We start from the raw sequence: 57,671 nt of genomic DNA, 5'->3' as shown, positions 1-57,671 counted from the left end.
CTTACCGACCGTAGCAAAGCACAATGGATTGCGACCATCTTGAGTCGTCAGTTGCCAACCGGCGGGCTGCTGCGCAGGCATATGACGTACGATATCTGCAATAATGTCATCGACCACATGCAGCTGCTGCCAGAGTCTTTCGAGCTTATCCGTATCCATCAACCCACGCTTATCAAGCTGCTGCGCAAGTAAATATTGCTGATATTCTGCGAATTGCGGCTTCAAGGTTTGTACTAAGTAAGTAGGACGCGTATTGGCAGATGCCATATATAACAGTCGAGTACGCTCATGCTGAGCACGATAAAGCGCAACACGCTGCGTAGCAACATTGGTTTCTTGAGCCACAGGTTTTGCAGCTACTGTAAGACTATCGGATGACTCAGATATTACTGCTTCAGTTGCTACCGCCTCGATATCTGACAAAGTAAACATCGTCAATAACGCCGCCTTATCAGGTGTCTCTACCGGCTCATTTTTCGGCACATCTTTGCTGACATGCGGGTTCTCTATAGCAGTGTTTTTATCAACATTACTTTCTGTTTTAGCAGTTGCAGCAGCCTCTTGTTGGCCATTGCTTCCTGCATTTAGCTTTGCGGTCGGTTCAGTCATAACATACCATCACCAGCGAAAATAAACATCGTCTCGTTCCTTTTATACACCTATCATATAAGGATATATAACACGTTATAGCACCAACGCTTTTTTCTCGACGACTCATCAACCCATAGTACCTGAACACAGACTCAATGTCAGCTGCCCTTAACTAAAATAGCAATAGCAAGTCACCAAAGGCCTTATAGATATGAGTGACTCAACATCTACAAATAACAAGTATTCACAAACTAAAAAAGCGCCAAGGACATATAAATGACCTTAGCGCTTCTTATTGAAATTCTACTTAAATAACTTAAATAAACAGCAACTAGAGCTATGCAAGATTATTCTTTCGATACTGCTGACGGTATGCTTTCGGCGAGACACCATACACACGTTTAAATGCCTGACTAAAAGTCGAATCTGAGGCATAACCCACCATCTCGCTGATACGGCTAATACTGTTTTGCTGTAAGCGTAAATAGCGAGCCGCCAATCGTAAGCGGTAATCGATCAGATAAGTCAGTGGTGGCATACCAACGGTGTCTTTGAAACGCTGTGCAAAGCTAGAACGCGACATCCCTGCTACTTCAGCAAGCTGATGAATGGTCCAGCTTTCACTCGGTGCCCCATGCATCGCGGCTAGTGCCTTGGTCAAAAATGGATCCTTCATGGCTTTGAGCCAGTTTTCTGTGGCTTCAGGCAAGCTTTCGATATAGACGCGCAAACACTCAATCATCATAATGCTTGCCCAATGATTGATTACAGCCGTTTTGCCCATACGCTCACGCTCAGCTTCTAGTGTTAGCAGCTTTATCTCTACATCAATCACTTCAAACCGTCCGTCAGCAGCATCATTGAGCTCTGGCAATATCGGTGGCAGTACTGACAACAGAGGATTAATCATCTCTTTGTCGTACTTACATTCGATCAGTATCAAAGATGAATTGGGGTCTCCATCGCCATCGATATCAAGTGTACGCTCAGAGCAATTACTCAATAGCTCATCAAGCGACTCAGCAACATCGCCATGGTGATTAAGTGCGTAACTCACATGCTTGTGCGCATTCGGAATCATGATCATGTCGCCAGCGCGAGCTTCTCGTAAACCATTACCAACATCGATGCAAAAACCGCCAGACATTACTAAGTAAAATAAAATGGTGTCCTTTCTAGTAATAGAATAAGACCAATTGCCAGTGCCATTTAGACGATAATACTTAGTCTCAAATAAATGCACGTTTTGCAGCAATACACTCAGTGCGTCCATCAATCAATTCCTCAATAATGCAGATTAATAACGATTCATCTTAAAAAAATAATACTCTTAATAACAAGTTCTGTCGGTTTGCTCTATGCCAATACTTGCTCCAATAAATAATTTTTATTAAATACAATGGATGTGATAACACTTAAGCATAATGCATCATTTAAAACGTCATGTCTATTTACTTATTAGAATTACTAAACAATAATAGAGTAGACACAGTCACGCTAGGCCTTAAGGAAAACCTACAGGCAATGTTGATAAAAATTTGGGGGATTATCTAGTATTGAAGATGCTATCAAACTCTATCTGTTTAATCTTATAAAGATAATATAGAGATAAAATCGAATAGGCATAAAAAAATCGCCATCAAGGGCGAGTGCTATTACTGATATATTTTTAGATTAAGATATGATTTGTATGTAGATACATACAGAATAAAATATGGGGCGACTGATGGGACTCGAACCCACGACAACCGAGATCACAACCCGGGGCTCTACCAACTGAGCTACAACCGCCATAACTATTGCCAAAGAATAGGCAAGATTTGCAGGCTAAATGGTGCGCCTGGCAGGATTCGAACCTGCGGCCACCTCCTTAGAAGGGAGATGCTCTATCCAGCTGAGCTACAGGCGCTCTTAGAGGACTTTTATATACTAAGCTTACTTTACGATATATTTTACTATATCAGAAACTAAACCGTTATACATAAAAAAAAGCCTGTAAGGCTCTTAAAATAGATGGTCGGAGTGATAGGATTCGAACCTACGACCCTCTGGTCCCAAACCAGATGCGCTACCAAACTGCGCCACACTCCGAAATTCTCTATTATCACGATAGTTTGTTAATCAACTCGTTGTTGGCAATGCCGCTAACTTGTTAATGTTCCTCGCTATCGAGGTGCACATATTAAGGGGTAAAGGCGATTGTGTCAACACCTATTTTCGATTAATTTCAAATAATCGCTAATTTTTTTAAAATTACGTCAATTTCACCAAAATAGTGATAGCAAGACCCTTTTATTATTTACCTATCAATTAGTCAGTCATTCGCGTGGTCATTGATAACAATATTAAGCTTTGTCCAGATGTGGCAGTACTTCACCGTTGAGTGTACCTGTCAAAACATCAAACGGCATTAACCATAAATGGGCATCAATTGATTCATTGTTTTTAATATCATCTCTACTAACGCTATCGTTACTACCATAATGAGTTTGCTGCTTGAGCGCTACTGGCTGCCTATCACTACCTAGCACCGGATAAACCAACCAGATCTGCCCCGCCAAGTAAGCTTGTGCATAGCTGGTCAATTGATAAGCGTCGCTCGCACTAATTGCAGCGGCATATGGTAAGTACTTCCACTTAATGTCGATGACATGACTGTAGTGACCTTTGGTTTTGGTTTTGGTTTTGGTTTTGGTTTTGGTTTTGGTTTTGTTTTTGGCTTTAGTTTGATGAGATGCTATATCGTTCTGATTTTGACAATCGTCAGAGGCAGTTTCAAATATCAGTAAATCAGGCCGTATAGATAAGCACGCTATTCCTTCAGCATCGTTAAGCCAGACACTTTGGGTTTGGTAAAAAGGACGGTAACTACTACTAAGCTGTTGAAATATCGATGCGATACGATGACTTGCCCATTGCTCAAAAGCTTGATTCATATCAATCAATAAACACAATCTTAGCTGAGAGCAATTTTGTCTATTAGGATCAATACCATTACCTGTCGCAGCTGTCGTCTGTTTTAGTAACCAGTATGCCAAGTCTACTAATTGCTGCGCGGCGTGCAATTTTTGCTTTTGGAGTGGCTGAACGTCTAGCTGACGCTTTGCTTGAGTATATATTAACGCTATCTGCTGCATTTCGCGGTTGTTTAGCGTAGGCACTTGCTGCCATGGCTGCAACAGTTTTGAGGAAATAAACTGGGGCAATAAAGGCATCAAGTAAATCAATGCACTCTTAATCAACCGATTGGCCAACATGTCGTGACTTAATACGCTACTTTCACAGATGAACTTATGCGGTTGCATACTATTGTGACGCAGTTGTTCTTTGATGAGCAGTCGACCTTGCAGGGATGCCTGATTTTCAATCTGAGCCTGATAATGCTTAGTTGGTTGATAATCCATTAAACGCTGCAAAAACTGCTCAATCAGCCAGTCTGATATGGGCAATACTTTTAATGGTAAAGGAGCGGAATGGGAATTAAACTGACCGAAGTTTTTCATATCGGGTAGCTTACGATTGTTATGCGCATCAAGATGAATCAAATCCGATAGCATACCCTGTATCCAATGACGAGTCTGGACGATATCGCTAGGCTGAGTGGACTGATTGAGCTTTGGCAATATCTCAAGCGTCATGCTACTGGGTAGCAGAATAATTCCAATATAGTGTCCAACCTTAAGCTGCCACTGTCCTTGCTTACGCTTGATAGTAAATACTGCAAACTCTTGTGCCATTAGCCAATCGAAGTCAGACGCGTGCAAAAAATCATGCATGGACAAACGTTGATGCTCAAACACGGTGATAACATTCATAGTAGCGACACTACTGTTAGGGATACGAGTCTGGCGACTATTTGCCCTAATGGCGTGCTCTTTGGCGGAATATTGATTATTCGTCATCACTGAACAGTCACCCTGCTAGTACAAACGCTGATAGATAGCAGCATGATTAAACTCACCACCCTTAGCAATCAGATCGGCATTAATAGTATAACTATTCACACTCATAGACTGACCAAGAAAAGAACCCTGCCCTGCAAACATTTGGTGTTCAGCGGAAGCATTATTTTGGTTGCCCATTGGATTATACAAGTCGTCATTTATTAATGCTTGACTGTCCTGTACAAACTGCTTACTTGTCGGTTGCTGCTCATCTCTAAAGATATACTGTAGCATCGTAATTTGACCACCAGCTGCTTGAGCCAATTGAGGAATAATTTGTTCGACGAGCGCCGTTTGTAATTGCTCTAACTGAGTGACGGCGAACAAAAACGCATGCCCCAACTGCGCTTCTACTCCCAGTGTCTGCACGATACGTCTATTCAAGCCTGTTAGTAATTTACTCAAATCTATCGCACCTGCTTCTAAGTCTTCAGACAGCCCAGTGTCGTTGTCATTGCTGGCTCGAATTGTCGATAGTAAATTAGGCTGCGGTGGACAATCCACAAAGCGAAAACGTCGGCGTAATGCCATATCAAGTGGCGCTAAAGAATGGTCTTGGGTATTCATAGTGGCATAAATATCGACATTAGCAGGCACACTAAAAGCACGCCCAGAATACGCCAAACTCACTATCATCGCATTTGGCATGCCCGCTCGTTTATCAGGCTCTATCAAACTGAGAAGCTCGCCAAACACCCGTGACACGTTAGCACGGTTAATCTCATCAATCAGCATAGCATAACGCTGCTGAGGGTCACGGGCGGCGCGTTGGCATAGCTTCAGGAATGCTCCATCTTGCACCGCGTAACTCATTTGATTTTGATTAGAAGGGCTACTATTTGCTTGAGCGGTGCCACTCATGACAGGGCGTATACCTTCTACAAACTCTTCATAGCCGTAGGCTTGATGGAAGCTCACCATACTAAAACGTTGCTGACCGATGTTTTGATTTTGATGGGCTTGGTTGTCACGCTGTGCCTGCTGAAACTCTGCTAATTGCTGCGATAAATCTTCTAGTAACACCATACTCTCTGGCAATAAATACCATGCCCCACTATTGTCTTTATCAAAATAAGCTTGGCTAGCGCGGTTATCAAAGCTGACTGTTTGAGAGTTCATAGGACTATGTCTGCGTAACTCTAACCAAGCTGTACTATCCAGATTTTTCTCACGTGAGTTCTGAGCAGCTTTGGTCATAAAAAAAGGATGATCAATAATTTCTCGTACCTTTAACAAATCCTGTTGTTCAGCACGTAAATCTAGAAATACCAAACATAATACTTCGCGCCAGCTTAGACCTTGCAGCAGCTGTTCTAATAAGTCTTCATTTTTAGTCTTGGGTAAATAGTCGGTATATTGCTTCGCGATTTGCAGCAATCTATAGGTTTTACCTGTACCAGCAACGCCCGTATAAATAATATTGGTCGGTTCATGAGTAGACATATCAGGCATAACGTTATCCAGCGGCATTGAAAACAGGTTTAAAATAGACATGCTAACATTTTGTCATTATAACGTGACTGTCTATTGGCATGGTAACTATAGTCAACCCTCTATAAATTAGATACGGTGCCAGTCTCGCTTAATCTACTATTTGTAGTACTGTCACTCGGCTTCCTTGTATCCAAATTATATTGAACTGACTATACCAATCACTTAATAATATTAATGCCCAAATGATACTGACATATAAGATAGTTAGGCTACTTTAATTGGCGATCTAAATTGATGACATAACCTAGCAACATAGCCACGCTACTATTGTTTTGTAAGCGCAGCAGTTCATGCTAATAATAGTAGGAAGGCAATGGTTGATGTACCATAGTATTTGTAGCGACTTTCATTATCTATATTTGTGTCGCTATCATAAAAAGCCATGCTAAGAATGTCATTCAACTCATTTACGTTAAGGAATTTTGTATGTCAGGATTATTAAAAAAACTACCCGCCAAGTTGACCAATAAACTGCCAGCCAAAGTATCTGACAGCACAAAACCTTCAGTTGAGAAATCCAGTAGCACGCTAAAACCAATTAGCAATCAATTTACCAAACTGTTATCCGTCACCAAATATCTGCCTGCTGGTGCACGTTCAAGTATTTTATCTAAAGCCTTTGGCAAGGTCGTCCCCTATGTCGGCACGACCGGCATTTATTATGAGACGGTAGAACCAAACCAAGTCGTCGTTAGTCTCAATAACAATAAAGCCGTCCAAAACCATATCGGCTCTATTCATGCAGTCGCCATCACATTACTGGCAGAGACAGCAACGGGTTTTATTTTGGGTTTAAACTTGCCTTCTGATCGTATCCTGCTGATTAAATCTTACTCAGTAAATTTCCATCGTCCGATCAAAAAAGGTCAAATTGCTGCTATTGCAAGCTTGTCTGATGAACAGCGTTTGGATATCCTAAACACGCCAAAAGGTGAGATGATTATTCCTTGTGTCATCAAAGATCGTGAATCTGACAGTGACCGCGATCCAATTGTGGTTGAGATGACGTGGGCATGGATACCAAAAGCGGAGCTAGAGGCACGCCGCCAAGGTAAAGCGTCTGAAAAAGTCGCAGAAGATGATAATGGAACCGAGGCACCAATCGAAGAAAACGATGCCTCATCTACTCAAAATAATAGTACTGATAAGTAGTTAATAAAAATTGATAACAAACCCAATGAGGAAACAGTATGTCGAAACTTAGGACTTGCCTATCTACGCTAGCGCTAGCCACTCTGTGCTCATTGGGTTTTGTTCATAGCGCTAATGCCAATACAACGACGGCTGTCAGCATCGCTAAATCTAGCCCTACTTTCTTGGGCGATAGCGGTACTTATCCTTTTTCAGAGGCTGTACGCGTGGGCAATACATTGTATATGTCGGGACAAATTGGCTTTAAAGAGGGCAAACTGGTCAAAGGCGGTATCAAAGCTGAAACCAAGCAAGTGCTAGATAATATCCATAGCACGCTATTAAAATATGGCTACCGAAAGTCTGATATTGTTAAATGTATGGTTATGCTGACTGATATGGATGACTTTGATGACTTTAATAAGGTCTATAAAGCTGAGATGATAAAGCCTTATCCTGTACGCTCAGCTTTTGGCGTATCAGAACTGGCTGCTGGATCAAGCGTTGAAATTGAATGTATGGCTGCAAAATAATAGCGGCTAAAAACTCTAAAGCTCCACAATTAGAAAAACGTTAAAACTAAAATAACTGGCTATTCACACCAGTTATTTTTTGTCTGTTATACCGATATCTAGTCTGCAAATTTATACCAATATCGTCTCGTCAGTTAACGAACTCTCCTTCGTCACTCGCAGCACTTCCTCCAATGTCGTGCGTCCTTCTATGACTTTACGTAAGCCATCCGCACGTATCGACGGTGTTTGCTGGCGCGCATACTCTTCCAGCTCATACTCAGCCGTATTGCTATGAATCATACGGCGCAATGTATCGTCGATTGGCACGACTTCATAGATGGCGGTACGGCCTTTAAACCCTGACTGATTACATTTATCGCAGCCCACTGGCTTGGGCAGGCGAATCGACTCACTTGCTATATCTTTGGTATCACTTTTCAGCGTTGACCCAATGCCAATTTCGGTAAACAGCTTGGCTTGCTCAGTATCAGCAGCCTGCCAGCTTTGACAATGTGAACATAAGGTACGCACCAAACGCTGCGCTACTACGCCAATAAGCGACGACGACAACAGAAACGGCTCAACACCCATGTCCTGTAAGCGAGTAACCGCGCCAATAGCAGTGTTGGTATGCAGCGTCGATAATACCAAATGCCCTGTCAAAGAGGCCTGTACGGCAATCTCAGCTGTCTCTAAATCACGAATTTCACCAACCATCACCACATCGGGATCTTGACGCAGCATTGCACGCAAACTTTTAGCAAATGTCATGTCTACTTTGTTATTGACCTGCGTCTGCCCGATACCATCAAGCTGAAACTCAATCGGATCTTCAGCGGTCAAAATATTACGAGTTTGATCATTTAAATCGGTCAATGCAGAATATAGCGTCGTGGTTTTACCCGAGCCAGTCGGCCCTGTCACCAAAATAATGCCGTGCGGACGATGGATTAAGCGCTTTAGCTCAGTATAGTCATTATCAGACAGCCCCAAATACGTCATATTTAAACGACCAGCTTGCTTGTCTAATAGACGCATCACCACCCGCTCACCAAAGCTTGATGGCAAAGTCGATACACGCACATCGACCTCTCGCCCTGCCAGTCTTAAACTGATACGACCATCTTGCGGCACTCGCTTTTCGGCGATATCTAACTTAGCCATTACCTTAATACGCGAAACTAACAATGGAGCCAGTTGGCGTTTTGGTGTGATGATTTCTTTTAGCTCACCATCAACTCGGAAACGAACGACCAAGCGCTTTTCAAAGGTCTCAATATGAATGTCTGAAGCACTTAAGCGAATGGCTTCGGACAACAAGGCGTTGATCAAACGAATGATAGGTGCGTCGTCTTGTTGATCCATCAAGTCTTCAGTTTCAGGGACGCTATCAGCCAAGCTATCGAGATCAGGATGGTCTTCAAGTCCAGCAGCAATGTGCTGCGACTCTCCTGTATTGCCAGCATAAGCTGCGTTCATACGTTTTTCAAAATCGTCCGCGCTGACGCTTTCGTAAGTGGGTACACCGCGAATGCCTTGCTGCTGTAAAAACCGTACCGCTTCATTGATCGCTGACAACGGAGTCGCTTTGGTGAGTACCAATGTCGGCGGCAATTCCGGATCTATCGCAAGTATGGCCAAAATCTGATGGCGTTTCGCAAAGCTGTATGGCAACTGCATCATAAAGACGGCCCAATAAGTGAGGAGAAGGTAAGAAGTACGCACGCCAAGACATGATGGATGCCTTGTCCTTAACAGTTCGAATCAAAAAAGACTGCCAGTAAGGTTGCATGAGTTTGTTATAATAGCATTTTGTTTTAGACGGGTATTATTTTATCTGACTGGCGCTTTATACCTATTGCCTAGCACATATTATTACTATCAGAGTTAGCATATCATGCGATTTTTTGCAGACCGCTTGCCATTGTCTATTACAACTTTTAGATTGCTTAAATTACCCATCATATTTTGTCTATCCCTTCTCCCGCTCGATATTAGGATTTTCCGTTATGTCAGAGAACGTTAGCACTACTCATCCAACACCACTTTTACAGGATACCTTTACTGTCGGTAGCCGTACCTTTTCTTCGCGCCTGCTGGTTGGTACTGGCAAGTATAAAGACATGACAGAGACTGGAGAAGCCATTGCCGCTTCAGCAGCCGAAATCGTGACCGTTGCTATTCGCCGTGTCAATATTGGACAAAATAGTGATGAGCCTAACTTATTAGATGTGATTTCACCTGATAAATATACGATATTACCGAATACTGCTGGCTGCTTTGACGCCGAAACAGCCATTCGCACTTGTAAGCTTGCTCGCGAGTTATTGGGTGGGCATAATTTGGTTAAGCTTGAGGTATTGGGTGATGAAAAAACCTTATATCCAAACGTTATGGAAACTTTAAAAGCCGCCAAAGTATTGATCGATGATGGTTTTGAAGTAATGGTTTATACGTCAGATGACCCTATCGTCGCACAAGAGTTAGAAAGTATGGGCTGTGTCGCCATTATGCCGCTTGGCAGTTTGATTGGTTCAGGACTTGGTCTACTCAATCGTCATACGCTTAGCTTAATAATCGAAAACGCCAAAGTACCCGTATTGGTTGATGCTGGTGTCGGTACTGCGTCTGATGCTGCACTCGCGATGGAGCTTGGCTGTGATGGCGTACTGATGAACTCAGCCATTGCCAATGCACAAAACCCAGTAATGATGGCACATGCAATGAAACATGCTATGTGGGCAGGTCGCGCTGCGTTTTTGGCAGGTCGTATGCCAATGCGTAAGATGGCTACTGCCAGCTCACCACAGACTGGGTATTTCTTTCAATAAATTGAAGTATAAATGACATATCATAATAGAGCGTGTTGAGTATTTACGTATAGTGCTGTCAGTGCTATGGTTGATTGCTTAACACGCTCTATAAAATAATAAAAAATGTTATTTGATTGAGTATCTACTCATTATAATTTTCACATAACACTTATCGTCATAAAAGGATTTATTATGCGACTTCTCACAGCAGTCGACCAGTTGTTTTTACTTCTTGAGTCGCGTAAACAGCCCATGCACGTTGGTGGCTTATTCTTGTTTGAATTGCCAGATGATGCAGGGAGCGATTTTGTCTATCAACTGGTCAAGCAGATGCAAGACTCTGATGTGCCGCCAAGCTTTCCATTTAACCAAGTGCTTGAACATTTGATGTTTTGGAAAAAAGACAAAAACTTCGATGTCGAACATCATTTCCATCATGTCGCATTGCCAAAACCTGCGCGTGCTCGTGAGCTATTGATGTACGTTTCACGAGAGCATGGACGTCTGTTGGACCGTGCCATGCCGCTGTGGGAGTGTCATGTGGTTGAGGGTATTGAACCCGAAACCGAGGGCAGCCCTGAGCGTTTTGCGTTGTACTTTAAGATTCACCATTCATTGGTAGATGGCATCGCTGCGATGCGTTTGGTACAAAAGTCGCTATCGCAATCAGCGACAGAACCCGTAACCTTGCCAGTGTGGTCGTTGATGGCGCGCCATCGCAACCATGTCAACGCTATCTTGCCAGCTGAAAGATCGGTCAAACGCATCATTAAAGAGCAAATCTCTACCATCAAACCTGTATTCACAGAGCTGCTAGACAACCTTAAAAACTATAGCGATGAAGGCTATGTCGGCACTTTTGATGCACCTATGAGCATTTTGAACAAGCGCATTTCAGCCTCTCGTCGTATAGCAGCACAGTCTTATGACATCAAACGCTTTAATGATATCGCAGAGAGATTGAATATCAGCAAAAATGATGTGGTACTCGCCGTCTGTTCTGGTGCCCTTCGTCGCTATTTAATCTCGATGGACGCCCTGCCGAGCAAACCATTGATTGCCTTTGTGCCGATGTCGCTACGTACAGATAAGAGCGTCTCGGGCAATCAGCTGTCATTTGTATTGGCAAATTTGGGTACCCACTTAGACAATCCTTTACGCAGAATAGAATTGATTCATCGCAGTATGAATAACGGCAAACGTCGCTTTCGCCGCATGAATCAAGCGCAGGTTATCAACTATAGTGTGATTGCCTATGCGTGGGAGGGTATCAATCTAGCGACAGGGTTATTCCCCAAAAAGCAGGCCTTTAACTTAATTATCTCCAACGTTCCTGGCTCTGAAAAGCCACTGTACTGGAACGGCGCGCGCTTGCAATCGCTATACCCTGCTTCTATCGTGTTCAATGGTCAAGCCATGAACATCACCCTAGCCAGTTATTTGGATAAGATTGAGTTTGGTATTACCGCTTGTAGCAAGGCGTTACCTCGCGTACAAGACATGCTGATGCTGATAGAAGAAGAATTGCAGCTGCTAGAAACTACCAGTAAAGAGCTAGCATTCAAAGGCATCACTGTTGAAGATAAAGCTGGCAATCAGGGTAATGATAAAACAAAAAAGCTGGCTCCATAACGGAACCAGCTTTTTTCATTCATACTCAATCTAGATATTAACTATATCTAGGCGCTAAACATTAATACCATTAAGGTTAACGTTTAGATTGCATCACCCCAGATTGGTACAACTGTCTGCATCAATGGCTTGAGCAATTTCACATTACAAGCAAAGATAGAGCCTGATGTCATAGAGTTGTGCGCGCCAGTATGATCAACCACCACACCGCGTGCTTCAGTTACGATAAGCTCGCCCGCAGCGATGTCCCAAGGCTTGATAGACATCTCAAAATAACCGTCAAAACGACCAGCGGCAACATAGCACAAATCAAGCGCAGCTGAACCCATACGACGTACCTGACCACCTGCCTCAGATATCTTCTGTAAGCTCTCAAAGTGCTGTTTAGCATAAGAGATAACTTCGCCATTGCGCTTACGCTCAAGCGGATGACCAGTCGTAAAGAAACCGCCGTCAATGGTTTTGCGCTCGCTCACTTGCATACGGCGATTGTTCAAACGCGCGCCTTTACCGCGGCTCGCTGAGAACATCTCATCACGAACAGGATCATAGACCACACCATGTTGGGTGACACCTTTATGCTGGACTGCGATAGATACGCAGAACTGCGGTACACCGTGGACAAAGTTCTTAGTGCCGTCTAGTGGATCGATAATCCAGCACCAGTCAGCATCTTCGCCGCGGCCTTCTTGCATACCAAACTCTTCACCCAAAAATGAATGATTCGGATAGCTGGCTTTTAGCGTCTCAATAGTGAGCTCTTCGCTAAAGCGATCAATGCGAGTAACCAAACCATCAAGTCCTTTAGACTCAATATCTAACTCGATTTTGTGGCGGTTTTGATGCGCATATAAAATCTCTTTACCAACTTTTTCAGCAGTACGCGCTGCGATGACGACCATGGGTTCCATAAATAACCTATTTGCTTGATGAATGAATATAAAAAATAAGACTAACTTTGTGCCCACAACATGCCAAAAAGCCGCCGCATCACACCACATCTATGCGATTAAAAACGTGTCTCTTATAAACGGAAACTTATAAAAGACACCCGCATTATACTAAAATTGTTCGATAAAAACGAAAAAACCGTCACGCTGACCAAGCCAGTACTTTGGCGATCATCTAAACTGCGCAAGTTGTAAAAAAGTTAGCACCTGCGGCTAGCAGGCGTTTGCTCTGTTTAAGGAGCTTATATCGGTTTTAATTAACACATTTTCAGTGCATTAATTTTTTAAAATAATATTGTAACGCTTACGATAAAAGTATTTTAAGCTGTTTGATCACGCCTTCGATATCTAAACCACAGTCAGCTAACTGCTCTACTTGGGAGCCATGAGCGATAAAACGATCGGGAATACCGATATTAGCAATAGCTGGACGACTTTGCTTAAAGGCTGCCGACTCGTTTAGTAAATATTCATTCACTGCACTACCTGCGCCACCCATAATCATGTGCTCTTCTAGGGTTGCTATATGAGTGACCCCTTGCGCCAGTAACGTCTCAAGCATTACCGTATCTAACGGTTTTACCCAACGCATATTGACCACCTGTATCTGGCAATCTAACGCTGCATCGTTATCTGTTAGGGTTTCTGCTGCTTGCTGAGCAGTTGCTACCATCGTACCAAAAGCCAATAATGCCAATTTGTAAGGCGCATCAGTTTTACCTAATACTGATTCGACAACCGCTTCACCAACTTTATAAGTTTGGGCGGGCTGCTCAATATCAGCACCCGTACCTGTACCACGCGGATAACGTACAGCCGTGCACCCTTGATACTCATAGCAAGTATTGAGCAAATGGTAACACTCGTTCTCATCTTTTGGCGCTGCAATCACCATATTAGGCACACAACGTAAGAATCCAAAATCAAATACGCCAGCATGCGTCGCACCGTCTTCACCGACTAGACCCGCTCGATCTATGGCAAACATCACATCGAGATTCTGTAGAGCCACGTCATGAATCAGCTGATCATATCCACGCTGTAAGAACGTTGAATAAATCGCGACAATAGGTTTGACGCCTTGAGTTGCCATCCCAGCCGCTAGCGTGACAGCGTGTTGCTCAGCAATGGCCACATCAAAGAAACGCTCTGGAAAGTGACGAGCAAAGTCCGTCATCCCTGAGCCTTCTTCCATAGCAGGGGTGACAGCTAGCAGCTTATCGTCTTCGGCCGCTTTATCACATAAGAACTGGCCAAACACTTGCGAATATTTTAATGCTGGCTTTGTACTTGGTTGTTTTTTTAGCTGCTCTATAGAGTTAGCTTTAGACGCTTCATGCTCTTTATGATTTTCGACTGGCAACTTACTGATTGCGTGATAGCCCACTGGATCTAATTCTGCTGGTGCAAAGCCTTTACCCTTAGTGGTATAGATATGCACTAGTACTGGGCCTTTTACTTGCTTCGCCAGTGACAATACGCGCAGTAGCTCAGGAATATTATGCCCATCAAATGGACCAAAATAGGTAAAACCAATCGCTTTGAATAAGTTGTCTTCTAGCTGTGGAACATCGCGCATCTCTTTATGACGTTTGCGGCGATCGAACGCTTGCATATCAGGACGGTGGCAGAGTACTGGCTCACCTGACTCAGAGATATCAACTTGATAACCTGATTCCCAAAGCATCGCTAAATGTCGTGAAAACCCGCCAATAGAGCAAGATATCGACATATCATTATCGTTTAGAATGACCAGTAAATCAGCATCTTGCTGTACTGCGTCATTCATCGCTTCAAATGCCATACCACCTGTCATCGCACCATCACCAATGATGCAAGCAACCGTTTGCTCGCGGCCTTGATAACGCAGGGCGAGACTCATACCCAGACCAGCTGAAATAGAGGTCGATGAATGCCCAACGCCAAATGTATCGTAGACAGATTCTGCGCGCTCAGGAAATGCTGTCAGACCATCTTTAGACCTGATAGTACCTAGCTGCTCACGGCGACCTGTCAGTACTTTATGAGCATAAGCTTGATGACCCACGTCCCAGACGATTTGGTCTTGCGGCGTATCTAACAAATAATGCAATACTATAGTCAGCTCAACCACGCCCAAATTAGCACCAAAATGCCCACCGCTCTGACCAGCTGAATACAATAGAAAAAGGCGCAACTCATCAGCCAACGTAATAAGCTTGGCAGCCGAAAGCGTGCTGAGGTCAGTGGGTGTATCAATTGCATCAAGCAATGGCGTATGAGGACGCACACGTGGAATCACAGTATAGGTCTGCTGTAAGCTCGATAGCTGAGCAGCAGAATCCAGCACTGATGTAGATAGGGACTGAGACTTTGGAGAATGAGGTGACTGCTGCATAAACCGTACGATACCTACCAATCTGCTGACAAGACGTGTCTTTAAAATATAGCGGTGACTATAATCAAAAGACGTCAATAATACCTACATCATTATTGATGTAATCGACCATATAATTATTCATGCAACTTTCGTATTTGTATAGCTGCGCTACTTACGACAGTAGACACGCTAGCACAATAGACTGCGCGTCAATACCAACGTTTTGATATCAAAATATTGATGCTTTTATACTATTGACTACTGATGGGTGACATTATGCCCTATTATTTTGCATCAATAGCGGATGTTAGTGACGACATAGTAATGTAAGGGTAAAGACTTGTCACTGTATCCGTCAAAATAGTATGGCATAATAGCATTTTTTTTTAATTGTCGCTTTAATCATCGTGCGTCGTCTGTGAACTTTGTGTGTTTTTATAAAAAATACAATGAGCACGCTGTCTTTATGAACAGGGTATACTGGTATCATTTTAATCTTAGCAGGAAAGTTTAGGTGACATGCTCATCTCAACTAATAGTTATTTCGAAAACAGTAGTTATCTCGAACAGTAACCGTCTCAAACAGCGCTCGTTTCAAACAGCAACAACATACTTTTCACCGCCACGACTTTAGGCTTATGTAGGACAGCAATGTCATATCAATTTATCACTAGTGCCAAATTACCCACTCGTCACGGCGAGTTTGATATTCATATCTTTGAAAATAGCGAAGGTCAAGAGCATGTCATGCTGACCGTTGGTCTAACTGTGGTCGATCAACAGACAGATATCATGGCTAGCCAACCCTCAGACGACATGATATTAAACCAAAAGAACGAATCGATAGCAAAGCAAGTGCCGCTCATTCGCATTCATTCTGAATGTCTGACAGGCGACGCGTTTAGCTCATTGAAATGCGACTGTGGTCCGCAGCTCAATACTGCCATGCAAGCCATCCAAGAGTCAGGTTGCGGTGCAATTTTGTATTTGCGTCAAGAAGGCCGCGGTATTGGTTTGACCAATAAGATTCGTGCGTATGCCCTCCAAGATCAGGGGCATGATACGCTGGATGCTAATCTCATGTTAGGCTTGCCTGCCGATGCGCGTATCTATGATATGTGTGGTCCGATGCTTGCCCATGTCGGTGTCGATGCCGTCAGGCTCATTACCAACAATCCAAACAAAGTCGCTTATCTAACTGAGCATGGTATTGATGTTGTCGAACGGGTGCCATTGTTGGTCGGTGTCAATGATATGAATGCGGAATATCTAGCAACCAAACGTGATCGCATGGGCCACTTGTTTGATAAAAATATCAATCTTGATATAGACGCTTCTCTCGATACAGACCTTAATACCGCCATACACCTGAATAAATAGATATCTTATGAGTATTACAAATACAAATAACGAAACAGACTTATCAACGGTAGCGTCAGTGACGACGCCAACCAATAACGACATCATGCGAGTGCGTGAATTTTTGGTTGATTTACAGGCGCGTATCTGTGAATCGCTAGAAGCACAAGAGCGCGATGGTAGCACTAATAACAACGAGTATGCGACCTTTGTTCCTGATGACTGGGAACGTCCTGAAGGCGGCGGCGGTCGGTCGTGCGTATTGGCAGATGGCGAGGTCATCGAAAAAGCGGGCGTCATGTTTAGCCATATTCATGTACATAACCTCCCCGCCTCTGCGACCGCGCGTCACCCTGATATCGCTGGGCGTAAAGCCCAAGCAATGGGCGTGTCACTGGTTGTCCATCCCAGAAATCCAAACGTGCCTACGAGCCATGCCAATGTGCGTTTATTCGTAGCAGAAGCCGAAGGCGAAGCTCCTATCTGGTGGTTTGGCGGTGGTTTTGACTTAACGCCATTCTATCCAGTACTCGCTGATTGTGTACACTGGCATCAAGTTTGTCACGACTTGTGTGCGCCTTTTGGGGACAATATTTACGCTGATTTTAAACAGTGGTGTGATGAGTATTTCCATCTACGCCATCGTGATGAGCAGCGCGGTATTGGTGGTCTGTTTTATGATGACGTCAGTACCGAAAGTCGCGGCTGGGATTTTGAGACCTGCTTTAACTTTATGAAAGCCGTGGGCAACGGTTATCTTGACGGTATCATGCCGATTTTTGAACAACGTAAAAATACGCCTTATACTGAAACGCAGCGCGAGTTTCAGCTCTATCGCCGTGGTCGCTACGTCGAGTACAATCTGGTCTACGATCGTGGAACGCTATTTGGGCTACAGAGTAATGGACGTATCGAATCCATCCTAGTCAGCATGCCACCGCTTGCCAGCTGGCATTATCGCTTTGAGCCTGCTGAAGGAACGCCTGAATTTGAGTTGACCGATTATTATCTAAAGCCGCGTGATTGGTTGGCACTATAAGTTTTGTAAATATCACGGCATTTATATTTTTGGAAAATATTAAAAAGGTCAGCTACTATCGCTGGCCTTTTTTATTATCAGTACTATCTAAACGAGCTACTCCCACGTTGTTATCGTACAGAAATACGTTGTGCAGCTACTATAAAATCATCGCAATCAACTATAAGCAGTAACAACCAAGTTAAGGTATGCTTATTTAAAATATTACGAGGATATAACAACTATATAATTCCCATCGCCCAGATAACCGTTACAATAGAAGACGTTCTTTATTAGCAACTGTGCTCAGAAGAATTTTAGGCAGTATTTTGTATAACTATATTTTAAGTCAAAGCGAGCGTTTTTAATCGCGCTTACTATTAGCCAAGTTTAAAGGAGTAAGTCATATGGCACAGGTTCATACCAACAAATCTTTCAAATCTCTGTTTAGCGTTACTTTGATAGCGGCTGCACTAGGTCTAACGGCCTGTAGCACTTCAACAGGATCTAACCCTGACGTGCAAGCGCGTCAAGACACCATGAAAAACTGGGGCGATGCAATGGGCGTCATGGGTGATATGGCAAAAGCACCTGATACATTTGATGCCGATGTATTTAAAGAGCAAGCTGCGTTCTTGGCAGAAGATGCCGCCAAGCCTTGGAGTCATTTTGAAGATCCAGAAGCGGTAGGTAATGCTACTGAAGCGGTTTGGTCTAATGCTGATGGCTTCAGTGCTGAAGCTGAAAACTTTCAAAAAGTCACTGCTGAGCTAAACGCCGCCGCCCAAAACGCCACTAGCATGGACGATGTTAAGCCTGCCTTTGGACAAGTTGGTGCAAGCTGTAAATCATGCCATACCGACTTTAGAGCAAAAGACGAATAAAGCTTTGTATTTATAGCAAGTAGACACGTATAAAAAACCGCCATATCAATTGATGTGGCGGTTTTTTAGTTTTCTGAATAATGTGGAAATCAAAGTTTCGAAACTAATTAAATATTTCACCGAGCGCCCTACTCGGCCACTGTTTTATTCACGTCCACAACGTCTTGCTGCTCGTTCATTTTATTAACGATTGCACTTACTGAAGGATCACTCAAATCGATTGTACGTATTGGGAATGGAATATTTACGCCCGCTGCATCCAATGAGTTTTTGATACCTACAATTACTTGATGAATCGAGGCAACCTTATTGGCTTGCGTACCATCTTCGATGAACCAGCGTACCATTAGATCAATGGACGAACCGCCGAAACCAGTAGCAATCACGCTTGGTGTTGCTTTCTTCGAGACGCTCTCTATCTTATCTAACGCCTTGATAATCTCAGCTTTAGCCGCTTCAATATCATCTTCATAACCGATACCAACTGCGACTTGCAAACGACGCTGCTTGTAAGCGGTATTGACGGTCAATGCTGAAGTATAAAGATCTGAGTTTGGAATCACCACTTGCCGACCATCATAAGTCTTGATGGTAGTTGCACGGATTTTAATATCTTCGACCGTTCCTTCATAGTCGCCTGAAACGATTTGATCACCGATACGAAACGGCTCTGAAATTAGTAGCAAGATACCAGAGAGCAAGTTTTGGAAGATATCCTTAAAAGCAAAACCGATAGCAACGGAACCAATACCGAGCGCGCCAATTAACTTAGCAGGAGTGAACCCCGGTACCGCAATAACCATCGCTATCATAAAACCAATAAAGAAAATAAGCGCCCCGCCTACCCGCTGAAACACTTTTACCAAGTTCTGATGCCGACTACGGCTACCTAATAATTTGTGAACGATTTTTTTGAAGACAATCGATAAAAACCAAAAAATTAGGATAACGATAATTGATGCGACAAAATATGGGATGCGTTCAACAAAGCCAACCCATATCTCATTTGCCGAACCAAGAATGCTTTGATAGGTCAATCCATCCGTTGTCGTAGACTGCGCAGCTGTCTCAGCACTCAGTGTCGTGTCTGCCTCAGAGGTAGGCATCTGGGCGATACTCCTTTATTCTATTTATTTTTATCAATGCACCTATGCTAATAGTTACTGTCGTTCTGACTCTTAATAGATGCTGTCGTTCTGACAATTAGCCCATCAAATCGGCCTGAACAATTTCGATCCAGTAGCCGTCTACATCTTTGATAAAAGCAATGTTTTTCATGCTACCGTCTTCTGGACGTTTTTTGAATTCGACGTCATTTTTATCAAACCAAGCAACCGCTTCATCCAAGCTTGGAACACTAAAACAAATATGACCAAAGCCTTGTGGATCTTGATTGCCGTCATGATAGGTAAAGTCAGCTTTTGTCTCGGTACCGTAGTTATGTGTCAACTCCAAAATACCACGTTGACGGAAAGCAAAAATTTCTAGATCATCGCCAGTTGGTAAGTTTTCGCGCTCGCTTTCGGTCAACTTAGCCAAGAAATATAAATCGAATCCCATGTCAGGAAATTTCTTAACGGCAAGCAAGGTCATGCCCAAGACACCAGTGTAAAACTCTAGTGATTTAACAGGATCTTTGACACGTAGCATGGTGTGGTTAAAAGTAAAACCGGTCGTCTGTGATGAAATTGGCTGAACACCATCCGTATTAACGCTGCTAGCAGGCTGGTCTATTGCGTCGTTATTGTTGTTAAATGAAGTAGACATAATTATCCTAATATAATTCAAAAAATAAAGGCAAAAACACGCAAATCACGATTGTCGTGACTTGCGTCGTTCTCTTATCATAATAAAAAATGGCCAAATAACTGATAGAGTTTTGTAAGAATATGAACAAGGTATGTTCGTCTTTATGCCCTAACTAGCTAGTTATCTAAAGCTATCTAAGACTGACTAGCTATCTAAAAAACGCACTTTTCCTGTCTCAAGATCATACTCAGCACCGACTACCAGCAGTTGGCCACTATTGGTTAAGTCCTCTAATGCCCGTGAGCCATGCTTTAGCTGACTGACTGACATGCGCACGTTGGCACGGATAGAACGGTCAACCAATTCATCTGCATCGACGTCTTGACCATTGGCAGTTGCCAGTTCGTGCAAGTTATAAACGCTTGGACGAATACGATCTACGATGGACTGCAAGTTAGGTGAATAGTTTTGTTCAGGATTAATCAGTGTCTCAACGCAAGCCGTGACAGCACCGCATTTCGAGTGTCCAAGTACCACCACCAGTTGCGTACCAAAGGCTTCGGCTGCAAACTCGATTGAACCAATCTGCGATGGTGCAACCACATTACCTGCGACTCGTATAACGAACAAATCTCCCAAACCCTGATCAAAGACAATCTCAACGGGTACTCGTGCATCCGAGCAACCCAAAATAATGGCCAATGGATTTTGATCCTTGACCAACTCTGGACGGCGCTGCATATACTCATCGGTACTGGTGAGGCTATCAACGTAGCGTGCATTACCTGCTTTTAAAAGCTCAAGCGCTTCTTGACCTGTGGTTGGACGTATATCGGTAGGCATGAGAGATCCTTTATCATCAATAATATTAGAGTTATAAGCTGTTTTGCATACATGTATTCCAGCACAGACTGACTAATTATCGTCAAACTATCAGGCTAATCATGTTTGTCAGCCATAACGTGATTGTATAGGAATAAAAACCCAAAAACGGTAAAAAAATTTGTCTAAATATCGCTAGGTGAATGTAGTCACATGTAAAAATACAGCTGTATATATCGCTGCTACGACAGTATGACTCGCGTAACTTATAACGAACTTGCACTGACTTATATCAAGGGTTTGTTATAATACGCAGCACTCAGGCAGCAATCCGGACATGCTTACGCTCATGCCAATCCCTATAATGACAGTCAGCTGTATACAGAAATTGGACGCTTAGGAACAGATATTATGACCGATTTATCTAAAAATACGCATAACACCTCTGCGTCACCTCATGATGATCAGGTGCTGCTGCAACTGACTGGTCTAAAAAAAACTTATGATCAAACTGAAGTCTTAAAAGATATCAACCTTGATATCAAGCATGGTGAGTTTTTGACGTTACTTGGCCCATCAGGCTGTGGTAAGACAACATTACTACGCTTGATTGCAGGCTTTGAGCAGCCGAACGCTGGAGCGATATATTTGGATGGCGTACAGATGGCGGGCTTGTCCGCCGATAAACGTCCGGTCAATACCGTATTTCAGCAGTATGCGCTGTTCCCTCACATGAGCGTCGCCCAAAATGTGGCTTATGGCCTAAAGCTGAAAAAAGTCCCAAAAGATGAAATCCAAAGACGTGTTAGCGAGATGCTAGCGATGGTACAGCTAGAACATTTAGCCAACCGCAAGCCGCAAGATTTGTCTGGTGGTCAGCAGCAGCGAGTTGCCATTGCTCGTGCGGTGATTAACCGTCCTAAACTGCTATTGCTTGATGAACCATTATCCGCACTCGATCACAAACTGCGCCTACAAATGCAGTCTGAGCTAAAACGTCTGCAACGTGAGCTAGGCATTACCTTTGTCTTCGTGACCCATGACCAAGAAGAAGCGCTGTCGATGTCAGACCGTATTGCCGTAATGAAAGACGGCACGTTCCAACAAATCGGCACGCCTATCGAGATTTATGAAACCCCTGCCAATTTGTTTACTGCCAAATTCATCGGTGAGACGAATTTGTTCAGAGCTGAGGTCAAAGGTGTCCATCCAGACCAGCCAGATCGTGATGGCAAAGTGACTAACGGACGTATCGAGGTCGAAGTCTGTGAAGCGCAAGCACAAGAAGGGCCAACTACATTACGTAACTTACGTCGTCCCAATTTTGCCAATGACGTGCAAGTGGGCGATATCGTCAATTTACTACTTCGCCCCGAAGACTTACGAATATATGATCCAAAAGACAACGAACATAGCGGACTGTTAGGTCGTGTCATCGAAAGTAACTATAAAGGCAGCACCTTAGACTCGATTATCGAACTGGCCAATGGTCATATCATTAAGGCGTCTGAGTTTTTTGATGAAGATGATCCGAGCTTTGATTACAAACTAAACGAGGGCGTCAAAGTCTCATGGGTGGATGGCTGGGAATGGGTATTGCCAGAAGACTCTGAAGCTGTGCCCGAAATAACTGCACAAAAGGATGGTAGCTGATGGCTCGCAACCACTTAGGCAGTAAAAGTCCATTTCGTACCGCCACGCTTTGGCTAATTTGGGGTTGGCTGCTCATTTTTGCGCTGTTGCCAAATATCTTGGTCATCGCTGTCAGTTTTTTGACCCGCGATAGCAGCGCCTTTATCAGTTTACCTGTCAGTATCGACAGTTACGTGCGTATGATTGACCCATTGTATTTTGAGGTATTTGTCCACTCATTATGGATGGCAGGTATCACAACGGTAATCTGTCTGCTGCTTGGCTACCCTTTTGCATGGCTAGTATCTAGGGTAAAAGTACGATGGCAACCGCTGCTTATGCTGCTATTGATCCTGCCATTTTGGACAAACTCTTTGGTACGGACGTATGCGCTCAAATTACTATTTGCCAATAACGGTTTGATTAACAAATTGCTATTAGCCATCGGTGTAATCGATACGCCAATCGATATTTTATATACCCAAGGCGCAGTGATCGCAGGACTAACTTACTTGTTATTCCCGTTTATGGTGCTACCGCTATATGCAGTATTTACCGACTTACGCAATGATATGCTATTGGCCTCGCAAGATTTGGGCGCATCCAGAACACAAACCTTTTGGCATGTGGTATTGCCATTAACGACACCAGGGATTATCTCTGGTGTACTGCTCGTGCTATTGCCTGCGATGGGTATGTTTTATGTGGCAGATATCTTAGGTGGTTCGCGTAATTTACTGGTCGGTAATATCATTAAAAACCAATTTTTAGATGCGCGTGATTGGCCCTTTGGCGCAGCAGCTAGCGTCTTATTGACACTAGCGATGGCGGTATTATTACTAGCCTACCGTGCCAGTAGCCGCCGCATTGGCAAGACCGACTTCAACGAGGTGGCCTAATGTCTTACAGCTCACCGAATAAAAAAACTCGCCCGCTTAAGATTGGTAGTATCGCTGCCAAAGGCTATCTCGGACTGATTTATACCCTGTTATACCTGCCAATCATTGTCTTGGTGGTGATGTCCTTTAACAAATCAAAAATTGGCTATAACTGGGGCGGTTTTAGCTTAAAGTGGTACGAATCACTATTCAATAACCAAGCGATGCTCGATGCATTTTGGCATTCTATTGTCTTGGGATTGGTGGCGGCCACTGTCTCGACGTTGATAGGTACACTCACTGCCCTAGCCTTACATCGTTATAATTTTCGTGGTAAAGGCTTACTAAATGGGCTACTGTTTGTACTTATGATGTCGCCTGAGATTGTACTCGCTATCTCATTATTAGCATTGTTCTTACTGATTGGTTTGCAATTGGGCTTCGTCTCGCTGCTACTGGCGCACATTACTTTTTGTCTGCCTTTTGTTGTGATTACCGTCTTTGCGCGGTTGAGTAGTTTAGATGAGCGTTTAATGGAAGCGGCACGCGACTTAGGGGCCAATGAATCAACCATGGTGCGCACCGTATTGATCCCAGTTATCTTGCCTGCGGTCATGGCAGGCTGGTTGCTTGCCTTCACCTTGTCGCTAGATGATGTGGTAGTGTCGACCTTTGTCACAGGGCCCAGCTATGAGATTTTACCGCTGCGCATTTATTCTATGGTGCGCGTAGGACTCAAGCCAGAAGTCAACGCCATTGGTACGTTATTGCTGGTTGCTTCACTAGTATTGGTGGTTATCTCACAGTTGTTGTTACGCAAGCGCTAGATGTTGATTGCTAACTAATTGCTTATTGACCGAGCATTAATAACGGACTATGAGTGAAAGTCAGCGCTATATTGACTATAATGAATTTTTCTCACCTTAGCGGTTAGGTTATATTATGCTTGAGCTACGTCATCTTAATACATTAACCGCGCTACGAGCGCATGGTTCACTTGCAGCAGCGGCGGATGAGCTACACGTTACTGCCTCAGCCGTTTCGCATCAATTAAAAGAGCTTGAGAATTATTATGATATCAGCTTGGTCAATCGTCGGACGCGACCGCTTAGTTTTACGCCCGCAGGTAAAGCAGTATTGGCATTGGCAGACAATATCCTACCGCAAGTTACTCGCACCAAATCTAACCTTAAACGCTTAGCACATGGTCAAGCAGGCAGATTACGCCTAGCATCAGAGTGCCACAGCTGCTTTGATTGGCTCATGCCAATACTCAACCACTATCGCCGTGAATGGTCGGATGTTGAGCTAGACTTTGCCACAGGGTTTGAGCCTGAGCCGCATCATTTGTTGATGGAAGGTGATATTGATTTATTGATTACTACCAGTGATTTACCGATAGACGGTATCAGCTATCAGCCCCTATTCGAGTATGAAAGTCGCTTGGTTCTTTCACCAACGCATGATTTGGCAGCGCAAGAGTTTATTGAGCCCATGGATTTGACTGATGAGACTTTGATTGCTTATCCAGTGGAAGCTAAGCGTCTCGACATTATTGCCAACTTTATGACACCTGTAGAGGTGAGCTTTGCGAGTATTCGTACCACAGAGCTGACGGCGATGCTGATTCAGTTGGTTGCTAGTGAACGCGGTGTAGCGGCATTACCTGATTGGGTAGTGGCTGAATATGAGAAAAAAGGTTGGGTCGTCTCGCGACCACTAGGAAAAGGTGTGCATTGTCAGCTATACGCCGCAACGCGTACTTCAAGTCGAAATACGGCCTATATGCAGGGGTTTGCCAGTTTATTGGAAGGGATTATGAAGCCGCTATAGTTTCATTACTAATTACTTTCTTATAGTTATAAAATATTAATCACCTTTTCATATCGTAATGAATGTTATGGTAAATAATGGTTCCCTAGTGAGGACTTGAATATTAAGCTGTCGGCTAATGGCATCAACGTTTTAACTCGCTAAAACAGTCACAGTGTACTTCGTGGTGTACTTACCATACATATTCTATCTGTGATCGATGCGCTATACAGGCATCAATGTGGTAGGTATATGAGACACCTCGGAATTTTAATACTCTCTAAGATTGTTGGATATCAAACAATCCCAGCGTGGTTCAGCATATGTATCAAAAAAACATTTTTTATTAGGAAAGGCCATGCTTCTTAGTTTTATTGCGCGCCATAGCACATTAATTATGCCAGTTTGTGCAATTATGGGCTTTGTTTTTCCAAACTTATCCAATGCAGTATTGGTATATTTACCCCAAATATTGTTCTTCTTGATGTTTTTTACTTTACTAGGCATTGACCAATATGCACTTTTAAAGCGTATAGCGACAAGCTATGTATGGGTTTTTGCCTTGTTACAAAGCGGGGGCATGAGTCTAGCTTTAATAGTAATTGCTTATGCACTCGGTGTACGTGGCGATTGGCTATTGGCGATTGCAGGTCTTGGTGCCACTGCCCCATTATTCGGTAGTGGTGCGTTGGTCAATGCGGTGGGATTTGATGCACAACTGGCGACGGCAAAAACTATCGCTGCTACGCTCGTTATGCCCTGTACATTATTAGGCGTATTATGGCTATTAGGCGATGAAAGTTCGAATTTAGACGTTGGTCTTTATGTCAAACGCTTGTTAGTTTATATTTTCATGCCAATGGTGCTAGCTGTGGGAGTGCGTCGGTTTGTTCCACCTGCTATTTTGTCACGTTATTATCCCAAAATTGGGCAGTTTAATATTTTACTGCTGATGTTGTTTCCACTGGGACTGATGGCAGGATTTCGTACTACGTTTGACCATAATCCCTGGCAAGCGTTGTTATTACTAGTGCTAAGTTCGGTATTGGCATTGGTGTTTTATTTTACCGCTTATATAATATATCGGCGTTTTGGCTATGAGAATGCTATTGTCGCGGCGCTGGTATGTGGCGGACGCAATGTATTACTTTCTTACACCATAACTGTACCCTTTATGGGTGCGGTGTTTCTACCGTTACTGGGTGCTTTTCAATTACCAATGTTTTGCTTACCCTTACTGGGCAAATATATGGCAAAACGCCATACAACTAGGCCTATGGATTTAAAATCAAGTTTTTGAACAGCCAGACTGTTAATAGATGATTTATCGTTTAAAGGATTTATTTTTTGAGTATACCCCAGCGGAACCAGCTATTTCACTCCAAAAATCTATCAACAGACCACTTAAAACAGACTTTAATATGGAACCATTTATAACAGACTCTTAAACGATTAATACTTATCAACGGCTACAAAACCAGCTTAAAGAAGTAAAACCCAAGCGCAGTTGCGAGTAACGTTAGCCCAACATGCAAACCTATGAGCGCCAATCCTGCCAGAAGCCGCCCGTCATGGATAAAGCCAAATACCTCTGCACTAAACGTACTAAAAGTCGTCAATCCACCCAAAAATCCTGTTATCACAAACACGCGTACATGATCAGATAGATTACTTCCCATACGTTCAAACCACACAAGCGCCAGCCCTATCAGCAGTCCGCCTAAAATATTGGCGCTCAGGGTACCGAGTGGCACCCAACCATTTAAGGCATTGAAACGCGATAGCCAAGCTCGCAGGCAAGCACCAAATGCTGCCCCCAAACCAATAGCAAGCCACTGCATAGACTGTCCTTAATTCATATAAACGTGTTGGACCAAATGTTCAGTTATACGGCTGGTAATTCTGTCATCGGCCAACGCGGAATACAACTAACAGCCAAATCATCAGACTGTCCTGCTTGCAAGCGCTCAAAACCTGCATAAGCAATCATCGCGCCATTGTCCGTGCATAGCGCAGGCGGTGCATAGTGAACCGTCGCATTGATTTTAGCCAGCTCCGCCTCTAGCGTCTCACGCAGATGAGTATTGGCACTGACCCCGCCAGCGATCACTAAGCGGCTCATATCTGCTTGCTTGAGTGCTTTGACACATTTTTTCACTAGCGTATCGACCACTGCATGCTGAAAACTGGCAGCGATATCTGCGCGAACTTGTGGATTACTATCAGATTTATGACCAGAACCGCCTGACAGTGGCGTGTCTTTAATCAGATTATGTACGGCAGTTTTCATACCACTAAACGAAAAGTCTAGACCTCGATGGAGCATTGGTCTTGGTAGTGCGTAAGCGTCAGGATTGCCAGTTTCTGCCAGTTTGGCAATATTAGGGCCGCCAGGATAAGGCAAACCTAGCATTTTAGCGGCTTTATCAAAGCACTCACCCGCCGCATCATCTATCGACTCGCCTAATATCTCATACTGCCCTACGCCATGGGCAGCAATGAGTAACGTATGCCCACCAGATACTAGTAGAGAGACAAAAGGAAATGCTGGAGGGTTTGCACCCATCAGCGGCGCAAGTAAGTGCCCTTCCATATGATGAATACCAATAGCTGGGATATCTAAACCATATGCCAAGCTGCGGCCAAATAATGCACCTGTCATCAATGCACCAATAAGTCCAGGCCCTTTGGTATAGGCAATCGCATCGATGTCGCTTTTTTTCATATCGCACTGTTCGAGTAGCTCATTAAGTAACGGTACTAGCTTACGAATATGATCGCGACTGGCAAGCTCAGGCACAACGCCGCCATAAAGTGCGTGCAGCTCAATCTGAGAGTACAGTACTTGCCCGACCAAACCTTGGTTGTCGCTATTTATTTGCTCACTATCAAAAATCGCTAGCCCCGTCTCATCACAAGAGGTCTCTAAGCCCAATACTTTCATACTTTTGCCTTTATACTTTCGTTTTCGTGCTACTTTTGTCGCACTTTTATCTTACATCATTCTGGGAAACTGGATAACTATAGTCAAAGAACTCTAAAATGAGTACAAGGCAGCCGACTGCAGATTGTACAAGTAGTACATCTAAGGAGGGTAACGCCGTAGCGGTTTAGTAGTTCACCGACTATAATACAATCAGCCACCCACTATCTCGAATTCGCTTAGTAAAGCTGTATATTCTCAGACTGGCATGACAAAAAACGTGCATAAAAAAACCGTCATTGTCAGCCACAATGACGGCCAGTTTAGCAAATTTCAATAGCTGACATACTCTATATATACCGTATCAGCTTACCGACGCTAGCATATAATCAACAGCCGCTTTGACTTGTGCTTCGCTGACACCGTTTACCGCTTGCGCTGGCATTTTATTAAAGCCTTTAGCCGAGTGCATGTACAGCGTCTCTTTGTCTTTGGTTAGACGAGCTGTCCAAGCCGCTGTATCACCATACTTTGGCGCATCGAGCAAACCTGCAGCATGACAAACCTGACAATTTGATTCATACAGTTTGGCACCTGCATCTGCTGCCAACACTTCAGGCTCAGAATCAGTTTCAGGTGTTGCTACTGCGTCATCTACTATGTCGGCAGACTCTGTTGCTGCTTCTGATTCTGGATCAACCACAGACTCAGGCGTCGTGCCTTCGGTTTCTGCTACAGCTGTCTCTTCTATAGCGGTAACAGGCTCATTGGCTGCTGTAGACTCTTCAGTGGCTGTGTTATCACCGCTACAAGCACTCACTGCAAATACCACACTCATGCCGATTACAGACAATTTCAGCTTGTTCATATACGGTTGTATATCAATCATGGTTTTACCCTTACTTAGTCAGTCTGCAATCAATTAGTGATGCGTTATATCAGCTTAAAGTACTTACATATACGACCAACGACTGTTTAATAGTCCATTGAGCTAATAGTCAATTAACCACTAAATTACTCAGCAGTGGCTGCAGCTGTGTCGTCAGTAGCCGCCATATCAGCGCTGTCAGTAGAAGCAGCGGCTGTATCCGTACTATCGGTAGCTGCTGCTTCTGTAGTATCAGCGTCAGCCGTTCCTGCTTCAGCAGTAGCTGTACCGTCAGCTTCTGTACCCGCTGTATCAGCTGCTGGCATTGGTGCTGTCTCTGGGAATTCCATTTCTTCAGCTGGTGGCGCATTTTTGATGGCAAGTTCAGCAGCTTCGTCAACGCGATCGATTGCCATTACTTCTTCATGCTCTTCGCCGCCACTACAAGCGCTCACGCTCACACCTAAAGCTACGATAAGTGCGGTGCTTAATGCCGTGTTAAATACTGTTTTTTTCATTCCAACATCCTCAATAAAATACACACAAAACGGTTTATAGCCTTACTAGGGTCTATTGAACTTTCAAATGTGGTGCTGGCAGTCACTATTTTTTAGACAATATGCAGTGAAATTGTTGAAGCCTAGTCATTCTAGGTTAAATTATTTCGCCATATATTGACAAAAAAGAGTACTGCCCTAAAAGGCTGATGCTAAAATTACCCCAACCGTCGTTGAAAACCTAGCTAAGGTCTCGACATTATCGTCGGTTTTTGCCTAGTTTGGTGCCATTTTAGCCATCAGCAGCCCTAATATTTGAATGTTCAATAGACCCTATAATATGGGAATTATCATAGCATAAACTCCCACTAAACCGTTATAGACGGTAGGGATTTTTTATTGATAAAGCGTTGTATATATGTCGAATTCATAGTTTGAGAGCCAAATTCAAATAGCTATCTAATTGAACAATCTATCGGCAATAAATGCTTAAAATCATTGACTTTGTTGGTATTTTTTATTAAAATACCTGCCCTTACGCTAATGCGTGAGAATTGTCCTAGTTTGAGCTGATGCCTGTAATCTTGAGATATTACGGCTAAATACTAATACACAGCCAAACTAATGCCCTTATATCTCATCCTAATCGAGGAGTCTTCATGCCTGCAGTTAAGGTTAAAGAAAACGAACCAGTTGATATCGCTATCCGTCGTTTCAAACGTGCTTGTGAAAAAGCTGGTGTATTATCAGACGTACGTAAGCGTGAGTTTTATGAAAAGCCAACGCAAGTACGTAAGCGTAAAAAAGCTGCTGCCGTAAAGCGTTATAAGAAGAAGTTACAACGCGAAACTATTCGTACCACTCGTATGTACTAATCAGTAATCTGATTAGCTAGGTACAAGCGCTACACTAACGCCACTGTTATCAATCGATATCAGTGGCGTTTTTTATGCTACAATTTTTGTTATTACTGCTGACATAATTTTTTATTAAAACCACTATCAGCAGGTTTTGTTCTAAAATTTAACAAACGACCTCTAACGAATAGCATTTAACAGATCGATAAGGATAATAGCAGTGAGCCAACTTAAACAGACGTTATCAGATAATATCAAAGTTTCAATGAAAGCTCGTGAGCTTGAGCGCGTCAAAGTACTGCGCAACGTACAGTCAGTAGTGAAACAAATCGAGATTGACCGTCAGACAGAACTTGATGATGCGCAAGTATTAGAAGTTTTGCAAAAACAGCTAAAGCAGCGCCAAGAGTCACTAACTATTTTTACAGAAAATGGCCGTGATGACTTAGCCACCAAAGAGCAGTTTGAGATTGATATTATCAACGAGTTTATGCCGCAGCAAATGAATCAAGACGAGATCATGGCATTGGTAAATGCTGAAATCGCTGAGCAAGGTGCTACGTCTATGCGCGATATGGGCAGCGTCATGGGTGTCTTAAAGAACAAAACAGCTGGCCGTGCTGATCCTGCTTTGATTTCTAAAATGGTTAAAGACGCGTTACAAGGCTAGCATTTGCTATTGATTGGCAGGCTAATCTGTACAAATAACCGCCTAAGGCTTAAAGTCTTTGGCGGTTATTATTGCTTTGAGTTCTGCATTAATATTAGCCAATAACGGACGCGCACTAGTAGATTGTTCCGTAGTTTGCAGATTTTCCGTCAACTGTTTGGCCTGTGTCAAAGAGGTCAGCGCACTCTCATAACGCCCATTCCATAGCTGATCATAACTGCGATAGCGCAATGCATTAATCGTCGCGATATTGGCTAACTGTGGTGATGTGGTGGTCTTAGCAAGTTTTTCATTGGCAAGTTGCAAGCTTTGCCATGCGTAACGGTCGCTTGGCTGCTGTTCTGTTAGTGGCTTCAACAACGCTTGGGCTTTTATCGGTTGATTACTGTTAGTCAGTGCTTCGGCCAGATAAAGACGTAAATCACGGCGCTCAGGATATAGGCGCTGCTGGCTCTCTAAGACATCTACGGTTTGTTGCCACTTACCTTGTTCACTCAATAACTGACTGTGCGTAATCGACAATAGAGGCTCTAAATTTTGACGCTGTGTGCTTGATAACGCATTTATCTCGGCCAATACCTTATTAGCATCTGTAAAGCGCTGCTGATCTCCATACCAATGCATTAGCGCAAGTTTGGCCCCAAGACTGTTTTTGGCGGCCGTTGTCAACGTCACTTCAGAAGCATGTTTACCAGTCACTTGCACACGCCAATACAACAAATCAAACAATGCTTGATGGCGCTGCTGCTGGCTCAATGAGAGCGCTGGATACTGCTGAGCGCGACTTTGTGACTCGCTCAACCGCTCATTACTCAGAGGATGTGAGCGTACAAAGCTCGGTAAGAATTGATTCTCAACTTGATTTAACTGACTCTGCTGATTCATCGTGGCAAAGAACCGTGGCATCGCCCGAGGATCATAACCTGCTTGGGTCATAATCTGCATCCCTACTCGGTCAGCCTCACGCTCGTTACTACGGCTAAACGCCATACTGCTATTCATAGAGGCTGTCTGACTGCCCATCATCACAGCCGCAGCGGCATCACCATCGACAGCTGAAGCAGCAATCGCGGCTAGCATACCGCCTAGCTGCATCAGCAAGGCTTTTTTACGTTCGTCAGCGCTATGCTCGTAGTGCCGTTGACTGATATGCGCAACTTCATGCGCGACGACGCTTGCCAGCTCATCCATGCTACTAGCTGACAGGATCGTCCCAGTGTTGATACCGATTACGCCGCCAGGCGCTGCAAAGGCATTAATACTAGGGTTATCGATGATAACGACGCCAAGTGGTGCTTGCTGACGAGCTTGGGCATTGAGACGCCACGTCATGTCTTTTATCGTTTCTTGTACCCAAGGATCATGTTCCATTCTGACGCGGCCATTGATATTCTGTAATGACCACTCGCCAAGCATTTTATTCTGATATTGCTCAGCAAAGCTTAAGCCTTGTCCGCGCAGGTTTGGTAGATCTAGCGTTTGCGGATCTGTGACTTGCCACGAGCTATCAGCAAATGGCAACATTTGACTCTCACGACTATGTGCACCACTAGCCATGGCTAGTAGCATCATTGACAGCCCTACCTTGATACTATTTGGCAAAGCTACACTCATAAAATGACGTTTATCTTTTTGCTTAGACAACATAATTGGTAAGCCTACGGAGCTTTTGGCTACTAAAGAGTTATTGCTGTCGGGTCGCTTCGTTCTATTAGCATGGTACAAGTGCATATCCTATAACATAATTGACGACGTCTTTTCGACTATACGAGCTTGTTTATCCAAGGTCAATTCTACAATGAACTTAACTACCAATAACTTAGCCACCCGTCACGATTGCGCAACATGGCTGTGTAATTATTCATTAGGCTGTTATTTATGCAGTAAGTCTCAATCGTATAACACTTAATCGGGCAATTGCTAATCGTGCAACTCTTGGTTATATGATTCTAGTGAACCGAACACAGCGTTGATTATATTCAACTGCAACTATACATTGTCTATTTGGTATAATAAGCAACAATGATAGTAGGTTTAGATGACTGTAATGGCTGTTATGACGACCTCATAATTTATGATTGATGGATTATGTTCGTACTCAATATCAAAGCCTATCGCTGATAAAACGAATTAAAATATAGACTTCTACAAGGTTTAAGTTATGCCCGCTGCTAGTGAATTAGTCATCGAACGTGTATCGCATTCTATACAGTTATCAGCGAATTTAACTGATGCACAGCAGAACGACATTGCAAGTTTATTAGAGCTGCTACCGACTGAAAGTCATAACTCAGATAATATAGCTACATCGCAATCTGAACTAAATATAAAAGGTTTCGTTGATGGACGCGGTCTTGCATGCCCGATGCCATTGTTAAAAACTAAGGTCGCATTACGTGACGTAACAGTTGGCGAATCACTGTACGTGGTTGCAACCGACCCTAACTCGCAAGCTGATATCACAGCGTTTTGTCGACAAAGTCAGCAATCACAGACGGCAGATTACTTAAAGCTAGTGGTCAATGAAGTTACTGACCATTCGTCAGTTGATGGCACATCATTACAGCGTTTCGCTACAATATATCACTTCATCATTACCAAAACTGATAGCAACTAAGCGCTGCTATCCTTTACAATTAAATCATAAAGATTTTTATCTGACTATTTGCTTAACTATTTAACCAAGGTCAAGAATATGGCTAATACTTCTACTGATGCTGTAAATACAAATAAAAAAGATGGCTCAGCTCCTATAAAAAATGATGCACGCGATGCTGCATTAAAGGCCGCTGCTCAGCGACCACCCTATGACGCGAGTACATTGGGCAACACCAGTACGCGTGACTTGGTACCAGCTATGCCAACTCACCTGTCAGCGCCAGGGGTCAACTTGGGAGCGTATATCAATACTGTCCATCAGATCCCTATTTTGACGCCGGTACAAGAGCAAGAGCTGGCGCATCGCTATTATGATGAAGGTGATGTCGAAGCCGCTCGTCTACTGGTAATGTCGCATTTACGTTTTGTAATTCATATCGCGCGTAGCTACTCGGGCTATGGATTGCCGCAAGCAGATTTAATCCAAGAAGGTAACTTAGGATTGATGAAAGCAGTCAAACGTTTTGACCCGAATAAAGGCGTACGTCTGGTGTCCTTTGCCGTACATTGGATCAAAGCTGAAATTCATGAGTTTGTGATTCGCAACTGGCGTATTGTGAAAGTTGCGACCACCAAGGCTCATCGTAAACTGTTCTTTAACTTACGTAGCCTTAAGAAGACCAATAATCAGCTGACACTAGAAGAAGCGGACGCTATCGCTAATGACTTAAATGTTACGCGCAAGCAAGTGTTAGAGATGGAGTCACGTCTAACCTCTTATGACGCTTCGTTTGAAGCGCAGTCAAGCGACGATGATGATGGTCGCTACGCCCCTCAGCTATTTTTGGAAGATGGTATTGATCCAGCTGAGCAGTTAGAGGAAGCGGATTGGGAAGAGAACAACTCATCAGCACTCATCGCTGCGATGGGCACTTTAGATGATCGTTCGCGTGATATCGTCGAACAGCGTTGGTTATCTGAGCAAAAATCCACCTTGCATGAGTTAGCAGCAGTTTACTCTATCTCAGCTGAGCGAGTGCGTCAGATCGAGAAAAATGCTATGGACAAAATCCGTGATGCGATGACCATTGATAGTGTGATTTTGCCAGATGATATTCAGTAGCCTTAAGATGATACGAGCTGTTCAATGATAAATTGGATCGGTATTGCCGCAATTAATATGGCTATTGCTGTTGCTCTGGGCGCATTTGGTGCGCATGGTCTAGAAGGTCATGTCAGCATACAGCAGCTCGAGTGGTGGCATACGGCAACGCTGTATTTGTTCGTACATGCGCTAGGATTATTGCTTGTTGGCTTACTGATTCGTTTAAAATATATTACTCAGACGACCGCTTGGTTACTACAAATTGGTATTATCATTTTTGCTGGTAGTTTGTATGCCATGACGCTTGGTGCACCGCGCTGGTTCGGTGCGATTACGCCTATTGGTGGCGTTCTCATGATTGCAGGTTGGCTATGGTTGGCCGTTTCTGCCTTTCGATTAAAAGGTTCAGTTAACTGAGCTGTTTAATCGAATAGTTATTGTTATTTTTAGCTCTTCGCATCAGCTGCAACGAACTATCAGTAATAAAGCAAAAGATACGCAGTGAATAGCAGATAAACAGGAATTTTAAAATATTAGGGAGTATTTAATATGAGCACCATTAGTGTCAATGGTAAAAGCTTGCAAACCACTCATCAGACTGTACAACTGGTTATCAATGAGCTTGGTCTTAGCCAAGGTCGTTACGCTGTAGAAGTAGACGGCGAGCTGATGCCAAAGAGCGAGCTTGCTCAACTACGTATCGTAGAAGGTATGAATATCGAAGTAGTACAGGCCGTCGGCGGTGGTTAATAATGTTTAGACAGATAAGCTTGAGCTGACAGCTAGTTCATTTTCGTTCTAAGTTTACTAATGCTAAAAAAGACCTCAACGTATTACACGTTAGAGGTCTTTTTTTATGCCAATTACAAACTAGTGCAGTAGCTACTTATAAATTTTTTATTCTCTTAGTCTACTTTCACTAGCTTGTAACGATAGTGTTCAAAGTTTTAAACCCGAACTATGCTGCTGGTACTGCTTCTGCAGGGGTTAGATCCTGATAGCGACCATCGCGTCCTGCACCCTGAGTCTTTTTACGCTCTTGACGAGTTTTATACTTACGTACTTGTCTATCTAGCTTGTCTGCCATCTCGTTAATGGCTTTATACATATCATCTTCATACGCTTGGACAAACATTTCTTGACCCGAGACACGCATAATTGCTTCAGCTTTATGGCTCTTTTTACCGCCGTCGCTAGCACCGCTATTGTCTAACGATAAAATCACTTGAATACTTTGTATCTGATCGAAGTGACGCTCTACTTTTTCAAGCTTCTCGCGTACTGCTGTGTCCATAGCTTCGGTAACGCTGATATGATGACCACTGATAGAAACATTCATATTGTTGTCCTTTTATTTGTAACTTACAATCAACAGATGAGATAGCATTCTTGCTCTTATCATCCTGCCTTACCAATAACTACTCCAAAGCCTCTAGTAATGTGTCGACGTATCCTTTTATCGTCTCCTTTATTAGTTGTAAATAAATACTATAAATCGGCACTTGGTTTTCGTTGTTGGTATGACTCTAATTTGTCATGAAAATCGCTCAGTAGCAAGCCGTTAAATTGTAATTAAGTGTAACAATACCTATTATTTCTACTTGGTTTCTATATAATCAGAAAATTTTATTTTTTATATCTGTATTGCACTATACAGACAGGTAGCCATTAACCCTGTAGAAAGATGAGCTTAGATAATTAGTATTTCTGTTTGCGCTGAGTAGACGAGCCAATATTCATTGCTTCACGATATTTGGCGACGGTTCTTCTGGCTATATCGATACCATCTGCTAACAGCTCATCCTTGATACAACTGTCTGATAATGGTTTTTTAGGATTTTCGTCAGCGATGAGCTTTTTAATCATGGCACTGATAGCGGTCGATGAGATATCTCCATCAGCACTACTTACGTGAGAGGAGAAAAAGTGTTTCAAAGAGAACAACCCTTGTGGCGTCAAGATGGTTTTACTGGTGGTAAGGCGTGAGACCGTAGACTCATGCAAGTCAACTTCTTCAGCAATGGCCTTTAATATTAGGGGTTGCATGGCAGTTGCACCATGCTGCAGGAACTTTTGTTGATAGCGTACAATGCTGGTCGCTACTTTGAGTAGGTTTTGATTGCGCTCTTCGATACTACGAATAAACAGTCGAGCATCGGTAAGGTTTTCGCGCAGATATTGATTGTCAGGACTGTCATCGCCACGCTTGACTAAGTTGGCATATTCTTGGTTTACGCGTAGTTTTGGTAAGGTATCTGGATTAAGGCGTACATACCAGCCATCCTCTTCTACTTCAGAGTTACTTGTCGCCTTATTATTCCTAACAGGTGTGACCAACACATCTGGAATATCATAGCTCTCAGGCGACTGGGCATAGTCGGGTTGGCTAGATTGAAATAGCAGCCCTGGCGAAGCGTTTAAGGTACGTAGTAGCGTAAGCGCAGGTGTGATGTATTCTGGTGCAAGCCCTGTGCGTTCAGTCAGTGCTTTAATATTATTACTGACTAAATGCTCGCTCGCTGATAGCAGCGCTTTAGCTTCTTGTAGGTATTCGGTGTGGGCATCTAGTTTGGATAGCTGAATCGATAAGCACTCGCTTAAATGGCGTGCCCCCACGCCAACGGGATCACAGGACTGGATAATACGTAATACCGTCAAGACTTCTTCTTTCTCAACGCGCTCATCCCATTGATAGAAACTTGCCATCGTATCAAAGCTCTGTAGCAGCTCATCTATATCAATTCGAATAAAGCCCATATCATCCATGGAGTCTATTAAATATTCTGCAATCAGCGTATCGGCCTCTGATAGACGCTTAAAGTTCAGCTGCCAGCGCACATGATCTTGAATGGTGGACGATGTACCGCCTTGATAACTATCGAAATCTTCATCACCCCTACTATTGCCAGAGCCTGTTGCGGTAGAGGCATAGTTACCCGTGTCAAAGCTACCTATATCAAAGCTATCGGCATCTGAACTGCCGTAGCTATCTACATCTATTGCACTATCATCGATATTAGGCTGTTGAAGCTTATCCAAACTATCACTGAAGCTATCACTACTATCGCCACTGTACTCTGTACCGCTAGTAGGTACTGAGTCGAATGAGTCACTGCTACTCTGATTCCAGCTATCAAGCGTCAACGGCTCGCTCCACTCCTCTATTTCATCGTCACCACTGTCGTATTCGTCATCATTTTCGATACGTTCAAGTAATGGATTACTATCTAGCTTTGCCTGAACCTCTTGTGCAAGCTCAAGACTAGAGAGCTGCAGCAATTTTATAGCTTGCTGCATTTGCGGGGTTAGCTTTTGTGAGTTGCTCAGCGTGGTCGCCAATCCGAACGACATACTCATGGGCGGCTTATTGCACTCCGATCTTAGTGATATTGTGTTTATTCTGTCAGTAAAGGTAACGACATAAATCTTATCAGGACATGACGATAGCATTTTTTGTCACAATTTTGCTATGATAATTTATGTTTTGTCCGGATACGTTTGGTTTGCTATCGCTAGTAAACTATCATCTTGGCAAGGATGAGCAATCCATAAATACGAGCAGTCTGTTCATTACCGCAAAAATATTATAATAAATAAATTACGGCAAATGACCAATACAGCTCACACCCAATAGGAATATTGTCATGAATTCAAATAACCATCAACTTAACGTCGCTGCTATTCAAATGAACAGTCAGCAGAATGTTGAGGATAATCTAGCAGATATCAAAGCCGCTATCACAGACGCACAAGCTCAAGGTGCTGAGCTTGTTGTATTGCCTGAGAACTGCTGTAGTATGGGACAGCAATCTGCTACTGCTGAGCGTTTTGACGACTTATCAGCGACGATAGCAGATTACGCACGCACTGCTGGTATCCATGTACTAGCAGGCTCATTACCTTGCCATTATCGTCCTGATGGCACTGTCGTTCCTGATGATAGATTGCGCCAAGTGAGCCAGCTGTTTGCACCAGATGGCACCCGTGTCGCACGCTACGATAAGATTCATCTGTTTACTGCAACTGTGGCTGATAAGCATGGCAGCTATAACGAAGCGGCGACCTTTGAGCCGGGTACGCAGACCGTAATTGCGCCACTAGCAGTAGGCAATACAATCTACCAACTCGGCATGATGGTATGTTTTGATTTGCGCTTCCCAGCATTGGCGCAGCGCCTGCGACAAGCTGGTGCTGAACTATTGAGCGCACCTTCTGCCTTTACGTACTTGACTGGCCAAGCGCACTGGTCGCTGCTGTTACGAGCGCGTGCTCTAGATAGTCAATGTATGGTCATTGGCGCAGCGCAAGGTGGCGATCATCTCTACAAAGATGGTAGTACCCGTCAGACATGGGGACATGCAGCCATTACAGCGTTTGATAGTACTGTTATCGCAAGCTATGACGATAGCGAACTGGATAAACGGTATGCCATCGTCATGGCGTCATTAGACAAACAAGCGCAAGAGCAAGGTCGCCAAAAAATGCCTATTTTTGATTGCCACCGACTGGCATAAATTAGGAAATACAGTAGATTCCTTGCTTAATGACTAAGTAGGATTTTTATCATTTTGAGCATGAGTTGCTCGTGGATGGGCGCGGTCATAGACCTGTGTTAATTTTGCAAAGTCAACGTGGGTATAAATTTGCGTAGTACTAATATCACTATGCCCGAGCATCTCTTGTACAGCACGTAAGTCGCCACTGCCTGATAGCATGTGTGATGCAAAACAATGACGCAGTAGATGTGGATACATATTCTGTGCGATACCTGCACGGGTGGCAGCAACTTTTAAACGCTGCTGCACTGCCCGTGTTGATAATCTGGTCCCGAGCTTTTCACTGATAAATAATGCGTCATCCATCTGCTCTACCCATAGGTTACGATGCGGTAGGTAACGATTAATCGCTTCTGCAGCCTTTATCCCTAATGGCACTAGGCGTGTTTTATTCCCCTTACCCGTGACTCGTACCCGTAAGTCAGACAAATCTACATCTGCCATATCGAGTGCGACCAATTCCCCAACACGCAAGCCGCTACTGTAAAGCAATTCAAACATGGCCTTGTCACGCAACCATAAGCGCGCTTGCTCTGGCGTATCAGGAATCTCTTGATCGAGTAGCTGAGTCAGTAAATCGACATCAGCGATAGAAGGCAGCGGTCTAGGACTACGCTTAAGTTGATAGCCAGTGGTTGGGTTGATACGTGCTAGCTCTTCTTCAATCATCCAACCATAGAAATGTCGAATCGCAGACAACTCTTGCTGAACACTGGCAAGCGCTAACTTGTCTTCATCAAGACGTTGACTAATATGCTGGGCAAGTTGCCGTTTATCACAGCGTGTCCACATTAGACGCTTACCACGCAAAAACAACGCCAGTTGATTTAAACCAGCGAAATAAGCGGTCAGAGTATGCGGCGAATGGTTGCGCACAGACAACGTATTGAGCCAACGATGCACAGGTGCGAGTAGCTCTCGTAACGCAGCGTCTGACTCTATAGTGGCGGCTAGCTCAGTAGATAGCCAAGGTGCTGAGCTAGCCGCTTGAGTGTCTTTATTGGTAGACATAACCATATTAGAACCATCCTTGGTATTTATACGATTGGCCTAACAACAGTTATCAGCCTTCAGCATTGGGTTTAAGACCTGCTTGTGCCATCAGGCCATCTGGACTAAATACACCTTCATAGACGAAAGCAGTCGGACCCGTCATCGTAACCGAATAGCCTGGCTGCCACTTGATAATCATGCTGCCACCGTAGAGCTGCGCGCGAACTTCCTCACCTTCATCGAGCCAACCCTCACGTATACCAACGGCTACTGCTGCACACGCGCCCGTCCCACAAGCTTGCGTCTCGCCTACACCGCGCTCGTACACACGTAAACGAATATGGCGCTGATTCATCACTTGCATAAAGCCCACATTGACGCGGTCTGGAAAGGCAGGATGCGACTCAATTGCCTTGCCCAAAGTCTCAACTTCGGCATCGAGTACGTCATCGACTTTTATCACAGCGTGCGGGTTGCCCATATTGGCAACGTACAGCTGTACAGGCGTACCATTTACATCAAGGTGATAGGTGTTTTGGATTTTGGTGGTCGCTCTTGGGCTAAATGGAATCTCATCTGGCTCAAATTTAGGCTTGCCCATATCGACATCTACCCAACCGTAACGATCAGTAGTCAGGGAAATAATACCGCTGGCCGTCTCAACGCGTAGACGCTGCTTAAATGACAGTTTACGTGCCTGCACAAAACGCGCAAAACAACGCGCGCCATTGCCGCACTGTTCGACTTCGGTACCATCAGTATTAAAGATACGATAACTGAAATCAACATCAGGGCGCATGGGTGGCTCGACTACGAGCAATTGATCAAAACCAATGCCTAGGTGACGATCGCCCAATAACTGCACCAAATCCTTGGTCAAATCTAAGCGCTGGGTCACTAAATCAATGACCATGAAATCATTACCCAACCCATGCATTTTAGTAAACTCTATTAGCATATCTTTGATGTCCTATCCTATTTTTATGTATGCCTTATATTAGCACGCTGTCAGATACAATCATAATAATACCAATCCCAAAAAATACGATTAGCGGTGTCAAACTTGTTTAGTCTACAGTGAGTAATACTTGCACTCGTTTTCCTTGCTATTCTAATTTTTGTGAATGGTGTTGCCTTCAATTAAGAATCAGCTTTAATTAAAAAACACTTTCCTCAAAATCCAGTCATAAAAAAACCCATTGTCATTATCACAATGGGTTCTCTTCAACCATCAAATACGGCGATAGTTTTGGCTCGTCTTTAATCGCCTTACTGCGCCTGCCACAACGCTTCATCTGCATATAATGCTTCAATCGTTTCGCGCTTGCGGATTAGCTGATGACTATCGCCAGAAACCATCACTTCGTTAGCACGTGGGCGTGAGTTATAGTTACTACTCATGGTAAAGCCGTAAGCACCTGCGCCCGTAATGGCCAGTACATCGCCTGTGGCCAATGATAGTAGGCGGTCTTTTGCCAAGAAATCACCCGTCTCACAAATCGCGCCAACGATATCCCACGGCTGCGTACCATCCGTATCGATACCAGCACTAGGTAACACACTTGGAATCACCGCCATCTCAGCTTGATATAAAGCAGGACGAATCAAGTCATTCATCGCGGCATCAACGATCGCAAAATTCTTATGCTCAGTCGGCTTGAGTACGTCAACTTGAGTCAATAGCACGCCAGCATTGGCAACGATACTACGACCCGGCTCAAAGAACACGGTCAAACCAAGTTCACTAAGCTTTGGCAATAATGCTTGGGCAAACTCATCGATAGACACAGGTGTCTCATCAATATAGCGCACACCCAAACCACCGCCCAAATCGATATGCTGCAACTCAATACCAGCGTCACGTAAGCTATATATCAGCTCAATAACTTTATCTAATGCTGCAACAAACGGCTCTACCTCAGTCAACTGCGAGCCAATATGACAATCAATACCAACGATGTCGATATGTGATAAATCGGCCGCTTGCTGATAGACCGCTAGTGCGTCTTCGTGAGTGATACCAAACTTGTTGTCTTTAAGACCTGTTGAGATATACGGATGGGTTTTGGCATCGACGTTAGGGTTGACGCGCAACGAGATTGGCGCAGGCTTATCGAGTGATTTTGCTACTTCATTGATTAGGGTTAGCTCGCTGATAGATTCAACATTAAAACAGCCAATACCTTGAGTCAGCGCGTATTCGATATCACTATACGTTTTGCCCACACCTGAGAATACCACACGTGATGCTGCGCCACCTGCCGCTAACACACGCATCAGCTCACCGCGAGAGACAATATCAAACCCAGCGCCCGCTTGTGCCAAGATACCAAGCACGGCAAGGTTAGAGTTTGCTTTTACGGCATAGCATACTTGATGATTCAGACTGGCAAAGCTATCGGTATAAGCTTGATAAACGTCCAATATTGCTTGCTGTGAATACACGTAGCATGGTGTGCCATATTGTTTTGCTAGCTCATCAATACTGACCTGCTCCATATACAATGCATCGCCGCGATAGCTTAGCGCTGGCAAGTGAGCACTCAACGCTTTCGGGTCAACATACAACCCTCGCTCAGTTTGGATAGTAACGGATTCGCCAGTAGTAGAATCGGTTAAGTCAGCAGGTAGTTCAGAATGACTCATATAAACATCTCTAATATAATCAGATTAACAAGGGTGAAATTTAAATTTAGGTAGCAAAGCTGCTTAGCCAATTCAGTAGTAAATAATCGACCATTAGTTAAATTGTTAATTAACAAGCATCTAACCGCTATCTATTGGCTAAGCTTAGCAATTATTAGCTTGGCAGTTATTAATAGTCGTTGGGATTAGTACTAGGCTCAGGTAGCACCATTTGCTCTTCTAGGTAGCGGTTTTTTTGATAGTTATCATCGTCGATGCCGGCAAAGGCTGCATCTTGTGGGTGACTAGTACTATCCAGTACAGACGCACTGCCCTCTATCGTTTGACTACTAGAGTCTGCCAAATATAGATCGCCTTTTTGCCCGCAGCCTGACAATCCTAGCATAACCACACTGCCAATAAATAAAGTGGCAACAGCCTGACGACTGGTACGAGCGAACGAGCTAGCATGCTTGGCTGCTGAGGGGCTGTGTATAGTAGACATATAATAGATAACCTGTGAGCTTACGACGGCATAATGGCGATAGTAAATCGTGATAAATAAAAAACAAATGGACAGCCAAACCAACAGCGAAAGCACTGTCGTTATGACCATTTTCATCATAGCATTATTACATAAAGCTGTACGGTTACTGAATATGATTGGTGAATAAATTTGCGTGATGTTGGATATTTTCTAAAACATTAGTCGAATTTTTATAGTAATATCGTCTGCGAGCTTAGATATGAAAGTATGACATATGGGTATCTCGACAATATTTCTTACAATTTTGTGAGCAATAGCCTTGTTATGTAGCCCATAAAAGTTATCCACTTATAGTTCTATAACTTACTGAATATAATTGATTTATTTTATATTTAGCCATTTATTAATCACACATTTTAAACCTTACCCCTGTCGTGGTGTAGAAACAAAAATGTGTTACATTATATTCCCAGTTTGCAGCGGCAATAGGATGCTAGCCTGAGATGCAGACGCATTACCTCATAAGCATGGATGCATAGCACTGTCAGAAATAGTAGCCCAAGTATAAACAAAATCGCCAATATGCTTGCTTGGTATTATCAGCATATATATGGCTTATTTTTATTTACTCGACGGTTATCAACTTCATCAATTCCATATAACAATGACATCATGTCTCAGCTGTGAGCCTTACTACAGCACTTGAGATATCGGTGATGTAGTATTTGATGATAATAAAACAGGACGTGGCAATAGACGTCTTTTTTGTATCGAACGATATAATTGATTTGCCCTTTATAAAAACCAATCTAAGGATAGAGTATGAGCGCCAACCTAAGCACCACTTTTGATGATAAGAATAGCGAAACATCAACCCTAACCAGCCCCACTTTAGTCCTCAACTGCGGTTCGTCTTCTATCAAATACGCGTTGATTAGCGATGACAACTCTACTCGTATCACCGGTCTTGCCGAAAACTTAGGTCTCGATACAGCCCGTATCAAACACACCACGCTAAATGGCGATAAGTTAGAGATCTCTATTCCTGGTGGTAGTCACAAACTCGCCTTACAAAAAATTCTAGAGCTACTAGAGCAATATCATTTCATCGCAGTCGGGCACCGCGTGGTACATGGCGGCCGTGAGTACTCTGAAGCGGTTCGCGTTGATCAGCATGCGTTAGAGGAAGTAAAACGCTTAAAGATACTAGCTCCACTACATAATCCTGCAAATGCTTTGGGTATTGAAGCGGTTCAAGCTATTTATCCTGATATCCCACAAGTTGTGGTATTTGATACCGCCTTTCACCAAACCATGCCACCCGTTGCCTTTCGCTATGCGTTGCCAAAATATCTATACGAAGAGCACAAAATCCGTCGTTATGGCTTCCATGGTACGTCTCATGCTTATGTCTCAGAACGTGCTAGCAAAATCACTGAAGCAAAAGGTCCTCATGGCTGGATAACCGCACATCTAGGCAATGGTTGCTCGGCAACCGCCGTATATGATGGCAAAAGTCTCGATACCAGCATGGGCCTGACCCCGCTTGAGGGACTGATGATGGGCACACGTAGCGGCGATGTCGACCCAAGCTTACATATGCATCTGAAACGTCAGCTCGGTATTAGTCTAGAAGAAACAGATAAGATGCTGAATAGCGAAAGCGGTCTGCTTGGTATTTCTGGTCTATCAAACGATTTGCGTACTATTGAGCAAGCTGCGAGCGAAGGCCATAAAGATGCGCAGCTCGCTATCGAGATGTTCTGCTACCGCGCTGGTAAATACCTCGCCAGCTTAAGCTGTGCACTGCCTGAGTTTACCGGTATTGTATTCACAGGTGGTATCGGCGAAAACTCTGTCACCACGCGTGCAAGTATTTTAGCCGTCATGCGTCATTTCGGTATCAAGATGGACGCTGAAAAGAACGCTGGATTGTATGGTGGCCAAGAAGGCAGCTTCCAAGCAGAAGGTAGCAGTGTCGAGCTGTGGGTCATTCCTACAGATGAAGAATACCGTATCGCTCAAGAGACTCGTCAAGCATTGAAATTAGTATAAGACGATTGATTATAATGCCTAGCGCTTATCTTGCGAAACGCTTATAAAAAGCTGAAAACAAATAAGATAAAGCGCTTGGTGTTTTTATACTGCATTTCTTATGCTGCTCAAAATGACTCGACGTCTAAAATAAAATAAATTGTAGGACACATTATGCAAACCATTTTACTTGTTCCCATTAGTCGCGGTATCGGTGTGACATCAGCCGCACTAGGGCTAATCCGTGCCTTTGATTATAACGGTATCAAAGCGGGCTTTATGAAGCCGTTTTTGCAAGATGATACGCTAGACAAACAGCACAGCTTAGACAGCTCAAGCGCATTGACCATGCACGCATTTGGCCTAAATCCGCCTGACTCTATCAGCCGTCAACACGTCGAGCGTATGCTAGGCGATGACAATCTTGATGACTTGATGGAAGAAGTGATTGCCAATTTTCATACGATCGATGATGGTCATGACGTGATTATCTGTGAAGGTCTGGTGCCAACCACTGAGACCTCTTATGCTTCACAAATCAACCGTGCACTTGCTCACGCGCTAGACGCCAAAATTATATTTGTCAGTACCGCTGATATCAGTAAACCTGCTTATTTAGCAGACAAACTGGATGTCCATGCCCGTGAGTTTGGCGGTGTCATCGATTCACGGACACTAGGCGTGATATTGATGCGGGTACAAGACGTGCCGAACACCTTTGATAATCAACCTGTCGCGCCGGGTGAGGCCGTTGTCAGCTTAGATCCAAACTTCCTGCAAGAGGTACAGCGCCTATCGCCTTCGTTCAATACCGAAGTATTCCGCCTTATCGGGGTGGTGCCTTTTAGTGACTCTTTATCTGTGCCACGCACATGGGATATCGCAACAGAGCTCGATGCGACTTGGCTAAATGTTGGCGAAGCGAAGACACGACGTATCAATCGTATCAGCCTAACCGCTCGTTCAGTAGCGCGCGTCAATGAAGTCTTTAAGCGTGGTACGTTAATGGTCGTGCCCGGCGACCGTGATGACTTGCTGTTGGCTGCTGGATTGGCCTGTATCAATGGGATTCCATTGGCAGGTCTAGTATTAACAGGTGGCATCACCCCAAGCGATACAGTTGCTGAGCTTTGGCAATCAGCGCTCAAAACTGGCATCCCTGTCATGAGTGTCGAAAGCGACAGCTACGAGACGGTACAGAGCCTGATGCATATGAGTTCTGAGATTCCAAGTGATGATACAGAACGTGCTGATGAAGTGGCTCGTTATGTGGCGACGCATTTGGATCTAAGCTGGATTAAAGAATACTTCAGCCGCAATCATGAACCGCGTCTGTCACCATCAGCATTTCGCCATCAATTGGTCAAAAAATCACAGCACGCTAAGAAACGCATTGTGCTGCCAGAAGGCGCTGAACCACGTACGGTTGAAGCTGCCTGTATCTGTCAGAGTCGCGGTATCGCCAACTGCGTGTTACTTGCTAAACGTAGTGACGTTGAGCAAGTGGCCAAAAATCGTGATCTAACGCTGCCTGAAGGGTTAGAGATCATCGATCCTGACAACCTCGATATGAGCAAATATATCGCCGCTGTCGTAGAACGTCGCAAAGGTAAAACCACTGCGGAAGTCGCTGCTGAGTACCTAAAAGACACGGTCTATTTAGGTACTATCATGCTCCAACTAGACGAAGTCGACGGTCTGGTCTCAGGTGCGATTCATACTACTGCCAATACCGTACGCCCAGCATTCCAGTTGATTAAGACCGCGCCGCAATATTCGCTCGTGTCATCAGTGTTCTTTATGCTGTTGCCTGAGCAAGTGGTCGTCTATGGTGATTGTGCGATCAACCCAGATCCTAACGCTGAAGAGCTGGCAGAGATTGCTATTCAATCAGCACAGTCTGCTGCTGCCTTTGGTATCGATCCAAAAGTGGCGATGATCAGCTATTCTACTGGCTCATCAGGCGCAGGCGCGGATGTCGAAAAAGTCGCCCGTGCAACCCAAATCGTTCGCGAGCGCGCACCAGACCTCAAGGTCGACGGCCCGCTACAGTATGATGCGGCATCGGTCATGAGTGTCGGTAAGCAAAAAGCACCTGACTCACCTGTCGCTGGACAGGCCAATGTCTTTATCTTCCCTGACCTCAACACTGGTAACACGACGTATAAAGCAGTACAGCGTAGTGCCAACGTCGTCAGTGTCGGCCCTATGCTACAGGGTCTGAATAAACCGGTGAATGATTTATCACGTGGTGCCTTGGTCGACGATATCGTCTATACCATCGCGTTAACCGCTATCCAAGCGTATAGCGATTTGATTTAATTGCTGTAAGACTTATCCGTCGAATTCCTATATAACGCCGACTATCATTATGATGGTCGGTTTTTTATTAGGACTTTGGTGACAGACAGTGGTGACAGATGCTCGTCTGCCCTCTACAATAGCGCTATCATCAAGTTATTTACCCTAAAAAGGCCAGACAGTAAAAGAGCAAGGTGCATCAAGGACCACGTGCGCCCTATCTACTTTTACACATTTATTTATGCCAAATACGAGCAACAGCCCACAAGAAAAAACACCTCCACCTGCCATTCGTGCCTACCTTGGTGGCTCGTTCGATCCCGTACATAATGGTCATCTAGAAGTAGCAATGTTTGTCTATCAGCACCTACTACCAATCGCAACGCGGCTACATCGTACACTGCATGTGTCCTTATTACCCAATGCACGCTCGCCATTTAAGACCCAAAGTACAGACCCTAACCATCGTTTAGCGATGCTAAAGCTAGCGACGGAGAGTACGCCGATACAGATTAATGAGCTGGAGCTATGGCAAGCGCCGCCTGTCTATACGATCGACAGCGTACGCACATTAAGACAGCAATATCCTAATGACAGCTTGATATTTATCATGGGTATGGACAGCGCCCATAGTTTGGATAAATGGAAAGATGGCTTACGTCTCACTGACCATGTCAATCTATGGGTGTTTAATCGTCAGAGCAGTACCGATGTGAGTGATGGTGTTAGCGAAAAATTTTCTGACAGTATTATCTCTTCTAAAAATAATACAGCGACTACGGAAGATGTTAATTTCTTAAAAACGCAATTGCCGTTGTCATTGCAACCCCATATGACAGACTCCCCTATCGAGCTATTAGTTCCACCTACTCAGCGCTCGTTAGATAGCTTAAACTCAAATAGTACTAATCCAAATAACACTGATCCGACTAGCACTGACTTAAACAGCTCTGACTTGAAAAACGCGAATCAAGGACGCATTTATATAGATGCGCGACCTATTACTGCGGTATCAAGCACACAAATACGTGAACAACTACAGAAACTAGACGATCTAACAAATAAAATGCCAGTCGCTCAACGGCAAATCGCATCTATAGCATCAATAAATGATATCATTAGCAATACTGAATCTAATCCATTAGCTAAATGGCTAAATCCTGCTGTTTATCAATATATTATCGCCCATCAGCTATATTCTGCTGCTCAATTCCGTTAAAATCGCCTTATCTATGTCATTTTGCCTATCCTGTCTCTATGCGTGACTGACAACATATGATCAGTCGGATAAGACAAATTGACGTTTTACCCCTTTATTTTACATATTTACGATTCAAGAGATTAAAATTTATGACCAACACCATGACTGCAGAACGCCTAACAGAATGCTTGACCCTAGTACAAAGCGCTCTAGATGATATGAAAGCAAAGAACATCACTGTAATGAATGTAGAAGAGTTGACTGACGTAACAGAGCGCATCATCATCGCTGATGGTACCTCAAAGCGTCATGTACGTGCGATGGCTGATAGCGTCGGCGCTGAAGCTAAGCAAGCTGGTTTTATGCCACTTGGCCGTGAAGGCGGCATCGATTCTGACTGGACGTTGATTGATTTGGGCGCAGTTGTCGTCCACATGATGACGCCGCAAGCACGTGAGTTTTATGACCTAGAAGGCCTATGGTCATCACCTGAGCAATTGGCTGAACTAGTTGCTACGCCGCGCGAAAAGAAAACTGCGGGTCGTCGTAACAAAAACAAATAAGCTTGTCAGTGACGATATTCGTTCAACATTGAAAAACGTACCGCCAAAAAGACCAGAATACTTATTCTGGTCTTTTTTTATGTAAATTTTATGGTGATGAACCAGTATAATCAAATACATCATTGAGTACAGATAAGCTCATTTCGTATCAATATTTATTAGCCACTAAAATTAAACCGTCAAAATTAAGCCGCCTTAGCCTATTCATTTTACCTATTAGGAAACCTTATGAGCGCAGAATCGATCACGTCATTACCTGAGCAAACCCTAACAGACTTTAACCAAGACTTGCCCTTACATATCGCTACCCTCACTTGTGTTCGCGCTGGCAAATCTATGCCATTCGCTCGTGAAGAAATGAGCGCCATTGATAAAGCACCTATCAAATCTCCTGTCGCCGTCAATTTTATGGGCTTAACCACTGATGAACAGGCTGACCGTAAGCATCATGGTGGCCCACTCAAAGCCGTGCATCAGCTAGCGCCTGCAACTTATGAGAAAGTCAATGCAGAGTTTGGCCTGAAAGTGCGCGTCGGTACATTGGGTGAAAACCTTACGACTGAAGCCGTCAATGGTTTGCCTGAAATGACCGAATCTATGGTTTGTATTGGCGATGTTTTTCAATATGGTGGGCATTTTGAAAGCGATCAAGACATTAGTAATGATGATGCTAGCGTTCAGTTACGTATCGTCCAACCACGCCGTCCCTGCTACAAAATCAACGACCAAATTGGCCAATTTACCAAAGTACCAAATATCGCGGCATGGGTCAGCAAGCAAGGTATCTCTGGCTGGTATTTCCAAGTCGTCCGTGATGGCATTATAGAAGCTGATTTACCGGTGTATTTGGTTGAGCGCCCTTATCCGTTTGCGACATTAAAGACGTTATGGCAATTGGCCAATTCTAAAGAGAAATATGATGCAGATACTATTGAACCGTGGCTCGCGATTGACTGTTTAGAGGACAGTTGGAAAAAGGTTCTGGCTAAAAAAATCCAACAGGATTGAAAAGGTAACACTCAACAAAAACCTTTAATATGACTTTTCTATTTATACAAGATAGCCACTACCCTGCGTAATGGCGTCACAAGGTTTTTCATGTTCTATGTCAGTTCCATAATAAACACTCTCTCCTTCTACATCTTTGATCGTGAAGGAGCACTCCATGAGTGAAAAGATAGAAAGTATCAGCTACTTACAAGCGATAGCAATTAGCGTCGGTGCGATTATCGGCTGGGGTGCGTATGTCATGCCAGGCGATTTGTTTTTGCCGCAGTCGCAACTATTAGGCTCTTCTGTCGCTATTATTATTGGTACTTTAGCCATCTATATGGTTGCGCGTGCCTATATTAATTTGCTGACCCAAACGCCAGAAAACGAGTCAGGCGGCATTTATTGGATTGAAAAATACATCAATCGCAAGCATGCCTATATTTACGGTTGGGGCGTCACAATAGGCTATATCTCTATTATCGCGCTTAATATATCAGCTGTCGCTTTGCTGCTGCGCTATCTGTTACCTAGTGGCTTACAATTAGGCTATCTGTATACGATTGCTGGTTGGGAAGTCTACGCCAGTGAAGTGTTCTTATGCAGCGCGGCTATTATTTTATTCAGTTATATCAATCTAAAAGGTGTACGAGTCGGCGCAAAAATCCAACTCTATATTGCCCTCTTTATGATTCTATCAGTCACCGCGCTGTTTTTTGCCTCGCTTTGGATGACACCAACGACCCAAACGTTTTTGCCAACTGACATGTCTAGCAGCTCTATCACCAGTCTGGCATGGTTACCTATCTTGGCCGTTATGCCATGGGCGTATGTTGGTTTTGAAACCACACCGCAGATTTCAAAAGCAATTAGTGATTCAAAAACCAAGACCAAAAGTATTATCCTAATTTCACTTATCGCCGGTGTGTTGTTTTACTTTTTGATCAACTATTTTACCGCGCTAAACATGAGCTTTGACTATCAAGCGATCAAGGACAGCCACTGGGCAACAGGTGAAGGCATAGACAATCGGATTGGTAGTATCGGCATTTGGCTGCTATCGATCGCTATGATTGGCTCGATAATGAGCGGTATCAACGGCTTTATATTGTCATCGGTCAAGCTCTTGGAATCTATGGGCGACACTTCGTTATTGCCTAGCGTATTTACAGATAAACACAACCAATTCAGTAAGCAAAAAACCGTTATATTGATATGCTTGGTGTGCCTACTCTCTCCTTGGCTGGGTAGAAACTATCTACTCGACATTGTAACAATGGCGTCCTTGGGCATCACCGTTGGCTTTGCTTATGTCACGACCGCCGACCTTATCAATGAGCGAAAAAAGAAACAAGCAGGCTTGCTAAATTATCTCTCTGTATTAATCAGTGTGGTCTTTATATCGCTATTGCTGCTACCATTTTCACCTGCAGCGCTGTCATTTAATGCTTATGTCTTGCTAGGCTTCTTTATTCTGCTTGGGGCAATTGGTTATAAAAAAATCGCAGTCAATCCTAACGTTAATTAACCGCAACTATTCCCATACAGAGCATTTCATGGCAAAAAATATTTTCTCGATGGCATTGGCATCAGTACTAGTATCATGCTCCATGCTATCGCTCGTTGGCTGCGTAACAACGTCAGCGACGCAATATGTAATCGACAGCGATAGCTACCAAGCTACTGGCAAAAGCGAGCGAATCAAAACCATCGTCTTGCACTATACAGTCTCTGATAATGAGCGATCGATAAAGACATTGACCGCGGGCAATGTGAGCGCGCACTATCTGGTCCTGGACAAGGACGATGATAAAATTTATAACCTCGTACCCGAATCTGAGCGCGCGTGGCATGCAGGCGACGGTGGCTTTTCAGGACGAACCATCCTCAATGATACCTCTATCGGTATCGAAATCGTCAACGCAGGGATTAAACCTGAATATCGAGACGCGCTAAAGAATGGCGATATGGATTACCATCCTTATGAGCATTATGTGGCGTTTGATGAATTGCAGATTAAGAAAGTCGCACAACTGGTGCAAGATATCGCCACGCGCTATGACATCTCACCGAAGAATATCATCGGTCACTCGGATATGGCACCCTCGCGCAAGATAGACCCCGGTGCGAAGTTCCCGTGGGAGCGACTGTATTTCGATTACGGTATCGGCGCTTGGTATGATGAGTTTGATAAGCAGTTCTTTATGAATCAAGATGGATTTGCGTCGGCCACGATACCTGAGATCAAGCAAGCGTTTCGCAAATATGGCTATCAAATCAACGATACCGATACGTGGGACAAAGCCAGTCGCGATGTTGTCTATGCGTTTCAGCTACACTTCAGATCGCAGCAGCCAACGGGCAATATGGATCGCGAGACCTATGCGATATTGCAGGCACTAAATAAGAAGTATGCTGGTCGGGATGGTTTTTATTAAAGAATACAGGCTATTAGGAGACATAAACCATGAATAACTCTCAAAAAAATGAGCAAGACGATCTGCAAAAGTATTTAGAAGAAAAAGCCAAGCAAGAGCAGGAAAAGAAAGAGGAACAAGAACCTGAGCCACTTTCTGCCTATGATGCTTGTGTGCTAAAGGAAAGTGCTAGGATTCATGAGTTAATCGCTGAGGCTCAGAAGCGCCCCAAAGATGAATAACTGGATAGACAGTACTTACCAATCCTTACCACTCAAGAATATATAAATGCGCAAGTTAATGTCTTATGTTTTGAGACATAGCTAAACCGCTATGAGACCGATACTATAACTAAGCGACGCTATATCACTTTATAAAAGAAGGTCTATCTACCAACTATTTAGGCTATTTATTGCGATAGGCTAATGATAAAATCACCGCTCACAGGGTTATAGACAGTATCACTGCTCGCACCATCTCATTGGCTTCCCACATTGTTGGTTTTATCATTGGTTTTAATGATGGCTAGGATGCTGCACGGCTTTGATAACTTGGCTTTGATAGCCTAGTTCTATGACCAGTCTCAATATTTTTATTATCAAACGAACACCAATAATACTAAAAAAGGAATATTTATGTATCAAGCCTTTCAAAAACACCTACAACAAGAAATCAGCGATATACGCGAGGCAGGCCTGTATAAAAACGAGCGCGTTATTACTTCTCCGCAAGATGCACTCATCAAGATTGCCGATGGTCGTGAGATGCTTAACTTCTGTGCCAATAATTATCTTGGACTGTCTGATCATCCTGAGATTAAAAAGGCGGCGATCCAAGCCATCGAAAACTCAGGTTATGGCATGTCATCGGTGCGGTTTATTTGTGGTACGCAAGATTTGCATAAGCAATTAGAAGCGGCGATTTCCAAATTTTTTAACACCGAAGATACGATTCTTTATGCGGCCTGTTTCGATGCCAATGGCGGTGCATTTGAGCCACTGCTGACTAGCGAAGATGCCATTATTTCTGATTCGCTAAATCATGCTTCAATCATCGACGGTGTGCGCCTGTGTAAAGCCGCGCGCTATCGTTATGCAAATGCGGATATGCAAGATTTAGAGACTCAATTGCAAGCGGCGCAAGCACAGCGTTTTCGTTTGATCGTCACCGACGGTGTGTTTTCGATGGATGGTAACGTAGCGCCGATGGATGAGATTTATGCGTTGGCACAAAAATATGATGCCATGGTCATGATTGACGAGTCACATTCAGCAGGTGTGGTCGGTCGCACTGGTGGCGGCGTGACTGAATTGTTTGATCTACGTGGCGATATTGAGCTGATTACGGGTACGTTAGGCAAGGCGTTTGGCGGTGCTATTGGCGGCTTTACCACGGGTAAAAAAGAAATGATTGAGATGCTGCGTCAACGCTCACGCCCGTATTTGTTTTCAAACTCTATTCCTCCTATGGTGGCTGCCGCTGGAGTAAAAGCGTTTGAGATGCTATCGCAAGACAATACCTTACAAGACCAATTGCATGAAAATACTGCCTATTTTGTGAAGCAAATGCAAGATGCAGGCTTCGATATCAAGCCCACCGAATCGGCCATTTGTGCAGTGATGCTCTATGATGCCAATATCTCGCAACAAATGGCAGACGCACTGCTTGAAGAAGGCATTTATGTGATTGGCTTCTTCTATCCTGTCGTACCCAAAAATGAGGCTCGCATTCGTGTGCAGCTCTCTGCTGCTCATACTCGCGAGCAGCTCGACCAGTGTATCGCCGCCTTTATCAAAGTCGCCAAGCAAATGAAGGTGATTGATTAAGCGTCATTCAGAACGTATTTAAATTCAATAATTAAGTACAACACAGCTAAATAAGAGAAAAGTATGAAAGCACTGGTTAAAGCCCATGCCGAAAAAGGCATCTGGATGCAAGACATGCCAGAACCTACGGTCGGCATCAATGACGTTAAAATTAAGATTAAAAAAACCGCCATCTGTGGCACAGACTTGCACATTTATAAATGGGATGAGTGGTCACAAAAAACCATCAAGACGCCGATGATTATCGGACATGAATACGTCGGTATCATTAGCGAAATGGGCGATGGTGTAAAACACTTTGAAGTGGGCGACCGAGTCACAGGCGAAGGACACATCGCTTGCGGGCATTGCCGTAACTGCCGCCGTGGTAAGCTGCATGTGTGTGAAAACACCATCGGCGTGGGCGTCGACCGCGATGGCGCATTTGCCGAATATTTGGTGATACCTGCTGATAATGTCATCAAACTCGATGAGCGTATCAGCGATGAGATGGCAGCCATTATGGATCCATTTGGTAATGCCACGCATACCGCATTGTCATTCCCTGTCCTTGGTGAAGATGTTCTAATCACGGGTGCAGGTCTGATTGGTTCGATGGCAACAGCGATTTGCCGCTTTGCCGGAGCACGTAACATTGTGGTCAGTGATATTAGTGATTACCGTCTAGAGCTTGCCAAAAAAATGGGCGCGACGATGACCATCAACCCAGCCAAAGGTGAAACCATCGAAGGTGCCATTGCTGAGTTAAAAATGCACGGCTTTGATATTGGGCTTGAGATGTCAGGCTCGCCTCAGGCCTTTGATTCGATGATTAGCAATATGTATAACGGCTCTAAAATTGCGCTCTTGGGTATTTTACCTAACACCACCACGGTGGATTGGAGCAAGATTATCTTTAAGGCGTTAACCCTAAAAGGTATTTATGGCCGCGAGATGTGGGAGACGTGGTATCAGATGGAGCAAATGCTGATTAGCGGTATTGATTTGACACCTATCATTACCCATCGCATGCACATTGATGACTTCCAAGAAGGGTTTGATATTATGGAAAGTGGGCAATGCGGTAAGGTGATTTTAAGCTGGGATTGATTTTGGCGATTCAATATTTGAGGAGTCGTGGTTAAGGTTTACATTATCACGACTGATAAAACGGCACTAACTTCAGTGCCATTTTTTATAGGGTAAAAATCATACGGGAGATAAATTATGGGCGATTCTGAAGCCTATAAACTTGAAAAGTATTTAGCAGAAAAAGCCAAGCAAGCATAGGAACAGGAACCTGAGCCACTTTCTGCTTATGATGCTTGCGTACTAAAGGAAAGTGCTAAAATCCATGAGTTGATTGCGGAGGCTCGGAGAGAGGTTAGGGAGCGTTCAGAGGCTGAATAACTCATATAAGAATATATTTTGAGCACGTATTCTGTATCAGATTACTTTTGGCTGAGTAATTTGTTACGACTTGACTAATAATATTAGATTAGAAATTGCATGGAAGACTCAAGTTGTTTTTGAATGCTTCAATTTTAAGTTCTCCCATTTTTTGTTCAAGTAAGGCCATTTTTTTTCTAAACCAGTATTACAGGATTCACTTTTAAAGTAATCAAGTTGAAAAATAAGCTGCTCATAACTGTCTTGATTCAATTTTTCAACTTCAAGAAGTAATGAGTTAAGTACTTGATCAATTGTCGGTCTTACTTGAACATCAATTGACAACATTTTAGAAATCAGCTCTCCAAGCTCATCATTGATATCACTATTCTTATGGTTAATTAAAGCACCTTGTTTAATCCATTTCTTCCAAACATCATCACGTGTCCATTTTTTGGAATTATCTCTCATTGGTTCAGGCCAATGCTCATATAGCTTAATTCCTACAGGATGATATCCACCAGAAAGCAATTCATAAAATATTACGCCTAGTGAAAAAACATCACTTTTTGAAGTAATTTGTTTTTCTGACCATTGTTCAGGTGATTTGTAAGGCTTAGCACCATCAAATAATTTAAGTCTTTGAAAGGCATTTGCCAATCCAAAGTCAGCTACCATAGCTATTTCATAAATATTAAAATTTGGTAAATCTCTAAAACTTTTTGAGAGATTTCTGATAAAAATATTAGCAGGCTTTAAGTCTTGATGAGCGACTAATCCTTGAGAGTAACAATGTTCTAGCCCAGCACATAAATATGTTAGCATTGACAACTTAGTTGTTATATTGGACTTATTATCTTTTATAACTGTTAATAAATCGCTATCCCAGTACCTGAACCAAGTAATAGGTATGTCATAGGCAGTATCAACATCCGTTATCCAGTGTACATACATATTTTGATAAAACAAGAGTTGCGCTTCAAGCTCTTGAAGAAAACGTTTCGATGTTTCTTCTTTTTTTTCATACCTCAAGGGCTTTGCTATCTTCGCACAAACAAATCTAGGTAAGACATTTATACCTTGATCAAAAATGAAAATTTGACCACATAAACCTCCAGTTTCTTCTATAGTTAGTCCAAAATAGAAAAGGTACAATGCTTTTAAACCAAGCAAAGAGAAATATAAAAGATGACCTACTCAGCAGATTTT

51 protein-coding genes and 3 tRNA genes (1 of these 54 running past the window's edge) are annotated in these 57,671 nt (G+C 43.6%); 29 read left to right on the top strand and 25 right to left on the bottom strand.

The annotated features are described in order from the left end of the window. The 7 genes from I3254_RS03080 to I3254_RS03050 form a co-directional block, all read right to left on the bottom strand. Positions 1-609, bottom strand: the 5' portion of a protein-coding gene (locus tag I3254_RS03080; protein ID WP_238051071.1) for a hypothetical protein. 453 nt of this gene lie to the left of the window's left edge; 609 of the gene's 1,062 nt are visible here — the first part of the coding sequence; it begins with the start codon at positions 607-609; the stop codon falls past the left edge of the window. A 319-nt stretch (positions 610-928) separates the two neighbouring features. After that, positions 929-1,864, bottom strand: coding sequence for an AraC family transcriptional regulator (locus I3254_RS03075; protein ID WP_238051069.1), 936 nt, complete (start codon positions 1,862-1,864; stop codon positions 929-931). A 442-nt stretch (positions 1,865-2,306) separates the two neighbouring features. Beyond that, positions 2,307-2,382, bottom strand: a tRNA-His gene (locus tag I3254_RS03070). A gap of 41 nt (positions 2,383-2,423) precedes the next feature. Then, positions 2,424-2,500 (bottom strand) — tRNA-Arg (locus I3254_RS03065). A gap of 105 nt (positions 2,501-2,605) precedes the next feature. After that, positions 2,606-2,682 (bottom strand) — tRNA-Pro (locus I3254_RS03060). 254 nt (positions 2,683-2,936) lie between these two features. Beyond that, complete coding sequence (locus I3254_RS03055) at positions 2,937-4,493, bottom strand: McrC family protein (RefSeq protein ID WP_238051164.1); 1,557 nt, start codon at positions 4,491-4,493, stop codon at positions 2,937-2,939. An 18-nt stretch (positions 4,494-4,511) separates the two neighbouring features. Beyond that, on the bottom strand, positions 4,512-6,029 hold the full coding sequence (locus I3254_RS03050; RefSeq protein WP_238051058.1) for an AAA family ATPase: 1,518 nt from the start codon (positions 6,027-6,029) through the stop codon (positions 4,512-4,514). Positions 6,030-6,455: 426 nt separating this feature from the next. Here I3254_RS03050 and I3254_RS03045 point away from each other — a divergent pair, with 426 nt between their 5' ends. Both I3254_RS03045 and I3254_RS03040 read left to right on the top strand, forming a co-directional pair. Beyond that, positions 6,456-7,181 carry a DUF4442 domain-containing protein gene (locus tag I3254_RS03045; RefSeq protein ID WP_238051056.1) on the top strand — a complete coding sequence of 242 codons (726 nt, stop codon included), beginning with the start codon at positions 6,456-6,458 and terminating at the stop codon, positions 7,179-7,181. 38 nt (positions 7,182-7,219) lie between these two features. Continuing rightward, the gene (locus I3254_RS03040) at positions 7,220-7,693 is read left to right on the top strand and encodes a RidA family protein (protein WP_238051054.1); all 474 of its coding nucleotides are present in this window, start codon (positions 7,220-7,222) and stop codon (positions 7,691-7,693) included. Positions 7,694-7,804: 111 nt separating this feature from the next. Here the strand turns inward: I3254_RS03040 and gspE are convergent, their stop codons facing one another. Then, the gene (gene gspE / locus I3254_RS03035) at positions 7,805-9,358 is read right to left on the bottom strand and encodes a type II secretion system ATPase GspE (RefSeq protein ID WP_238051052.1); all 1,554 of its coding nucleotides are present in this window, start codon (positions 9,356-9,358) and stop codon (positions 7,805-7,807) included. Between the two features lie 326 nt (positions 9,359-9,684). Between gspE and I3254_RS03030 the strand changes: the two genes are divergently transcribed. Then, entirely contained in the window at positions 9,685-10,506 is an 822-nt protein-coding gene (locus I3254_RS03030; RefSeq protein WP_101205496.1) for a thiazole synthase, read from the top strand. A gap of 174 nt (positions 10,507-10,680) precedes the next feature. Continuing rightward, positions 10,681-12,120 (top strand): wax ester/triacylglycerol synthase family O-acyltransferase, encoded by a 1,440-nt coding sequence (locus tag I3254_RS03025; protein WP_238051050.1) that lies wholly within the window; start codon positions 10,681-10,683, stop codon positions 12,118-12,120. 83 nt (positions 12,121-12,203) lie between these two features. Here the strand turns inward: I3254_RS03025 and I3254_RS03020 are convergent, their stop codons facing one another. Both I3254_RS03020 and dxs read right to left on the bottom strand, forming a co-directional pair. Continuing rightward, the gene (locus I3254_RS03020; RefSeq protein ID WP_057758174.1) at positions 12,204-13,031 is read right to left on the bottom strand and encodes an inositol monophosphatase family protein; all 828 of its coding nucleotides are present in this window, start codon (positions 13,029-13,031) and stop codon (positions 12,204-12,206) included. 343 nt (positions 13,032-13,374) lie between these two features. Further along, entirely contained in the window at positions 13,375-15,447 is a 2,073-nt protein-coding gene (gene dxs / locus I3254_RS03015) for a 1-deoxy-D-xylulose-5-phosphate synthase (RefSeq protein ID WP_238051048.1), read from the bottom strand. Positions 15,448-16,080: 633 nt separating this feature from the next. Here dxs and ribA point away from each other — a divergent pair. The 3 genes from ribA (at position 16,081) to I3254_RS03000 (ending at position 18,690) form a co-directional block, all read left to right on the top strand. After that, the gene (ribA, locus tag I3254_RS03010) at positions 16,081-16,809 is read left to right on the top strand and encodes a GTP cyclohydrolase II (RefSeq protein WP_102094688.1); all 729 of its coding nucleotides are present in this window, start codon (positions 16,081-16,083) and stop codon (positions 16,807-16,809) included. Between the two features lie 58 nt (positions 16,810-16,867). Continuing rightward, complete coding sequence (gene hemF / locus I3254_RS03005; RefSeq protein ID WP_238051163.1) at positions 16,868-17,827, top strand: oxygen-dependent coproporphyrinogen oxidase; 960 nt, start codon at positions 16,868-16,870, stop codon at positions 17,825-17,827. A gap of 386 nt (positions 17,828-18,213) precedes the next feature. Then, the gene (locus I3254_RS03000; protein ID WP_238051041.1) at positions 18,214-18,690 is read left to right on the top strand and encodes a cytochrome c; all 477 of its coding nucleotides are present in this window, start codon (positions 18,214-18,216) and stop codon (positions 18,688-18,690) included. 128 nt (positions 18,691-18,818) lie between these two features. Here I3254_RS03000 and I3254_RS02995 read toward each other — a convergent pair whose 3' ends face one another. The 3 genes from I3254_RS02995 to I3254_RS02985 form a co-directional block, all read right to left on the bottom strand. Next, the gene (locus tag I3254_RS02995) at positions 18,819-19,796 is read right to left on the bottom strand and encodes a mechanosensitive ion channel domain-containing protein (protein WP_238051040.1); all 978 of its coding nucleotides are present in this window, start codon (positions 19,794-19,796) and stop codon (positions 18,819-18,821) included. A gap of 97 nt (positions 19,797-19,893) precedes the next feature. After that, positions 19,894-20,457 (bottom strand): lactoylglutathione lyase, encoded by a 564-nt coding sequence (gene gloA, locus I3254_RS02990; RefSeq protein ID WP_238051039.1) that lies wholly within the window; start codon positions 20,455-20,457, stop codon positions 19,894-19,896. 186 nt (positions 20,458-20,643) lie between these two features. Continuing rightward, on the bottom strand, positions 20,644-21,282 hold the full coding sequence (locus I3254_RS02985; RefSeq protein ID WP_057758161.1) for a carbonic anhydrase: 639 nt from the start codon (positions 21,280-21,282) through the stop codon (positions 20,644-20,646). A 390-nt stretch (positions 21,283-21,672) separates the two neighbouring features. On the opposite strand from I3254_RS02985, the gene potA reads away from it, so the two are divergent. The 5 genes from potA (at position 21,673) to I3254_RS02960 (ending at position 26,883) form a co-directional block, all read left to right on the top strand. Continuing rightward, positions 21,673-22,914, top strand: a complete 1,242-nt coding sequence (gene potA, locus I3254_RS02980) for a spermidine/putrescine ABC transporter ATP-binding protein PotA (protein ID WP_238051038.1) — start codon at positions 21,673-21,675, stop codon at positions 22,912-22,914. After that, on the top strand, positions 22,914-23,792 hold the full coding sequence (gene potB / locus I3254_RS02975) for a spermidine/putrescine ABC transporter permease PotB (RefSeq protein WP_238051037.1): 879 nt from the start codon (positions 22,914-22,916) through the stop codon (positions 23,790-23,792). The genes potA and potB overlap by 1 nt, the downstream gene beginning before the upstream one ends. Then, a complete protein-coding gene (gene potC, locus I3254_RS02970) occupies positions 23,792-24,598 on the top strand; it encodes a spermidine/putrescine ABC transporter permease PotC (protein ID WP_134292363.1) in 807 nt (268 codons plus the stop codon). The genes potB and potC overlap by 1 nt, the downstream gene beginning before the upstream one ends. Positions 24,599-24,713: 115 nt before the next feature. Continuing rightward, on the top strand, positions 24,714-25,604 hold the full coding sequence (locus I3254_RS02965; protein WP_238051036.1) for a LysR family transcriptional regulator: 891 nt from the start codon (positions 24,714-24,716) through the stop codon (positions 25,602-25,604). 337 nt (positions 25,605-25,941) lie between these two features. Next, positions 25,942-26,883: a lantibiotic ABC transporter permease gene (locus tag I3254_RS02960; protein WP_095570686.1), complete on the top strand. Its 942-nt coding sequence runs from the start codon at positions 25,942-25,944 to the stop codon at positions 26,881-26,883. A 169-nt stretch (positions 26,884-27,052) separates the two neighbouring features. Here the strand turns inward: I3254_RS02960 and crcB are convergent, their stop codons facing one another. From crcB to I3254_RS02940, 4 genes are all read right to left on the bottom strand, one after another. Then, positions 27,053-27,424, bottom strand: coding sequence for a fluoride efflux transporter CrcB (gene crcB, locus I3254_RS02955; RefSeq protein ID WP_179798069.1), 372 nt, complete (start codon positions 27,422-27,424; stop codon positions 27,053-27,055). 44 nt (positions 27,425-27,468) lie between these two features. Further along, complete coding sequence (tsaD, locus tag I3254_RS02950) at positions 27,469-28,527, bottom strand: tRNA (adenosine(37)-N6)-threonylcarbamoyltransferase complex transferase subunit TsaD (RefSeq protein ID WP_238051034.1); 1,059 nt, start codon at positions 28,525-28,527, stop codon at positions 27,469-27,471. 343 nt (positions 28,528-28,870) lie between these two features. Then, complete coding sequence (locus tag I3254_RS02945) at positions 28,871-29,395, bottom strand: c-type cytochrome (protein ID WP_238051033.1); 525 nt, start codon at positions 29,393-29,395, stop codon at positions 28,871-28,873. A 125-nt stretch (positions 29,396-29,520) separates the two neighbouring features. After that, entirely contained in the window at positions 29,521-29,892 is a 372-nt protein-coding gene (locus tag I3254_RS02940; RefSeq protein WP_238051030.1) for a hypothetical protein, read from the bottom strand. Positions 29,893-30,530: 638 nt separating this feature from the next. On the opposite strand from I3254_RS02940, the gene rpsU reads away from it, so the two are divergent. Further along, a complete protein-coding gene (gene rpsU / locus I3254_RS02935; protein WP_010195908.1) occupies positions 30,531-30,746 on the top strand; it encodes a 30S ribosomal protein S21 in 216 nt (71 codons plus the stop codon). A gap of 202 nt (positions 30,747-30,948) precedes the next feature. After that, positions 30,949-31,398, top strand: a complete 450-nt coding sequence (locus I3254_RS02930; protein WP_057758141.1) for a GatB/YqeY domain-containing protein — start codon at positions 30,949-30,951, stop codon at positions 31,396-31,398. 42 nt (positions 31,399-31,440) lie between these two features. Here the strand turns inward: I3254_RS02930 and I3254_RS02925 are convergent, their stop codons facing one another. Then, positions 31,441-33,012, bottom strand: a complete 1,572-nt coding sequence (locus tag I3254_RS02925; protein ID WP_238051020.1) for a M48 family metalloprotease — start codon at positions 33,010-33,012, stop codon at positions 31,441-31,443. A 547-nt stretch (positions 33,013-33,559) separates the two neighbouring features. Here I3254_RS02925 and I3254_RS02920 point away from each other — a divergent pair. The 4 genes from I3254_RS02920 (at position 33,560) to thiS (ending at position 35,851) form a co-directional block, all read left to right on the top strand. After that, complete coding sequence (locus I3254_RS02920) at positions 33,560-34,015, top strand: sulfurtransferase TusA family protein (protein WP_238051018.1); 456 nt, start codon at positions 33,560-33,562, stop codon at positions 34,013-34,015. 240 nt (positions 34,016-34,255) lie between these two features. Next, on the top strand, positions 34,256-35,119 hold the full coding sequence (gene rpoH, locus I3254_RS02915) for an RNA polymerase sigma factor RpoH (protein ID WP_197099889.1): 864 nt from the start codon (positions 34,256-34,258) through the stop codon (positions 35,117-35,119). 24 nt (positions 35,120-35,143) lie between these two features. Continuing rightward, complete coding sequence (locus I3254_RS02910; protein ID WP_102078037.1) at positions 35,144-35,518, top strand: DUF423 domain-containing protein; 375 nt, start codon at positions 35,144-35,146, stop codon at positions 35,516-35,518. Between the two features lie 132 nt (positions 35,519-35,650). Then, positions 35,651-35,851 carry a sulfur carrier protein ThiS gene (thiS, locus tag I3254_RS02905; RefSeq protein ID WP_057758131.1) on the top strand — a complete coding sequence of 67 codons (201 nt, stop codon included), beginning with the start codon at positions 35,651-35,653 and terminating at the stop codon, positions 35,849-35,851. Between the two features lie 208 nt (positions 35,852-36,059). Here the strand turns inward: thiS and raiA are convergent, their stop codons facing one another. Continuing rightward, positions 36,060-36,440, bottom strand: a complete 381-nt coding sequence (raiA, locus tag I3254_RS02900; protein ID WP_102078036.1) for a ribosome-associated translation inhibitor RaiA — start codon at positions 36,438-36,440, stop codon at positions 36,060-36,062. A gap of 359 nt (positions 36,441-36,799) precedes the next feature. Continuing rightward, a complete protein-coding gene (rpoN, locus tag I3254_RS02895) occupies positions 36,800-38,458 on the bottom strand; it encodes an RNA polymerase factor sigma-54 (protein ID WP_238051016.1) in 1,659 nt (552 codons plus the stop codon). Positions 38,459-38,745: 287 nt separating this feature from the next. Between rpoN and I3254_RS02890 the strand changes: the two genes are divergently transcribed. Continuing rightward, complete coding sequence (locus tag I3254_RS02890) at positions 38,746-39,615, top strand: nitrilase-related carbon-nitrogen hydrolase (protein WP_238051014.1); 870 nt, start codon at positions 38,746-38,748, stop codon at positions 39,613-39,615. A 33-nt stretch (positions 39,616-39,648) separates the two neighbouring features. Here the strand turns inward: I3254_RS02890 and I3254_RS02885 are convergent, their stop codons facing one another. The 4 genes from I3254_RS02885 to I3254_RS02870 all read right to left on the bottom strand — a co-directional run bounded on the left by I3254_RS02885 (position 39,649) and on the right by I3254_RS02870 (position 43,780). Continuing rightward, the gene (locus I3254_RS02885; RefSeq protein ID WP_238051013.1) at positions 39,649-40,674 is read right to left on the bottom strand and encodes a tyrosine recombinase XerC; all 1,026 of its coding nucleotides are present in this window, start codon (positions 40,672-40,674) and stop codon (positions 39,649-39,651) included. 46 nt (positions 40,675-40,720) lie between these two features. After that, on the bottom strand, positions 40,721-41,608 hold the full coding sequence (gene dapF / locus I3254_RS02880) for a diaminopimelate epimerase (protein WP_057758121.1): 888 nt from the start codon (positions 41,606-41,608) through the stop codon (positions 40,721-40,723). A gap of 311 nt (positions 41,609-41,919) precedes the next feature. After that, on the bottom strand, positions 41,920-43,149 hold the full coding sequence (gene lysA / locus I3254_RS02875) for a diaminopimelate decarboxylase (RefSeq protein ID WP_238051162.1): 1,230 nt from the start codon (positions 43,147-43,149) through the stop codon (positions 41,920-41,922). 316 nt (positions 43,150-43,465) lie between these two features. Continuing rightward, positions 43,466-43,780 (bottom strand): lipoprotein, encoded by a 315-nt coding sequence (locus I3254_RS02870; RefSeq protein ID WP_238051011.1) that lies wholly within the window; start codon positions 43,778-43,780, stop codon positions 43,466-43,468. A gap of 804 nt (positions 43,781-44,584) precedes the next feature. Here I3254_RS02870 and I3254_RS02865 point away from each other — a divergent pair. From I3254_RS02865 to tdh, 10 genes are all read left to right on the top strand, one after another. Continuing rightward, a complete protein-coding gene (locus I3254_RS02865; RefSeq protein WP_238051009.1) occupies positions 44,585-45,817 on the top strand; it encodes an acetate kinase in 1,233 nt (410 codons plus the stop codon). 153 nt (positions 45,818-45,970) lie between these two features. After that, a complete protein-coding gene (pta, locus tag I3254_RS02860; RefSeq protein WP_238051005.1) occupies positions 45,971-48,118 on the top strand; it encodes a phosphate acetyltransferase in 2,148 nt (715 codons plus the stop codon). Between the two features lie 220 nt (positions 48,119-48,338). Next, positions 48,339-49,316: a nicotinate-nicotinamide nucleotide adenylyltransferase gene (locus I3254_RS02855; RefSeq protein WP_238051004.1), complete on the top strand. Its 978-nt coding sequence runs from the start codon at positions 48,339-48,341 to the stop codon at positions 49,314-49,316. 131 nt (positions 49,317-49,447) lie between these two features. Then, positions 49,448-49,861: a ribosome silencing factor gene (gene rsfS, locus I3254_RS02850; RefSeq protein ID WP_057758112.1), complete on the top strand. Its 414-nt coding sequence runs from the start codon at positions 49,448-49,450 to the stop codon at positions 49,859-49,861. A gap of 228 nt (positions 49,862-50,089) precedes the next feature. Beyond that, positions 50,090-50,869, top strand: coding sequence for an MOSC domain-containing protein (locus tag I3254_RS02845; RefSeq protein ID WP_238051003.1), 780 nt, complete (start codon positions 50,090-50,092; stop codon positions 50,867-50,869). A 157-nt stretch (positions 50,870-51,026) separates the two neighbouring features. Further along, positions 51,027-52,379, top strand: coding sequence for an APC family permease (locus I3254_RS02840; protein WP_238051001.1), 1,353 nt, complete (start codon positions 51,027-51,029; stop codon positions 52,377-52,379). Between the two features lie 28 nt (positions 52,380-52,407). Continuing rightward, complete coding sequence (locus I3254_RS02835; RefSeq protein ID WP_238050999.1) at positions 52,408-53,289, top strand: N-acetylmuramoyl-L-alanine amidase; 882 nt, start codon at positions 52,408-52,410, stop codon at positions 53,287-53,289. A 29-nt stretch (positions 53,290-53,318) separates the two neighbouring features. Further along, complete coding sequence (locus I3254_RS02830; protein ID WP_238050998.1) at positions 53,319-53,510, top strand: hypothetical protein; 192 nt, start codon at positions 53,319-53,321, stop codon at positions 53,508-53,510. A gap of 393 nt (positions 53,511-53,903) precedes the next feature. Next, positions 53,904-55,094 (top strand): glycine C-acetyltransferase, encoded by a 1,191-nt coding sequence (kbl, locus tag I3254_RS02825; RefSeq protein ID WP_238050996.1) that lies wholly within the window; start codon positions 53,904-53,906, stop codon positions 55,092-55,094. Between the two features lie 63 nt (positions 55,095-55,157). Then, entirely contained in the window at positions 55,158-56,183 is a 1,026-nt protein-coding gene (tdh, locus tag I3254_RS02820; RefSeq protein ID WP_238050994.1) for an L-threonine 3-dehydrogenase, read from the top strand. Between the two features lie 408 nt (positions 56,184-56,591). Here the strand turns inward: tdh and I3254_RS02815 are convergent, their stop codons facing one another. Next, positions 56,592-57,635, bottom strand: a complete 1,044-nt coding sequence (locus I3254_RS02815) for a protein kinase (protein WP_238050993.1) — start codon at positions 57,633-57,635, stop codon at positions 56,592-56,594. Between the last annotated feature and the right edge of the window lie 36 nt (positions 57,636-57,671).

Source organism: Psychrobacter sp. Ps2, assembly GCF_022129405.1.
In the GTDB taxonomy this organism is placed as follows: domain Bacteria; phylum Pseudomonadota; class Gammaproteobacteria; order Pseudomonadales; family Moraxellaceae; genus Psychrobacter.
The sequence above is the reverse complement of the archived record's forward strand: the minus strand, read 5'-3'. Positions and strand labels throughout refer to the sequence as shown.

What these genes read in the sequence shown, in the direction of transcription:
- I3254_RS03075 (WP_238051069.1), bottom strand. Translation starts at nt 1,864, where the DNA reads ATGGACGCACTGAGTGTATTGCTGCAAAACGTGCATTTATTTGAGACT.
- I3254_RS03055 (WP_238051164.1), bottom strand. Translation starts at nt 4,493, where the DNA reads ATGACGAATAATCAATATTCCGCCAAAGAGCACGCCATTAGGGCAAAT.
- I3254_RS03050 (WP_238051058.1), bottom strand. Translation starts at nt 6,029, where the DNA reads ATGTCTATTTTAAACCTGTTTTCAATGCCGCTGGATAACGTTATGCCT.
- I3254_RS03045 (WP_238051056.1), top strand. Translation starts at nt 6,456, where the DNA reads ATGTCAGGATTATTAAAAAAACTACCCGCCAAGTTGACCAATAAACTG.
- I3254_RS03040 (WP_238051054.1), top strand. Translation starts at nt 7,220, where the DNA reads ATGTCGAAACTTAGGACTTGCCTATCTACGCTAGCGCTAGCCACTCTG.
- gspE (WP_238051052.1), bottom strand. Translation starts at nt 9,358, where the DNA reads ATGATGCAGTTGCCATACAGCTTTGCGAAACGCCATCAGATTTTGGCC.
- I3254_RS03030 (WP_101205496.1), top strand. Translation starts at nt 9,685, where the DNA reads ATGTCAGAGAACGTTAGCACTACTCATCCAACACCACTTTTACAGGAT.
- I3254_RS03025 (WP_238051050.1), top strand. Translation starts at nt 10,681, where the DNA reads ATGCGACTTCTCACAGCAGTCGACCAGTTGTTTTTACTTCTTGAGTCG.
- I3254_RS03020 (WP_057758174.1), bottom strand. Translation starts at nt 13,031, where the DNA reads ATGGAACCCATGGTCGTCATCGCAGCGCGTACTGCTGAAAAAGTTGGT.
- dxs (WP_238051048.1), bottom strand. Translation starts at nt 15,447, where the DNA reads ATGCAGCAGTCACCTCATTCTCCAAAGTCTCAGTCCCTATCTACATCA.
- ribA (WP_102094688.1), top strand. Translation starts at nt 16,081, where the DNA reads ATGTCATATCAATTTATCACTAGTGCCAAATTACCCACTCGTCACGGC.
- I3254_RS03000 (WP_238051041.1), top strand. Translation starts at nt 18,214, where the DNA reads ATGGCACAGGTTCATACCAACAAATCTTTCAAATCTCTGTTTAGCGTT.
- I3254_RS02995 (WP_238051040.1), bottom strand. Translation starts at nt 19,796, where the DNA reads ATGCCTACCTCTGAGGCAGACACGACACTGAGTGCTGAGACAGCTGCG.
- gloA (WP_238051039.1), bottom strand. Translation starts at nt 20,457, where the DNA reads ATGTCTACTTCATTTAACAACAATAACGACGCAATAGACCAGCCTGCT.
- I3254_RS02985 (WP_057758161.1), bottom strand. Translation starts at nt 21,282, where the DNA reads ATGCCTACCGATATACGTCCAACCACAGGTCAAGAAGCGCTTGAGCTT.
- potA (WP_238051038.1), top strand. Translation starts at nt 21,673, where the DNA reads ATGACCGATTTATCTAAAAATACGCATAACACCTCTGCGTCACCTCAT.
- potB (WP_238051037.1), top strand. Translation starts at nt 22,914, where the DNA reads ATGGCTCGCAACCACTTAGGCAGTAAAAGTCCATTTCGTACCGCCACG.
- potC (WP_134292363.1), top strand. Translation starts at nt 23,792, where the DNA reads ATGTCTTACAGCTCACCGAATAAAAAAACTCGCCCGCTTAAGATTGGT.
- I3254_RS02965 (WP_238051036.1), top strand. Translation starts at nt 24,714, where the DNA reads ATGCTTGAGCTACGTCATCTTAATACATTAACCGCGCTACGAGCGCAT.
- I3254_RS02960 (WP_095570686.1), top strand. Translation starts at nt 25,942, where the DNA reads ATGCTTCTTAGTTTTATTGCGCGCCATAGCACATTAATTATGCCAGTT.
- crcB (WP_179798069.1), bottom strand. Translation starts at nt 27,424, where the DNA reads ATGCAGTGGCTTGCTATTGGTTTGGGGGCAGCATTTGGTGCTTGCCTG.
- tsaD (WP_238051034.1), bottom strand. Translation starts at nt 28,527, where the DNA reads ATGAAAGTATTGGGCTTAGAGACCTCTTGTGATGAGACGGGGCTAGCG.
- I3254_RS02945 (WP_238051033.1), bottom strand. Translation starts at nt 29,395, where the DNA reads ATGATTGATATACAACCGTATATGAACAAGCTGAAATTGTCTGTAATC.
- I3254_RS02940 (WP_238051030.1), bottom strand. Translation starts at nt 29,892, where the DNA reads ATGAAAAAAACAGTATTTAACACGGCATTAAGCACCGCACTTATCGTA.
- rpsU (WP_010195908.1), top strand. Translation starts at nt 30,531, where the DNA reads ATGCCTGCAGTTAAGGTTAAAGAAAACGAACCAGTTGATATCGCTATC.
- I3254_RS02925 (WP_238051020.1), bottom strand. Translation starts at nt 33,012, where the DNA reads ATGAGTGTAGCTTTGCCAAATAGTATCAAGGTAGGGCTGTCAATGATG.
- I3254_RS02920 (WP_238051018.1), top strand. Translation starts at nt 33,560, where the DNA reads ATGCCCGCTGCTAGTGAATTAGTCATCGAACGTGTATCGCATTCTATA.
- rpoH (WP_197099889.1), top strand. Translation starts at nt 34,256, where the DNA reads ATGCCAACTCACCTGTCAGCGCCAGGGGTCAACTTGGGAGCGTATATC.
- I3254_RS02910 (WP_102078037.1), top strand. Translation starts at nt 35,144, where the DNA reads ATGATAAATTGGATCGGTATTGCCGCAATTAATATGGCTATTGCTGTT.
- thiS (WP_057758131.1), top strand. Translation starts at nt 35,651, where the DNA reads ATGAGCACCATTAGTGTCAATGGTAAAAGCTTGCAAACCACTCATCAG.
- raiA (WP_102078036.1), bottom strand. Translation starts at nt 36,440, where the DNA reads ATGAATGTTTCTATCAGTGGTCATCATATCAGCGTTACCGAAGCTATG.
- rpoN (WP_238051016.1), bottom strand. Translation starts at nt 38,458, where the DNA reads ATGAGTATGTCGTTCGGATTGGCGACCACGCTGAGCAACTCACAAAAG.
- I3254_RS02890 (WP_238051014.1), top strand. Translation starts at nt 38,746, where the DNA reads ATGAATTCAAATAACCATCAACTTAACGTCGCTGCTATTCAAATGAAC.
- I3254_RS02885 (WP_238051013.1), bottom strand. Translation starts at nt 40,674, where the DNA reads ATGGTTATGTCTACCAATAAAGACACTCAAGCGGCTAGCTCAGCACCT.
- dapF (WP_057758121.1), bottom strand. Translation starts at nt 41,608, where the DNA reads ATGCTAATAGAGTTTACTAAAATGCATGGGTTGGGTAATGATTTCATG.
- lysA (WP_238051162.1), bottom strand. Translation starts at nt 43,149, where the DNA reads ATGGAGCAGGTCAGTATTGATGAGCTAGCAAAACAATATGGCACACCA.
- I3254_RS02870 (WP_238051011.1), bottom strand. Translation starts at nt 43,780, where the DNA reads ATGTCTACTATACACAGCCCCTCAGCAGCCAAGCATGCTAGCTCGTTC.
- I3254_RS02865 (WP_238051009.1), top strand. Translation starts at nt 44,585, where the DNA reads ATGAGCGCCAACCTAAGCACCACTTTTGATGATAAGAATAGCGAAACA.
- pta (WP_238051005.1), top strand. Translation starts at nt 45,971, where the DNA reads ATGCAAACCATTTTACTTGTTCCCATTAGTCGCGGTATCGGTGTGACA.
- I3254_RS02855 (WP_238051004.1), top strand. Translation starts at nt 48,339, where the DNA reads ATGCCAAATACGAGCAACAGCCCACAAGAAAAAACACCTCCACCTGCC.
- rsfS (WP_057758112.1), top strand. Translation starts at nt 49,448, where the DNA reads ATGACCAACACCATGACTGCAGAACGCCTAACAGAATGCTTGACCCTA.
- I3254_RS02845 (WP_238051003.1), top strand. Translation starts at nt 50,090, where the DNA reads ATGAGCGCAGAATCGATCACGTCATTACCTGAGCAAACCCTAACAGAC.
- I3254_RS02840 (WP_238051001.1), top strand. Translation starts at nt 51,027, where the DNA reads ATGAGTGAAAAGATAGAAAGTATCAGCTACTTACAAGCGATAGCAATT.
- I3254_RS02835 (WP_238050999.1), top strand. Translation starts at nt 52,408, where the DNA reads ATGGCAAAAAATATTTTCTCGATGGCATTGGCATCAGTACTAGTATCA.
- I3254_RS02830 (WP_238050998.1), top strand. Translation starts at nt 53,319, where the DNA reads ATGAATAACTCTCAAAAAAATGAGCAAGACGATCTGCAAAAGTATTTA.
- kbl (WP_238050996.1), top strand. Translation starts at nt 53,904, where the DNA reads ATGTATCAAGCCTTTCAAAAACACCTACAACAAGAAATCAGCGATATA.
- tdh (WP_238050994.1), top strand. Translation starts at nt 55,158, where the DNA reads ATGAAAGCACTGGTTAAAGCCCATGCCGAAAAAGGCATCTGGATGCAA.